Origin of the sequence: Streptococcus sp. oral taxon 056 str. F0418 (assembly GCF_000220065.1) — a bacterium.
Taxonomy (GTDB): Bacteria; Bacillota; Bacilli; order Lactobacillales; family Streptococcaceae; genus Streptococcus.
Window position 1 is genome coordinate 459,611 of sequence record NZ_AFQU01000001.1, and the last position, 57,671, is coordinate 517,281.

49 protein-coding genes (2 of these 49 running past the window's edge) are annotated in these 57,671 nt (G+C 38.7%); 12 read left to right on the forward strand and 37 right to left on the reverse strand.

What is annotated here, in order from left to right; genetic code table 11:
• The 8 genes from HMPREF9182_RS02320 to HMPREF9182_RS02360 all read right to left on the reverse strand — a co-directional run.
• On the reverse strand, positions 1-245 hold the 5' end (the start) of the coding sequence (locus HMPREF9182_RS02320; protein ID WP_037602578.1) for a matrixin family metalloprotease. 460 nt of this gene lie to the left of the window's left edge; 245 of the gene's 705 nt are visible here — the first part of the coding sequence; its start codon is at positions 243-245; the stop codon falls past the left edge of the window.
• 115 nt (positions 246-360) lie between these two features.
• The gene (locus HMPREF9182_RS02325; protein WP_009754790.1) at positions 361-1,152 is read right to left on the reverse strand and encodes an alpha/beta hydrolase; all 792 of its coding nucleotides are present in this window, start codon (positions 1,150-1,152) and stop codon (positions 361-363) included.
• A 204-nt stretch (positions 1,153-1,356) separates the two neighbouring features.
• Positions 1,357-3,018 carry a ribonuclease J gene (locus tag HMPREF9182_RS02330; RefSeq protein ID WP_009755070.1) on the reverse strand — a complete coding sequence of 554 codons (1,662 nt, stop codon included), beginning with the start codon at positions 3,016-3,018 and terminating at the stop codon, positions 1,357-1,359.
• Between the two features lie 225 nt (positions 3,019-3,243).
• On the reverse strand, positions 3,244-3,675 hold the full coding sequence (locus HMPREF9182_RS02335; protein ID WP_009443452.1) for a SprT family protein: 432 nt from the start codon (positions 3,673-3,675) through the stop codon (positions 3,244-3,246).
• Complete coding sequence (locus HMPREF9182_RS02340) at positions 3,662-5,794, reverse strand: Tex family protein (RefSeq protein WP_009754254.1); 2,133 nt, start codon at positions 5,792-5,794, stop codon at positions 3,662-3,664. The genes HMPREF9182_RS02335 and HMPREF9182_RS02340 overlap by 14 nt, the downstream gene beginning before the upstream one ends.
• 233 nt (positions 5,795-6,027) lie before the next feature.
• A complete protein-coding gene (locus HMPREF9182_RS02345) occupies positions 6,028-6,261 on the reverse strand; it encodes a DUF6568 family protein (protein WP_369665117.1) in 234 nt (77 codons plus the stop codon).
• A gap of 668 nt (positions 6,262-6,929) precedes the next feature.
• Positions 6,930-7,769, reverse strand: a complete 840-nt coding sequence (locus tag HMPREF9182_RS02355) for an ABC transporter ATP-binding protein (protein ID WP_009754985.1) — start codon at positions 7,767-7,769, stop codon at positions 6,930-6,932.
• Between the two features lie 4 nt (positions 7,770-7,773).
• A complete protein-coding gene (locus HMPREF9182_RS02360; protein WP_009443952.1) occupies positions 7,774-8,160 on the reverse strand; it encodes a hypothetical protein in 387 nt (128 codons plus the stop codon).
• 553 nt (positions 8,161-8,713) lie between these two features.
• Between HMPREF9182_RS02360 and HMPREF9182_RS10320 the strand changes: the two genes are divergently transcribed.
• The 4 genes from HMPREF9182_RS10320 to zwf all read left to right on the forward strand — a co-directional run bounded on the left by HMPREF9182_RS10320 (position 8,714) and on the right by zwf (position 12,193).
• Entirely contained in the window at positions 8,714-8,851 is a 138-nt protein-coding gene (locus HMPREF9182_RS10320; RefSeq protein WP_009754318.1) for an SPJ_0845 family protein, read from the forward strand.
• Positions 8,848-9,753, forward strand: a complete 906-nt coding sequence (locus tag HMPREF9182_RS02365; protein ID WP_009443272.1) for a permease — start codon at positions 8,848-8,850, stop codon at positions 9,751-9,753. The genes HMPREF9182_RS10320 and HMPREF9182_RS02365 overlap by 4 nt, the downstream gene beginning before the upstream one ends.
• A complete protein-coding gene (locus HMPREF9182_RS02370; RefSeq protein ID WP_009754929.1) occupies positions 9,750-10,565 on the forward strand; it encodes a TIGR03943 family putative permease subunit in 816 nt (271 codons plus the stop codon). The genes HMPREF9182_RS02365 and HMPREF9182_RS02370 overlap by 4 nt, the downstream gene beginning before the upstream one ends.
• A gap of 167 nt (positions 10,566-10,732) precedes the next feature.
• Positions 10,733-12,193 (forward strand): glucose-6-phosphate dehydrogenase, encoded by a 1,461-nt coding sequence (zwf, locus tag HMPREF9182_RS02375; RefSeq protein WP_009754286.1) that lies wholly within the window; start codon positions 10,733-10,735, stop codon positions 12,191-12,193.
• 320 nt (positions 12,194-12,513) lie between these two features.
• On the opposite strand, the gene ftsY is transcribed toward zwf, so the two are convergent.
• The 11 genes from ftsY to HMPREF9182_RS02430 all read right to left on the reverse strand — a co-directional run bounded on the left by ftsY (position 12,514) and on the right by HMPREF9182_RS02430 (position 26,352).
• Positions 12,514-14,058 (reverse strand): signal recognition particle-docking protein FtsY, encoded by a 1,545-nt coding sequence (gene ftsY, locus HMPREF9182_RS02380; protein WP_009754432.1) that lies wholly within the window; start codon positions 14,056-14,058, stop codon positions 12,514-12,516.
• 18 nt (positions 14,059-14,076) lie between these two features.
• Positions 14,077-14,886 (reverse strand): Cof-type HAD-IIB family hydrolase, encoded by an 810-nt coding sequence (locus HMPREF9182_RS02385; RefSeq protein WP_009443125.1) that lies wholly within the window; start codon positions 14,884-14,886, stop codon positions 14,077-14,079.
• On the reverse strand, positions 14,883-15,680 hold the full coding sequence (locus tag HMPREF9182_RS02390; RefSeq protein WP_009754717.1) for a Cof-type HAD-IIB family hydrolase: 798 nt from the start codon (positions 15,678-15,680) through the stop codon (positions 14,883-14,885). The genes HMPREF9182_RS02385 and HMPREF9182_RS02390 overlap by 4 nt, the downstream gene beginning before the upstream one ends.
• Before the next feature lies 1 nt (position 15,681).
• A complete protein-coding gene (smc, locus tag HMPREF9182_RS02395) occupies positions 15,682-19,215 on the reverse strand; it encodes a chromosome segregation protein SMC (protein WP_009443353.1) in 3,534 nt (1,177 codons plus the stop codon).
• Positions 19,206-19,904, reverse strand: a complete 699-nt coding sequence (gene rnc / locus HMPREF9182_RS02400; RefSeq protein WP_009443714.1) for a ribonuclease III — start codon at positions 19,902-19,904, stop codon at positions 19,206-19,208. The genes smc and rnc overlap by 10 nt, the downstream gene beginning before the upstream one ends.
• 290 nt (positions 19,905-20,194) lie before the next feature.
• Entirely contained in the window at positions 20,195-20,551 is a 357-nt protein-coding gene (locus HMPREF9182_RS02405; protein ID WP_009754775.1) for a YbaN family protein, read from the reverse strand.
• 29 nt (positions 20,552-20,580) lie between these two features.
• Positions 20,581-21,384, reverse strand: a complete 804-nt coding sequence (locus HMPREF9182_RS02410; RefSeq protein WP_037602582.1) for an MBL fold metallo-hydrolase — start codon at positions 21,382-21,384, stop codon at positions 20,581-20,583.
• Complete coding sequence (vicK, locus tag HMPREF9182_RS02415) at positions 21,377-22,738, reverse strand: cell wall metabolism sensor histidine kinase VicK (protein ID WP_009755016.1); 1,362 nt, start codon at positions 22,736-22,738, stop codon at positions 21,377-21,379. The genes HMPREF9182_RS02410 and vicK overlap by 8 nt, the downstream gene beginning before the upstream one ends.
• On the reverse strand, positions 22,731-23,432 hold the full coding sequence (gene yycF, locus HMPREF9182_RS02420) for a response regulator YycF (RefSeq protein ID WP_009443743.1): 702 nt from the start codon (positions 23,430-23,432) through the stop codon (positions 22,731-22,733). The genes vicK and yycF overlap by 8 nt, the downstream gene beginning before the upstream one ends.
• Positions 23,433-23,774: 342 nt before the next feature.
• The gene (thrS, locus tag HMPREF9182_RS02425; RefSeq protein ID WP_009443886.1) at positions 23,775-25,718 is read right to left on the reverse strand and encodes a threonine--tRNA ligase; all 1,944 of its coding nucleotides are present in this window, start codon (positions 25,716-25,718) and stop codon (positions 23,775-23,777) included.
• Positions 25,711-26,352 (reverse strand): ATPase AAA, encoded by a 642-nt coding sequence (locus HMPREF9182_RS02430; RefSeq protein WP_009755101.1) that lies wholly within the window; start codon positions 26,350-26,352, stop codon positions 25,711-25,713. Before HMPREF9182_RS02430 ends, thrS begins: the two co-directional genes overlap by 8 nt.
• A gap of 640 nt (positions 26,353-26,992) precedes the next feature.
• Between HMPREF9182_RS02430 and HMPREF9182_RS02435 the strand changes: the two genes are divergently transcribed.
• Complete coding sequence (locus HMPREF9182_RS02435; protein ID WP_009443600.1) at positions 26,993-28,015, forward strand: YdcF family protein; 1,023 nt, start codon at positions 26,993-26,995, stop codon at positions 28,013-28,015.
• A gap of 167 nt (positions 28,016-28,182) precedes the next feature.
• On the opposite strand, the gene HMPREF9182_RS02440 is transcribed toward HMPREF9182_RS02435, so the two are convergent.
• From HMPREF9182_RS02440 to ccpA, 3 genes are all read right to left on the reverse strand, one after another.
• Complete coding sequence (locus HMPREF9182_RS02440; RefSeq protein ID WP_009754906.1) at positions 28,183-29,496, reverse strand: glycosyltransferase family 4 protein; 1,314 nt, start codon at positions 29,494-29,496, stop codon at positions 28,183-28,185.
• Position 29,497: 1 nt separating this feature from the next.
• Complete coding sequence (locus HMPREF9182_RS02445) at positions 29,498-30,496, reverse strand: glycosyltransferase family 4 protein (RefSeq protein WP_009754512.1); 999 nt, start codon at positions 30,494-30,496, stop codon at positions 29,498-29,500.
• Positions 30,497-30,942: 446 nt separating this feature from the next.
• Positions 30,943-31,947: a catabolite control protein A gene (gene ccpA / locus HMPREF9182_RS02450; protein WP_009443470.1), complete on the reverse strand. Its 1,005-nt coding sequence runs from the start codon at positions 31,945-31,947 to the stop codon at positions 30,943-30,945.
• 163 nt (positions 31,948-32,110) lie between these two features.
• On the opposite strand from ccpA, the gene HMPREF9182_RS02455 reads away from it, so the two are divergent.
• Positions 32,111-33,193 (forward strand): aminopeptidase P family protein, encoded by a 1,083-nt coding sequence (locus HMPREF9182_RS02455; RefSeq protein WP_009754386.1) that lies wholly within the window; start codon positions 32,111-32,113, stop codon positions 33,191-33,193.
• A 46-nt stretch (positions 33,194-33,239) separates the two neighbouring features.
• Here HMPREF9182_RS02455 and HMPREF9182_RS02460 read toward each other — a convergent pair whose 3' ends face one another.
• From HMPREF9182_RS02460 to ftsW, 12 genes are all read right to left on the reverse strand, one after another.
• The gene (locus tag HMPREF9182_RS02460) at positions 33,240-34,082 is read right to left on the reverse strand and encodes a DNA/RNA non-specific endonuclease (protein ID WP_037602941.1); all 843 of its coding nucleotides are present in this window, start codon (positions 34,080-34,082) and stop codon (positions 33,240-33,242) included.
• A 51-nt stretch (positions 34,083-34,133) separates the two neighbouring features.
• Entirely contained in the window at positions 34,134-34,322 is a 189-nt protein-coding gene (locus HMPREF9182_RS02465; protein WP_009755102.1) for a DNA-directed RNA polymerase subunit beta, read from the reverse strand.
• Positions 34,312-35,595 (reverse strand): UDP-N-acetylglucosamine 1-carboxyvinyltransferase, encoded by a 1,284-nt coding sequence (murA, locus tag HMPREF9182_RS02470; RefSeq protein ID WP_009443105.1) that lies wholly within the window; start codon positions 35,593-35,595, stop codon positions 34,312-34,314. Before murA ends, HMPREF9182_RS02465 begins: the two co-directional genes overlap by 11 nt.
• Positions 35,596-35,632: 37 nt before the next feature.
• Positions 35,633-35,866 (reverse strand): DUF1146 family protein, encoded by a 234-nt coding sequence (locus tag HMPREF9182_RS02475; RefSeq protein WP_037602586.1) that lies wholly within the window; start codon positions 35,864-35,866, stop codon positions 35,633-35,635.
• A gap of 179 nt (positions 35,867-36,045) precedes the next feature.
• Positions 36,046-39,201, reverse strand: a complete 3,156-nt coding sequence (locus tag HMPREF9182_RS02480) for a GBS Bsp-like repeat-containing protein (protein WP_009443092.1) — start codon at positions 39,199-39,201, stop codon at positions 36,046-36,048.
• A gap of 87 nt (positions 39,202-39,288) precedes the next feature.
• Positions 39,289-40,047: a triose-phosphate isomerase gene (gene tpiA, locus HMPREF9182_RS02485; RefSeq protein ID WP_009443927.1), complete on the reverse strand. Its 759-nt coding sequence runs from the start codon at positions 40,045-40,047 to the stop codon at positions 39,289-39,291.
• Between the two features lie 342 nt (positions 40,048-40,389).
• Entirely contained in the window at positions 40,390-41,586 is a 1,197-nt protein-coding gene (gene tuf / locus HMPREF9182_RS02490) for an elongation factor Tu (RefSeq protein WP_009754926.1), read from the reverse strand.
• 122 nt (positions 41,587-41,708) lie between these two features.
• Complete coding sequence (locus tag HMPREF9182_RS02495) at positions 41,709-42,626, reverse strand: anti sigma factor C-terminal domain-containing protein (RefSeq protein WP_009443590.1); 918 nt, start codon at positions 42,624-42,626, stop codon at positions 41,709-41,711.
• A 31-nt stretch (positions 42,627-42,657) separates the two neighbouring features.
• Entirely contained in the window at positions 42,658-43,173 is a 516-nt protein-coding gene (locus HMPREF9182_RS02500; protein ID WP_009754583.1) for an RNA polymerase sigma factor, read from the reverse strand.
• 104 nt (positions 43,174-43,277) lie between these two features.
• On the reverse strand, positions 43,278-43,691 hold the full coding sequence (locus HMPREF9182_RS02505; protein WP_009443363.1) for a hypothetical protein: 414 nt from the start codon (positions 43,689-43,691) through the stop codon (positions 43,278-43,280).
• 228 nt (positions 43,692-43,919) lie between these two features.
• A complete protein-coding gene (gene ppc, locus HMPREF9182_RS02510; RefSeq protein WP_009754429.1) occupies positions 43,920-46,766 on the reverse strand; it encodes a phosphoenolpyruvate carboxylase in 2,847 nt (948 codons plus the stop codon).
• A 46-nt stretch (positions 46,767-46,812) separates the two neighbouring features.
• The gene (gene ftsW, locus HMPREF9182_RS02515; protein ID WP_009443080.1) at positions 46,813-48,024 is read right to left on the reverse strand and encodes a cell division peptidoglycan polymerase FtsW; all 1,212 of its coding nucleotides are present in this window, start codon (positions 48,022-48,024) and stop codon (positions 46,813-46,815) included.
• Positions 48,025-48,475: 451 nt separating this feature from the next.
• Between ftsW and HMPREF9182_RS02520 the strand changes: the two genes are divergently transcribed.
• The 5 genes from HMPREF9182_RS02520 (at position 48,476) to lysS (ending at position 52,980) form a co-directional block, all read left to right on the forward strand.
• Complete coding sequence (locus HMPREF9182_RS02520; protein ID WP_009443606.1) at positions 48,476-49,285, forward strand: glycoside hydrolase family 25 protein; 810 nt, start codon at positions 48,476-48,478, stop codon at positions 49,283-49,285.
• A gap of 136 nt (positions 49,286-49,421) precedes the next feature.
• Complete coding sequence (locus HMPREF9182_RS02525; protein WP_009443427.1) at positions 49,422-50,264, forward strand: DUF368 domain-containing protein; 843 nt, start codon at positions 49,422-49,424, stop codon at positions 50,262-50,264.
• A complete protein-coding gene (locus tag HMPREF9182_RS02530; RefSeq protein WP_009754232.1) occupies positions 50,264-50,746 on the forward strand; it encodes an aminoacyl-tRNA deacylase in 483 nt (160 codons plus the stop codon). Before HMPREF9182_RS02525 ends, HMPREF9182_RS02530 begins: the two co-directional genes overlap by 1 nt.
• Positions 50,747-50,757: 11 nt before the next feature.
• Positions 50,758-51,399, forward strand: coding sequence for a histidine phosphatase family protein (locus tag HMPREF9182_RS02535; protein WP_009443204.1), 642 nt, complete (start codon positions 50,758-50,760; stop codon positions 51,397-51,399).
• A 90-nt stretch (positions 51,400-51,489) separates the two neighbouring features.
• Positions 51,490-52,980 carry a lysine--tRNA ligase gene (lysS, locus tag HMPREF9182_RS02540; protein ID WP_009754437.1) on the forward strand — a complete coding sequence of 497 codons (1,491 nt, stop codon included), beginning with the start codon at positions 51,490-51,492 and terminating at the stop codon, positions 52,978-52,980.
• A 247-nt stretch (positions 52,981-53,227) separates the two neighbouring features.
• On the opposite strand, the gene HMPREF9182_RS02545 is transcribed toward lysS, so the two are convergent.
• The 3 genes from HMPREF9182_RS02545 to HMPREF9182_RS02555 are packed head-to-tail and all read right to left on the reverse strand — an operon-like array spanning position 53,228 to position 56,345.
• Positions 53,228-54,499, reverse strand: a complete 1,272-nt coding sequence (locus HMPREF9182_RS02545) for an ABC transporter permease (RefSeq protein WP_009443416.1) — start codon at positions 54,497-54,499, stop codon at positions 53,228-53,230.
• Entirely contained in the window at positions 54,500-55,195 is a 696-nt protein-coding gene (locus HMPREF9182_RS02550; RefSeq protein ID WP_009443649.1) for an ABC transporter ATP-binding protein, read from the reverse strand.
• Positions 55,179-56,345 (reverse strand): efflux RND transporter periplasmic adaptor subunit, encoded by a 1,167-nt coding sequence (locus tag HMPREF9182_RS02555; protein WP_009755052.1) that lies wholly within the window; start codon positions 56,343-56,345, stop codon positions 55,179-55,181. Before HMPREF9182_RS02555 ends, HMPREF9182_RS02550 begins: the two co-directional genes overlap by 17 nt.
• Before the next feature lie 205 nt (positions 56,346-56,550).
• Here HMPREF9182_RS02555 and gorA point away from each other — a divergent pair, with 205 nt between their 5' ends.
• Positions 56,551-57,671: the 5' portion of a glutathione-disulfide reductase gene (gene gorA, locus HMPREF9182_RS02560; protein WP_009443834.1), read on the forward strand. It continues 229 nt past the right edge of the window; only the first 1,121 of its 1,350 coding nucleotides appear in the window; the start codon lies at positions 56,551-56,553; the stop codon falls past the right edge of the window.

The following is a 57,671-nucleotide window of genomic DNA, read 5'->3' on the forward strand; positions in this document are numbered from 1 at the left end:
TGTTCATCTGCTAGATGACCTCTTAGATTTTGAACTTTTTGGCTGATACCCGTATGAATGCCGTTCTCATCTAAAAAAGCATCCACATGATTCACTGCCGTTTGGAAGGCTTGCGATAGACCTGGTAATCCATCCTTCGTACTACTAGTCACATATAAGACACCTACTAATACCATAAACGACACAGAAACCGTCCAAATAAGTCTCCAGCAGATCGTCCACATAGATGTAAAAATCTTCCTCATTCTCGCCCCCTCTCTTCAGATAAATTTCGATTATAAACTAGCTTTCTTAAACTTTTCTGAATAATGAAATAAAAAAACTTCCATCCTATACGTAATAGAAGTCCTTTTATCTGATTTATGATAGTCTTTCCTCTGGCTGATAGCCTATCGGCAACCATTCTAAGATGTATTCTAATTGTTTTTCCCAATAATACCATTCATGCTTCCCTGGACTATGTTGGTATTCCAGTGATAGTCCCAGTTCCTGTAGCTTCTGAACGACCACTTGATTAGCCTGATAGAGAAAATCCTGCTCTCCACACCAGGCATAAAATTTTGTTTTCTTATCTGATTCGGCTACCATAGTGGTTAAAAAATGTTGCTCGACTCCAGGAGCTTTCAAATCACCAAAAACACCTTCCCAGTAAGCACGACTTCCTCCCGGAATAGCATCCAAGTCCGTACCATCAATTCCAAGACCGAGAGCACCTGAAAAAGAAGCCGCATAAGAAAATCGATTGGTTTTCAAAGCGATTTTATATGCGCCATAACCGCCCATCGATAAGCCAGCGATGAAATTTTTCTCGCGTTTGCGGCTCATATTTGGAAAAAAGCGATGTAAAACCTCTGGCAACTCACTCGCCAAAGCATCATAGTAATCTAAGCCGTAAGCAGTATTGGTATACCAGGCTAGGTCGGTTGACGGCATCACAACAATGAGATTCGTATGGCGCAATAAGCGTTCAATATTCGTTCGCTTTTGCCAAGAATTTTCATTTCCTCCCATCCCATGCAAAAGATAAAGGACAGGAATATCCTGATCATCTACCTGGTCTGGGTCAATTTCACTTGCATCTGGATAGATTACACTGACACGGCGTTCCATGCCTAAAATTTTAGAGTTATATTCAATGTCAAGAAAAGCCATCTCTATCTCCTATTTCTATTATGCTAGAGGCTGGGACAAAAGTCCTAGCCTCTCAATTGTCTTTGGATTGTCGAGCAAGACGCAGTGGTTGAGTGGGCTCTACTACGCTGATTTCATCAGCTTTTACAGCCCTACTCAACTGTGCGGAGGTGCGACGACGAAATCGAATTCTAACGAATTACCAATTTCTGTCCCACTCTCTTATTATTTCACTTCCATGACTACCGGTAAAATAGCAGGGCGACGTTTGGTCTGCTCAAAGAGATATTTAGACAGAGCATCACGGACATTTCCTTTTAAGTCTGCCCAGTCAAACTCTTCTTTTGCAAGGTAATCTTCAACAGTCTTATTGATTAGCTCCGCACTTTCACGTAGTATATCACGGCTTTTCTTAACATAGATAAAGCCTCGGGTGTGAACTTTTGCTTTAGAAATAATTTTCTTTTCACGACGATTGACACTAATCGCCACGATGAAGATCCCATCTTCTGACAATACTTTTCGGTCTCTAAGGACAATATTGCCGACATCTCCTATAGCATTTCCATCAATCAGTACATCACCAGCTGGGACTACTCCAGCAGGAACAAAATCGCCTTGATCGTATTCCATAACAGAGCCACGTTTAGGGATAAAGATGCGTTCAGGCAAGAGCCCGATTTCCATTGCAGCTTTGGCATGAGCATCTAACTCACGGTATTCCCCTTGAATCGGGAAAAGAAACTTGGGTTTCAAAAGATTTAGCATCAGCTGTAGATCACGCGCATTTCCATGGCCTGATACACGTAAATGCTGGGTAATCAACTTCACAACACCACCCGCTTGATAGATCATATTTTCCACACGAGCGACAACTGCTTCCTTTGCAATCGAAGGAGTTGTAACAATATATACCAAATCTCCTTCTTTGATTTCTATATAGCGGTGGCGACCAATTGACATCTTACGTAAGCCATTGATAGGCTCTCCCATACGCCCAGTCTCTAAGATAATCAGTTCATGATCTTCAAACTTGGTCATTTCCTTTGGCTTGATCAACAAACGTTCGTCGGCTAAGGAAAGCTTCTTCAGGCGGATAGCAGTACGGACAATATTTTCCACATCAAAACCAGTCAAAACAACACGACGACCTGTGTTTGCTGCAGCATCAAATACCTGCTGAATACGTGAAAGATTGCTAGCTACCGCAGCCACAATCACACGACCATCCCAATCAGCTATCGTCTGTATAATTTCATCGCCTACTTCACTCTCACTAGCTACCTGGATATTGCTATCTGCATTGGCAGAATCACTCAGTAAAGCAAGAACTCCATCACGTCCAATCTCAGCCAAACGGCCAAAATCTGTCGCATAAGACTCACTTGCTGACTGGTCAAACTTGAAATCACCAGTATAAACGATATTGCCTTCATCAGTCTTGATGACAACACCCAAACTCTCAGGAATAGAGTGAGTCGTTCTGAAAAAGGAAACGACCACATTACCAAACTCAATTTCAGTATTTTCATCAATCACATGGAAGTCATTGAATTTCTTAACTGTATCGTTGTTTTTCACAAAAAGTTTGGCCAACTCAATAGTAAGCTCTGAACCAAACACAGGCACCTTTGTTTCAGCCAAAAGGTACGGTAGTGCCCCAATAGCATCCGCATGGCCATGAGTCAAAAAGACCCCAGCGATTCGTTCACTATTTTCATAGAGGTAATCCATGTTTGGGATAACAACATCGACACCAAGCTGTTCATTCTCAGGGTATTTTAGCCCTGTATCTAAAACAAAAATTAATTCATCTACTTCAGCGATATAGAGGTTTTTCCCATTCTCTCTGACACCACCTAAAGCGATGATTTTTATTTTACTCATTCATCTGTATCCTTCCATACATTATTTTATTACTAACGGTCCTTGGAGTCCAAGTCGAATTACAGTCTTGCAACATTCGTCGCATATCTTTTTTATTATACAACTTTTTCATGATTTTTTCAAAAGAGCGCTCATTTAAAAATAAAAAGACAGCCTTTGTACTGACCCCAAAAAGTTAGACAGAAAAAATCTAACTTTTGAGGTGTAGTTACTCAGCTCTCTTTCTTATTTTAATAAATGCAATTCTCCTTTACAGCGACCACAGCGGTATCTCTTAAGATCAATTCTGCATTGCCTATAAAAATCTGTACAGCAGTTTCTACATTGATAATGCAGTTTTAATTTTTTAGCAGGAAGGCCTGGTGCGTAGCGCAAGCCATCAACCTGCTTAAGCAATTCTTTAAACTCTCTATCTTTATGGCGATAACCTTTGCCCTGATAATAGAGGTGATAATGAGCTAGCTCATGGCGGACAATTTTTCGGAAGGTCTCCAACCCAAAAGTTTCATAGATTTTTGGGTTGAAATCTAGATGGCCGTCTTTGGGAAAGAAGCGCCCACCAGTCGTCCGAAGACGCTTATTCCAAAAAGCTTGGTGGCGAAATTCCCAACCGAAATCTTCAAGTGAAACCTGCTTGACATAGTTAGTTAGATTCATTTGGTGCTATCAGAGAGAGATTGACCTTCTCTCGCTCCACATCTAGCTTATCCACCCAAACAGTAACCACATCGCCAACAGACAGGACTTGACTTGGATGCTTAACAAAGTTTTTACTGATCTTAGAAATATGGATGAGACCATCTTCGTGGATACCAATATCCACAAAAACTCCGAAATCGACGACATTTCGGACGACGCCTTCCAGCTTTTGGCCGATGCGTAGGTCCTTGATATCCAAGACATCCTGCCGCAGAACTGGTGCGTCAAAGGAATCTCGCAAATCTCGGCCAGGTTTGAGCAGATCCGCAATAATATCCTTGAGAGTTTCTTCTCCCAAGTCTAACTCTTTAGCCAAACTAGAAGTCTGAACTGCTTTTAATTTGGCTTGAGCTGTTTCATCCAAACTACTGATTTCCAGACGCTTAAAGAGCTCTTCCACCGCCTGATAAGACTCTGGGTGAACGCCTGTATTGTCTAGCAGATTATCACTCTCAGGAATACGCAGGAAGCCAGCTGCCTGTTCAAAGGCTTTTGCGCCCAGACGTGGCACTTTCTTGATGGCCTCACGAGACCGAATCAAGCCTTCTGTTTCCCGATACTTGACAATATTTTCTGAAATAGTCTTATTAAGACCAGCTACATGGGCCAGCAAGGCAGGACTGGCGGTGTTGATATTGACTCCGACTTGGTTAACCACGGTATCAACGACAAAATCCAGACTTTCAGACAGCTTTTTCTGGCTAATATCATGCTGGTACTGACCAACCCCGATAGACTTAGGATCAATTTTAACCAGCTCGGCCAAAGGATCTTGCAGGCGGCGGGCAATGGAAATAGCTGAGCGCTTTTCAACCGTCAAATCTGGAAACTCATGACGAGCCAGTTCACTAGCAGAGTAGACAGATGCTCCGCTCTCATTGACGATGACATAGCTGACAGTTGGATGGGATTTCAAAACTTCCGCTACAAAAGCTTCGCTTTCTCGGCTGGCAGTTCCGTTTCCGATGGCAATGATTTCGACACCAAACTGCTCAATCAGCTCTGACAGCTCCTTCTTAGATGCTTCAATCTGAGCTGGCTTTGCTGGTGGCACGGGATAGATGACATGAGTCGTCAGCATCTTACCTGTCGCATCCACAACAGCCAGCTTAGCTCCTGTTCTAAAGGCTGGGTCAAAGCCCAGTACTACGCGACCTTTTAGAGGAGCGATCAGGAGGAGATGGCGGAGATTCTCTGAGAAGAGCTGAATCGCTCCATCCTCAGCCACCTCAGTCAGCTCGGTCTTGATACGGCGCTCCATAGCTGGAATGATTTTCTTTTTAACCGCTTGCTGAATAGCTTCACTAATATAGGCGTTTTTCACCTTGAAACGTACTTCAAAGAAGCGCAGGATTTTCTCAAGATTATGCTCAAAACCAACCTTGAGAATACCTAACTTTTCACCACGGTTAAGAGCCAGGGTCCTGTAGCCTTGCATGGTCGCTACTTTTTCAGAAAACTCATAATAAATCTGGAAGACCTGCTTTTCATCCAAATCACCGTCTTTGAGACTGGATACGATAAAAGAATTGGTCTGCATCTCATGGTAGGTCCAAGCCCGCAGCTTGGTGTCTTCGGAAATCGCCTCGGTCAAAATATCCACTGCTCCAGCTAGAGCCTCCTCTGCTGTTGGAAAGGCTTCACTAGTCAGTTTCTCAGCTTCTTCCTGCAGATTAGCTGCATCCTGTAAGATAAGTCGAGCCAAAGGAAAGAGACCCGCTTCACGCGCAATAGTAGCCTTGGTACGGCGCTTCTCCTTATAAGGCAGATACAATTCTTCCACATCGGCCAGCTTTTCAGCAGCCTCAATCTCAGAGCGCAACGCATCCGTTAGTTTTCCCTGCTCCTCAATTTTAGCTAAGACCGTCGCTTTACGCTCTGCCAAGACAGTCATGCTCTTATCTAAGTCAATGATTGCCTTAATCTCGACCTCATCCAGATTTCCTGTCATTTCCTTACGGTAACGAGCAATAAAAGGAATCGTATTTCCTTCAGCGGTCAAATCTAGGACCTGTGATACTTGGTTTTCTTTAAGACCCAATTTCTGGGCAATTTTTTCAATATTTATATTTTCCATAACGTTTCTATTATACCATAAGCCATAGAACGATATAAATTAAAAATCAATCACACTAATAATTCTATATTTTACTCAAATGTTGAATGTGAAATACATCATTGATATTCATTAGTAATCAACAAATTCATATCATTACTTGAGTTAAATATAGCCATAAGAATAAATATAATTTTCTTTACACCTAATCTTGTTCATCATCAGATATAAAAACTAATGGGTCAAAAATATATTTATTTGTCACTTAGATTGGAAGTAATCCATTTTTCTAACTCATAAGGGGTAAAGCCATTATTTTCTTCAAAATCTAATTTAGCTACTAACTTCTTATTTTCATATATGGCAAAGGTCGGTGTCCCTTTTATTTTAAATTCTTTTTTAAAATGTTCCCACTCATTTTTGTTTTTATGAATTTCTTCCACATTAACATAATATAACTGTTTTCTTAACTTATATTTATCAATTATTTCATCAAATACTTAATATTCCTTTCTAACAAATTGAAAAACAGAAAACAAAACTGCTAGTATTGTATACAAAGAAACGAATATAGTAGTTATGATGGATTCGAAACCAGAAAATGAGTCAGGAGATAAATAATAAAATATCTGAAGTTGGTATATACTAGTATTCGCTAATAATATATTCACAAAATTAGGTAATATCCATAATAATAACAGTGATAAAACCACTACAACTCCCGTTTTTTCAAAATAAATGAGAAGATTCATGTTTATGGCAATATATAAACAAAAAATCATAAAGTAAACCACGATTTTCTGAAATATTGTATGTATATAATAGGATTCTGGTATTATAAACATTAAATTTAAAATGATATACATTCCAATATATTTTAAATATTCATATCCTATTAATCTGTATCGATTTGGTATACACTCAAGATAATATCTGATAATTTTTTTATCATGCCATTCTCCTATTGATAATAATTGATATAGAGTCAGAAATGATATTGTAACCGTCGAGAAAAATTTGTATTGCGAAATGATGGAATCTTCTCTTGTATGTGTTACTAAAAATATTGTAAAGCCAATATAAATCATTAAAGTGGTTAGGAAGAGTTTTTGATGGCTAATCTTTACATACTCTGATTTTATAAACTTTTTCACAGTCACCCCTCCTCTGCCATTAACTCTCTAATGTCCATAGTAACATCAGTGAATTCTATAACTAAGACATTGTCATTAATAAGTGATTTTAGTGTAGTATAAATATCTTTTTTTAATATTTCAATTTTAAAAATAGAATTTTGGTCTTTATCAAAACACCAACGTGCATGATACTTTTCTTGAAGCATCTTTCGTACAACAGAATTTTTAGAAACCACGATTTTATAAACCCTATTGTCATCATGGAGATTAATAATGCTTTGGATATTCCCCTCTCTCAAATACCAGATTGCATCAGAAATCTCTCCTAATTCTTCTAGTATATGACTCGATACAATTAATAGCTTCCCTCTTGATCGAAGCATTATCATAAGTTCTTTCAGTTGTTCCTTCGTTAGAATATCCAAACCGTTAAACGGTTCATCCAGAAGAATGATATCGCTATGATCAAGTAGTATTCGAGCAATGCTTAATTTCTGCTTCATACCTAAAGATAGTTGCTTAAATTTTTTGTTCTTTGCGTCCTTTAATTTTACTTGCTGTAATGCTTCCTCAATATTAACTTTTTGGCTTCCTGCCAATTCACTGAATAATGTAAGATTAGTGAAAACTGTTAAATCATCATAAAACGTTGGGCTTTCTATTGAAAATGCTAATTTCCCATCTAATTCAATCTCTCCTTGATAATCCACAATTAGATTGGATATGCACTTTAATAAAGTTGTCTTACCCGATCCATTATTACCTACTAATCCTATAATTTGGCCTTTGGAAGCTTCAACTGATATATTATTTAAGATAGTCTGCTTACCATACATTTTTCTCAAATTTGAAATCTTCATGATACTACCTCCTAATAAATGATACCGAAAACTCCTTATCGCCTTTAACAGATATTTTCGTTCTCGATTTTATGGAAATTTTAGGAGATTCCTCATAAATAACTGCATTTTGAGTATTCATTGGTTGTTTTTTTGCTTCTATGTACAACTTATCATTTAGAGTATAAATGTTACCATCTATCTGAACTTCACCTTGGCCCGATTTAGCATATAAAGCATAGGTCCCAGCTGTCAACTCTAAATTTTCTCCTTGCTGATATGAACCTGAGGTTAAAGTTGGTAAGTCATCTTTAATAAATCCTATCCGAACGCCTTTCGATTGATATATAGAATAAACTATCAAGGCTACTATCATTACAATTATGGAAATAAAAACATATTTTTTCTTCATCTTATTATCCCTCGCTTAAATTAATAATAGTATCAGATATTTCATCAAATTGGTCGTCATGTGTAACAATGAATATGATGCGTGTTTTTTTAATTCTACAATTATTTCCGAAAATATCATTCAGACAAGATATATGGTAAACTAAAAGATTGAATCTAGACTATAAACGTTCCATCTGAACTTTAATCCAATATAAAATAATCATTAAATCCTTACAAGGCTATAAGACTTATCCTCAGCCAGTACATATCCAAGCAGCCTTTTACTAAGACTGCTTGTTTCTTTGAAGATTTTTCACGATTTTTTATTTAATATTTGTGGTAGAAACCTATAAACAAAAATTCATAACTCTTTGTTTTGTAATCGGTTTCATTATCTGTCTGTATTGTACTTTTATATCTAAAAATTGTCAATCTCTCCTATTCTTTTTTCTAGATTAGATGAATTATTCTTAAGAAGAGAGCCATTTATACATAGAAACCATATCTCTTTTTTATATATTTAGATAAAAGGTAGTATAATAGAATTATTATTTTAGAAATGAGGTAGCTCTATGGCTGTGAAATTTACCAAAACAGATGATCTAGATAAGATGTTCGAGGAGTTTGCAACTTTACCTAAGCTGGAAAAGGTAGAATTTCCTGATGATAAAAAGAAAAAAGAAGCGCAAGAAAAGGCTGAAAAAGCATGAGTTTCTTTTCGAATCTTCCGTCTAGCGTTTTACAAGCTGGCGCTATCTTTCTCTCCATCATCATTGAGGCCCTACCTTTTGTTTTGATTGGAAGCATTATTTCTGGCTTTATTGAGGTTTATGTCACGCCAGAAAAAGTTTATCACTTCTTACCCAAAAATAAATGGGCTCGGATTTTCTTTGGAAGCTTGATTGGTATTGTCTTTCCATCCTGTGAGTGCGGTATTGTTCCCATAATTAACCGCTTCTTAGAAAAGAAAGTGCCCAGTTACACAGCTGTGCCTTTTCTAGTGACAGCACCCGTTATCAATCCTATCGTGCTCTTTGCGACCTACTCAGCCTTTGGAAATTCTTTTCGAACGGCTCTGCTTCGTGCTTTAGGTTCTATGGTAGTGGCTATCGTTTTAGGGATCTTTCTGGGCTTCTTTGCTGACAGCAATATTCAAAAAGAAAACCGCAAGGCTGTTCACGAGCATGACTTTTCACATCTCAGCAAGGGACAGAAAATCTTTCAGGTCTTTGTGCAGGCTATTGATGAATTTTTCGATACCGGTCGCTATCTGGTCTTTGGCTGTCTCTTTGCCAGTCTGGTCCAAGTCTATGTGCCAACCAGAATCCTGACCTCCATCAGCTCGACACCAGCTGTCGCTATTCTTCTCCTCATGCTGCTGTCCTTCCTGCTCTCACTTTGTAGCGAAGCTGATGCTTTCATCGGAAGCTCCTTAATTTCGAGCTTTGGCTTATCACCAGTCCTAGCTTTCTTGGTTATTGGACCTATGCTAGATGTTAAGAATCTGCTGATGATGAAAAACTACTTTAAGACGCGCTTTATCTGGCAATTTATCTGTCTAGTCACCATCGTCGTCTTTCTTTACTCTTGGCTTGTGGGGGTGGTGCTATGATCCGATTTCTAATCTTAGTCGGCTACTTTGAGATCACCATGTACCTGCAGCTGACAGGTAAGCTCAACCAATACATCAATCTCCACTATTCCTATCTAGCCTACCTATCTATGATTTTATCCTTTATCCTAGCAGTGGTTCAACTCATCGTCTGGATGAAAAAGATGGAGGTCCACAGTCATTTAAACACTCGCTGGGCCAAACTAGGCAGCGTGCTGCTCCTTGTCATTCCGCTTTTTGTAGGAATTTTCTTTCCAACTGTTACTTTAGATTCGACCACAGTTTCTGCTAAAGGGTTTCATTTCCCACTGGCTGAGGGAACGTCAACTGCTATTCAGCAGGACGAAGGTACAACAAGTCAGTATTTGAAACCTGATACCAGCACCTACTTCACAAAAGGCGCTTATGAAAAAGAAATGCGGGCAGCTGCCAAGAAATATATCAACAAAAGTTCCATTCAGGTCACAACTGAAAACTACATGGAAATCATGGAAGTCATCTATGATTATCCCGACGAGTTTGTAGGCAAGACGCTGGAGTTCACCGGCTTTGTCTACAATGACCCGAGCGATCAGAAAAGTCAGTTTCTCTTTCGCTTCGGTATCATTCACTGTATCGCCGACTCAGGTGTCTATGGACTTTTGACGACTGGAAATGCCCAGCATTTTGAGAACAATACCTGGATTCATGCTAAGGGAAAAATTACCATGCACTACCATAAGAGCCTGGGTCAAAGCCTTCCAACTCTTGAAGTCGAAAGCTTTGATAAGGTAGAAAAACCGGATAATCCTTACGTTTATCGCGTATTTTAAAAGTGAAAGCGAGACTAGCACAACCGTGTCTTAAACTCGCTTTTTTTATTTATACAGCTATCGATTCCCTTCTATCTATCCCTCTACTTAGAAACCATCTTTCTAAATACAATCTTTATAAAAAATGTGATAAAATAGAGACATCATTTAGAAAAAAAGGTATTAGGATGTCTTCAAAAGTTATTGTTACAATTTTCGGTGCCAGTGGAGACTTAGCTAAACGCAAGCTCTATCCTTCGTTATTTAGATTATACAAGTCAGGAAATCTCTCCAAGCATTTTGCTGTGATCGGTACAGCACGCCGGCCTTGGAGCAAAGAATATTTTGAGTCTGTCGTCGTAGAATCTATCTCAGATTTAGCCGACAGCCCAGAACAAGCGCAAGAATTTGCCAGCCACTTTTACTATCAAAGCCATGATGTATCAGATACAGAGCATTATATTGAGCTACGTAAATTACAAAATAGGCTTAATGAAGAGTACCAAGCAGAGCACAATAAACTCTTCTTCCTCTCTATGGCTCCACAATTTTTCGGTACCATTGCTAAGCATCTCAAATCAGAAAAGATTGTCGATGGCAAAGGTTTTGAACGCTTAATTGTTGAAAAACCTTTTGGGACTGACTTAGAAACCGCTAGCCAACTCAATAGTGACCTATTAGCAGCTTTTGATGAAGAGCAGATTTTCCGGATCGATCATTACCTTGGAAAGGAAATGATTCAAAATATCTTCGCCATTCGTTTTGCCAACCTGCTTTTTGAAAACATTTGGAATCGCAACTACATTGACAATGTTCAAATTACCTTTGCCGAAAAACTGGGCGTAGAAGAACGTGGCGGATACTATGACGAATCGGGTGCTCTTCGTGATATGGTTCAAAACCATACCTTACAGCTACTGTCACTCCTTGCTATGGACAAGCCAGAAAGCTTCACAAAAGACGCTATTCGAGCAGAAAAAATCAAAGTATTTGAACACTTGATCCAACCGAGTCAAGAGGATTTGAAGAAATACTTTATCAGAGGCCAATACAAGTCTGGTAAAGTCAATGGGAAAAAATATATATCCTATCGTAGTGAACCAAATGTTAATCCGGAATCAATGACTGAAACATTTGTCTCAGGTGCTTTCTTTATCGATAGCGATCGCTTCCGTGATGTTCCTTTCTTCTTCCGAACTGGTAAACGCCTAACCGAAAAAGGAACCCATGTCAACATTGTCTTTAAACAAATGGACTCTATTTTTGGTCAATCATTAGCGCCAAATGTTTTGACGATCTATATCCAGCCGACAGAGGGCTTCTCGCTCAGTGTCAATGGAAAGGAAGTTGGGGAACTCTTTAACTTATCACCTATTTCTTTTGACTACCGTACAGATGCGACAGCTTCAGGTGCATCACCTGAACCGTATGAAAAATTAATCTTTGATGTGCTCAACAATGACTCAACTAACTTTAGTCATTGGGATGAAGTGAAAGCTAGCTGGAAATTGATTGATCAAATCGAAGAACTCTGGAGACATAATCAAGTACCACTTCATGAATACGCAGCTGGTACAATGGGACCTACGGCTTCTGATGAATTATTATCTCAATTTGGAGCGAAGTGGCAGTGGAACCCTCATAATTAAATACAAAAAAAGAGAGTATGACAGAAATCGGTAATTCGTTAGAATTCGATTTCGTCGTCTCACCTCCGCACAGTTGAGTAGGGCTGTAAAAGCTGATGGAATCAGCGTAGTAGAGCCCACTCAACCACTGCGTCTTGCTCGACAATCCAAAGACAATTGAGAGGCTAGGACTTTTGTCCCAGCCTCTTTTCAATATACTTTAGACATAGAGGTGACTAGGTCACCTTTATTGCTTTTAAACTCCCAAGATAGATTCATCAACTATGTGGGTAGGAAGGCGAACACTTTTTGCTCAAAGTTCTTCCCACTTTTTAACATGATTAAATCAATCCTTCTAAGAGACCTCTCATAAAGTCTTCAGAATTAAATTCGCCAATATCATCTATTTGCTCACCGAAGCCAATCAACTTGACAGGAATATCCAATTCTTGACGAATCGCTAAAACAACACCACCGCGCGCCGTTCCATCAATTTTTGTCAAAACGATTCCCGTCACAGGGGTTATCTTTGAAAATTCTTTTGCTTGAACGAGGGCATTTTGCCCGGTTGAAGCATCAAGAGCTAGGAAAGTTTCATGAGGAGCATCTGGATTAACTCGCTTGATAATACGGCCTATTTTCTCCAATTCAGCCATGAGATTGTCTTTATTTTGCAGGCGACCAGCCGTATCAATCATCAAGATATCCACATTTTCTGCCTGAGCACGCTCCATCCCATCAAAAACAACACTAGCAGGATCACTCTTTTCTGGACCAGTTACGACTGGTACATCTACACGTCGTCCCCACTCAGCCAGCTGAGCTACTGCACCTGCCCGAAATGTATCTGCCGCAACCAGCATAACTTTCTTACCTTGTTTCTTATATTTATAGGCTAATTTCCCAATAGAAGTTGTTTTTCCTACTCCATTGACACCCACAAAAAGCATAACCGTCAGACCAGTTTGGAAATTTATTTTTTCATGATAACGCCCATCTTTTTCATAGATATCAACTAGCTTCTCGATAATGATCTTACGCAAAACTTCCGGATTTTTAGCATTCTCTATCCTAGCTTCGTAGCGCAACTCCTCTGTCAAATTAGAGGCTACTTGTACACCCACATCACTGGTAATCAAAAGCTCTTCTAAGTCTTCAAAGAAATCTTCATCCACTGAACGAAAATTAGCAAAGAAAGCATTTAGTCTAGCACCAAACCCAGTCCGTGTTTTTTTCAAACTTCGGTCGTACTTCTCTTGAATCGATTCCGTCTGAGTTTTCTCTTGTTTTGGTTCATGAATCTCTAATTCTTCCTGTTTAGCAGGTTGAATTGATTCTGCATTCTTCAAAGGAAATGGAGCCGTAGCCTCATCTTTATCCGCTTCTGTGGTCTTCTTGTTTTGTTCTTCTACATTGCTACATTCAGGATCAAAGCTTGCTACTTTTTGACTGAGATCTACTTGATTTCCTTCAGCAGTCGCTTCGTCTCTACAATAATTAGACTCTTCCAATTGTTCAGAGTGCTCTATATTTTCTGGTCTTTCTTCACTATTTTCGTTAGACGAAATAGGTTTCTCGTCTTCTTTTTGTTGAAATTCAGCACTTTTTGGATCAGATGTGAATACTTGAGATTTGTTCTCAATGACTTCATTCAAAACCTGATCTTCTGCTAAGCGCTCTTCTAGATCCTCGTAAAAGTCCTGTTTATTTTCCAACTCCAAGGATTGGGAACTTTCCTTTTGACTTTGCTCAAAAGACACGGTTGGTTGAGAATGGTCCTCAATTTCCACTTCTTCAAGTGCTTCTTTTACTTCTGGAGCTTGTGTATGAGCAACTTCTTCATTATTTTCCTTTTTTCTGCCAAAAAGGCGATCAAATAAGCCCATGAAAGGTCCTCCTCTTTTCTACAAAATATACGTTTCAATCGCCCAAGCGACTGCATCTTCATCGTTTGTCATAGGAGCTACAACATTTGCTACTTGTTTTATCGCTGCAGTAGCATTCCCCATCGCTACTCCTATACTAGACCACTCAAGCATGGAACGGTCATTTTCTTCATCCCCACAAGCCATGACTTGGTTTGCCTCAATACCAAGATGCTGTGTTAACTTAGCTAATCCACTTGCCTTATGTACATGCTTAGGCGACCACTCAAGGAGCATATCCCGTGATTTAAATACTTCATATTGATCAAACAAATCTGGTGAAATCAATGGTAAGGCAGCATCAATACTCTCAGGAGCAGTTGCAGTCACACATTTATTATAAGTCTTTTGGTCAGATAATTCCTCAATCGATACACTCTGAAACTGCAAGTAAGGATTAAATTTTCTGTAAAGTGATGTCTGTGCGGAGGTTAATTGATAAACAAGGTCGTCACTGATAGCATCTAAGGGTAAATTCAAACGCTTTGTTTCTCTAAAAATACGCATTACATCCTCATGAGAAAAGACGATTTTATCCAAAATTTGCCCGGAATTGCGTTGCACCAACCCGCCATTAAACGTGATTGTATACTCATCTACTAGACCTGCTGTCCCCAACTCATCTAGCAAATACTCCATGGCTTTTAGCGGTCGTCCTGTTGTCAAAACAACCTTAACGCCTTTTGCACGAGCAGCAAAGATAGCTTCTCGATTGCGCAGAGAAATTTTCTTATCAGCATTCAGCAAGGTCCCGTCTAAATCCAGTGCAAGCAACTTTATATCAGTCATACTAATTTCTCCATATAGTTGATAACTGACTGATCCGCATGCGATCCTATTACTTCCTTTGCTAAAGCCAAAATCTCAGGACGAGCATTCTCAGGGGCAATCGGATGACCAACAACCTCCAGCATGTGAAGATCATTGAGATTGTCTCCAAAAGCCATCACCTGATCCATCGTCAAATTTAGCTTTTTCGCCAACTCTACTATTGCGACTCCCTTGTCAACATGATCCAGAACAATATCAATCGATTCATAACCAGTAGTCATTGCTTTAACACCTGGTACATGCTTATTCACCCAAGCTTCTCCTTGAGCAATAATAGCTGGATCAAAATTTGTCGTGAACTTAAAAATATCATCTGTAATATCTTCGAGACTGGCAACCTTTTGAATATTGGCATTATAATGAGCACTGATTGCTAAATAGTCAGGATCAACTGTTTCTAAAACATAACAACCCCGCTTTCCAGTCAATAAGAGTTTACTTGTATCAACAAAAGGTGACTGTTGTAATGTTTCAAAAACGCTTAGATAAAACTCTTTGTCCATTGTTGCTTCATAAAGATCTTGTCCGTGAAATTCAACGACGCTTCCATTTTCAGCAATAAAAATAATCTCATTACGTACTTCAGCAAAGAGATTTTCTAGCGACAAAAGTCCCCGTCCACTAGCTACTGCAAAGTAGATCCCTCTTTCCTTATATTTGATTAGAAGACGTTTCAGACGTTCCATATCAAACTTTCCTTGTGCGTCTAAAAAAGTACCGTCCATATCGGTTGCCACTAATTTAATATCCATTTTACATACTCTCTAAATCTTTTAGTTTTACTGAAACAATCTTAGATACACCTGACTCCTGCATGGTCACACCATAGATAGAGTCTGCTGCTGACATGGTTCCTTTTCGATGGGTCACCACGATAAATTGGCTTTCTTTGTCAAAGCGATTGAGATAATCTCCAAAACGCTTAACGTTAGCTTCATCCAAAGCTGCCTCTACCTCATCCAAAATAACAAATGGGATGGTCTTCACTCGGATGATAGAGAAAAGTAGCGCTAAAGCTGATAAGGCTTTTTCCCCACCACTCATGAGATTGAGTGACTGGATTTTCTTACCTGGAGGCTGGACTGAAATCTCAACACCCGCAGTCAATAAGTCGCCTTCTGTCAAAATCAAATCCGCTGATCCACCACCAAACATCTGTTTGAAGGTCATTTTAAAGCTTTCACGGATAGCCTCAAAGGTTGATTTGAAGCGTTCTTTTACCTCATCATTCATTTCTTCAATAGTCGTTAGAAGAAGATTCTTAGCAGATAGGACATCATCTCGTTGTGTATTTAAGAAGTCTAAGCGATTTTTGACTTCATCAAACTGCTCGACTGCATCTAGATTAACTGGACCTAAAGCACGGATAGCTTTCTCCAATTCTTTAAGGTGAGTCTCTGAAACCACTAAATCTTCTAAAATACGTGCTTGTTGACTGGCCTCATCAAAACTCATCTGGTATTCTTCCGTAAGATTGGTCAAGAGTCGACGTAGAACATCTGTAAGCTTATCTTTTTCTGCCTCAGCCTTAGCTTGCTTACGAATCAGCTCTTCGTTTTGCTTACGAGCTTGCTCTAGATGACTAAGAATATCTTCTGACTGTCCTTCCAGATCTTCTAGTTCAAATTTCAAACGAATGAGTTTTTGGTTAAGCTCTACTTTCTCTTGATTTGCTTTTTCTAGTTGCGTTTCTAAAATAGAAAAATCTACTTTCTGAAGATTTGACTCTCTTTGCTCCATCAAGCTTTCTAGCATTTCTTTTTCTTTTATCAGAACGTTTTTTTCTTCTTTCAACCGTTCCAAATCATTTGTTTCAAAACGCTGGTGAGACGTCAGTTCAGTCTGAGACAATTTCAGTTCTGCCAATTGATTCGATAGCTTGTCAAAGCGCTCTTGAACTGCATCTTTGTTAGATTTCACTCGCTCAATTTCTTCAGTGACTTCTGTTTTTGTCTGCTCAATCTCAGCCAAGCGACTTTGCAATTTCGTTCTTTCGCTGGTGATATCAATTCCAGATAAGCTTGCTAATTCCTGCTCTTGTAGGGCTTTCAAGCTACTAAGCTCTTCGACCCGCTTAGCAATTTGCTCATAAGCAAGACTGGCTTTTTGCTCTGTTAATCGAGCATTTTCGCCCTCCTCTTTGATTTTCTCCAACAGTTGCTTCGCTTGGCTTAGTTTGTTTTGTAAGATTTGCACTGACTCTTCTTGCTCTTTCAACTGCGCTTCTTTTTCTTTTATTTCAGCAAGAAGAACATCTAGTTCAGGTTTGATAAAAATCGTATTGTTATTTTTATTAGCACCACCAGCATAGGAGCCACCAGTCCGCAACTCTGTACCATCAAGTGTCACGATTCTGACTTGGTAACGCACCTTCTGAGCTGCTGAACGTGCATGATCTATCGTATCAAAAATAGCTGTTGTTCCAAGTAAATTTTGGAAAATCATCTCCAAGCTATCATCATAGGTAACAAGCGATGAAGCCAATCCTAGAAAACCTGAGCTGGCTTCGATGGTTGTTCGATGATGATCTGCTAGTTGACGTGGTTTAATCGTTGTCAATGGTAAAAAAGTCGCTCGGCCTGCACGATTTTTCTTCAAAAAGTCAATGGCTCTAGTAGCTGCTGCTTCATCTTCTACGATGATATTCTGGCTACTAGCTCCTAGAGCTATCTCCAGTGCAGTCTGGTAATGCGGATCAAAACTTAGTTTTTCACTAACAGCTCCAACAATTCCGCCCAGACGATCTGACTCCTGCAAAATACTTTTTACACCAGCGTAGAAATTACTGTGATTCTTAAGAATCGCTTCTAAACTAGCAGCACGTGCCTTTTTATTTTTTAAATCGTCCAACAAGTCAAACATTGCTGACTGACGACCTTGATAAGCATTTTGCAACTCTTGTACTTGCTCTTCTTGCTCCTTGTAGCTAGCTAAAAGTTCTTTCAGCCTATTTCGAGCTATATCCAATTCTTTCGAATGGCTAGCTTCTAATTTTTGGTTTTCCAGTAAATCTGCTTGTACTTTTTCAAAGTCAGCCTGTTTACTCTCATTTAGTTTCAGTTCATTAGCTTGTCGACTCTCTAAAGCAGTCAAATCATTCGATAAGTCTGCTTCTTCTTGCATCAGAGCGACATAGCGATCCCGTAAATGCTCGATCAATTGGTCTGGATCATCCGAAAAATCAGCAATTTCAGCTTCTAATCGTGCCATCTCCTCTTGATTTTTAATCAATTTTTCAGAAATCTGAGTGAGACTCGCTGTCTTCGTTTGGCACTCTTGCTCAATCTGTTCCAATTTTTCTACCAAGCCAGCTAAGCGTGTCTCATTTTCCAGACGACTACTTGCCGCCTGACTTGACTCCAGCTTAGAAAGATCAATTTGGCGTTCTAAATCACTGATTAAACGAGTTAATTCTAGCAATTTGGCTTGATCATCTGCCAAGGTCTGATTAAGCTCATGGCGCTTGAATTTTAGGTCTTGATTTTCTTTTTCAAGCTCATCTCTTTTGCTGTAGTAAGTAGATAAGGCTTCCTGAATATCTACTAACTCCTTCTCCGCCTGAGTTAATTTTTCCTTATTGGCCGTCATTTGAGCAACCAAGACATCTAGGTAAAGTTCTCGTCTTTCTTGATCTAATTCCAGAAAACGCTTGGCAGTTTGCGCCTGCTTTTCTAAAGGTTTAATTTGGCCATCTAATTCAAAGATAATATCCTCTAAGCGGTCCAAATTATCTTGTGTTTGCGCGAGTTTTCCTTCCGTTTCCTTACGGCGGGTCTTGTATTTAAGTACCCCAGCAGCCTCTTCAAAAATAGCACGGCGTTCCTCTGGTTTACTATTGAAAATTTCTTCAACCTTCCCTTGAGAAATAATAGAAAAAGAGTCTCTCCCTAATCCTGTATCCATAAAAAGATCATGAACATCACGCAGACGAACCTTTTTGCCATCTATCTTATACTCGCTATCACCACTACGATAAATATGACGTTCTACCCTGATTTCTTTAGCAGCCTGTTTAATAAACTGATCACTATTATCCAGTACGACTGTAACAGAAGCATAATTAAGCGGTTTACGTGTCTCTGTCCCCGCAAAAATAACATCCGGCATCTTGCCCCCGCGTAGACTCTTGACACTAGATTCCCCCAGCGCCCAACGTAAACTTTCTGTAATATTTGACTTTCCAGAACCATTTGGACCAACAACTGCTGTCACTCCCTTGTCAAAAACAACTTTTGTCTTGTCCGCAAAAGACTTAAAGCCTTGAATTTCAATTTCTTTTAAATACATGTTTGACTTTCCTTTTCAAAGGCATTTTTAGCTGCTTCTTGCTCAGCTAACTTTTTAGAACGCCCTTGACCTCTTCCAACTAAACGTCCATCAACAGACACACTAATTTCAAAATTTTTGGCATGGGCAGGACCTGTTTCAGACACAACTTGATAAAGAATCTCCACATCACCATTGGCTTGTAAGAGCTCTTGTAACTTCGTCTTGTAATCTGTCACCTGTTCAAAATCACCAGCTTCTACCTTTGGAATCATCGTCTGGTAAAGGAAGTCTCTTACAGCTTCTATCCCTTTATCTAAAAGCAAAGCTCCCAAGAAAGCTTCAAATAAATCGCCTAAAATCGTTTCACGATCTCGACCACCTGATTTTTCCTCTCCCTTACCTAGCTTGATAAATTTCTCAAATTGGCAATCACGTGTAAAACCAGCCAAACTTTCCTCACGAACAATCGTTGAACGTAGCTTGGTTAAATCCCCTTCTGGCTTCTTAGGATATTTTGCATACAAATACTCCGAGATAATTAATTGCAGAACAGCGTCTCCTAAAAATTCCAAGCGTTCATTGTGTGAAATTTTTAAGAGGCGATGTTCATTAGCGTAGCTGGTATGAGTAAATGCTGTTTCCAATAAGGAAATATCTGTAAAAACCAAGCCAAATCGTTCTAGCAAAAGAGCTTCTAATTTTTTCATAGCTTTTTAACTTGCACCTATACATCAAGTCACAAGTTTCATCCTTTCTAAAATGATTAGTCAATCAGTACAGAAGACCTTCTCTCTATTGAGCAAGATGAGTCTGTCTTTTTTAGACTGTACAGGTACTATTATATCAAAAAATCAGTATTCCTGTCCCATTTTTCCTGCCCTATAAAAGTAAAAAAGAAGCCGAAAGCAATGTCTCAACCTCATTTTTATCCTAAATTTTTGAAAAAGACAAATCTGCCAAACTAATACTAGTTTCAGCATTTCATTTCACAATGACTCTATTTATCTGGTATGACCTTAAATAAATAATAAGTAATAAAGATAGTCAAAGCAAAGAGTCCAAGTTTTACCCAAATAATTGGCGCCAAATAAATCGAAATCCCCATCAAAATATAAATTGATACGATGACCTTTTTCTTTCGCTCCTTAGAGATTGAGCCCGTTTCTCGAAAATCAGCTACATAGATTTGATACATTTTTGTATGATAAAGCCAATCTTCAAAACGCTTAGAACTTCGAGAAAAACAAGCAATCGCTAAAAGCAAAAAGGGAGTCGTAGGCAATACCGGAAGTACAATTCCTAAAACACCCATGCCTAAGGATAAGATTCCAATTATAAAGTAAATGAGGCGCATACAATCTCCTAGTTTATTTTTATCGATAACTAAATGGATGTCAACGGTGTAGCTGTATCAGGAGATGTGTCTAAAACTTGAAAATCATGATTCACTCCTAGATCAGCTTGAGCTAACTGATTAACCATGGTCATATGGGCTAGTTCCTTGATATTATTTTCCTTACTCAAGTGTCCCAGATAGATCTTCTTCGTTCGATTTCCTAAAGTCCGAATCATGGTTTCGGCTCCATCATCATTTGATAAATGTCCACGATCAGACATAATCCGCTGTTTTAAACTCCATGGATAAGCACCACTGCGCAAAATTTCCACATCATAGTTATTTTCAATTAAATAACCATCAGCATTTTCAACGATTCCTGCCATGCGGTCACTAACATAACCTGTGTCAGTCAACAAGACAAAGCTTTTATTATCCTTCATAAATCGATAAAATTGTGGAGCTGCTGCATCATGGCTTACTCCAAAACTTTCTATATCCAAATCTCCAAAGGTCTTGACAGTCCCCATCTCAAAAATATGCTTTTGGCTAACATCAATTTGTCCTAAAGCAGCATCCATAGCTTGCCAAGTTTCCTCATTGGCGTAAATATCTAAATGATATTTACGAGCCAATACTCCAACACCATGGATATGATCTTTGTGCTCGTGTGTAACAAAAATAGCATCCAAGTCTTCTGGTTTTCGATCAATTTCACATAACAGACTGGTAATTTTTTTCCCAGACAAGCCGGCATCTACCAAGATCTTTTTTTGCGCCGTCTCTAAGTAAAAACAATTACCGCTTGATCCCGACGCTAAAATACTATATTTAAACCCTTCCTTAGTCATCATTACTTTCTACTTCTTCATTATCCCAGCCATCATCTAAAACTGCATCCTTATCATAAGGAAGCACAATAGTAAAGGTAGAACCAACTTCATACTCACTTTTAGCCCAGATAAATCCTTTATGTTGTTTGATAATCTCTTTTGCAATCGCAAGACCTAAGCCTGTTCCACCTTGCGCACGGCTACGAGCCTTATCTACTCGATAAAAGCGATCAAAAATCTTAGGCAGGTCTTTCTTAGGAATTCCTAAGCCTTCATCTGAGATGGAAATAATCAGCTGATCCTCTGTCGTCTTCATTCGCACCGTAATTCGACCACCGTCTGGAGAATACTTAATGGCATTATTCATGATATTATCGATGACTTGTGTCATCTTGTCCGTATCAATCTCTACCCAGATCGGGGTAATAGGATAATCACGTACAATGTCAAATTTCTTTGTCTCATCCTGACTCTTAATCTTATCAAAACGGTTTAGAATAAAGGTAATAAAAGCGGTAAAATTGGTCAATTCCACATCTAAGTGACTACTGTCATTATCAATTCGTGATAGACTTAGTAAGTCCGACACCATGCGCATCATTCGATTGGTCTCTGTGAGCGATACCTTAACAAAATCTGGCGCAACAGGCTCTGATAGGGCACCTTCATCAAGTGCTTCTAAATAAGACTTCACACTAGTTAGAGGAGTACGTAGCTCATGGCTAACATTTGATACAAAAAGCCTGCGCTCGCGCTCTTCTTTTTCTTGCTCAGTCGTATCATGCAAAACAGCTACCAACCCTGAAATAAATCCTGACTCACGGCGAACTAAAGCAAAACGAACACGCAAACTCAAATATTCACCATTTTCATCTTGTGAGTCAATCATTAATTCAGGCATCTTGGTTATCAAGTCCCGTAAATCATACTCATCAGCAATGTCCAACAAATCCAAAATACTGGTATTTTGGACTTCTTCCGGCTCAACCCCTAATTGCTTAGAGGCCATATCATTAATCATGATAATCTGACCACGACGATTCGTAGCCAAAACCCCGTCTGTCATATAAGACAAAATACTAGTCAGTCGTTTGGTTTCCTGCTCTAGATTTTCATGGGTTAAGCGTGTCACTTCAGACAGATCGTTGATGCTGTTTATCATATCTGTAATTTCTGGACTTCCCTGCATATCCAGCACTTCAGAGTAATCACCAGCGATTAAATCTTTTATCTTCTGATTGAGCAATCGCAATTGCTGATTATCCCTGCGATTTTCTAATAATAGCAGAGCCACCACCAAAATAAAACCTAAAACAATTAAACTAAAAATAAAATCTTTCGTGAGGACAAATTGTCTAATGTTTTCAATCATTGTTTCTCATATAGTAACCAACGCCTCGACGAGTCAAAATATACTCAGGTCGGCTTGGTGTGTCTTCGATTTTTTCACGTAATCGGCGAACCGTTACATCCACTGTTCGTACATCGCCAAAGTAATCATATCCCCATACTGTCTCAAGTAGATGTTCACGTGTCATTACTTGTCCAACATGGCTCGCTAAGTGATAAAGCAACTCAAACTCACGGTGTGTCAATTCCAATTCTTCACCATGTTTCTTAGCTACAAAAGCATCTGGCAAGATTTGTAAGTCTCCAACCACCAATTCATTCGAACCTTTGTCTTCTTCTTGTGTTTCTAAAGCAAATTCCGAGCGACGCAAAATAGCCTTAACTCGTGCCTGTAGTTCTCGATTAGAGAAAGGTTTCGTCACATAGTCATCTGCACCAATTTCAAGCCCAATAACTTTATCAAACTCACTATCTTTAGCTGAAAGAACAATAATCGGGACATTACTAGTCTTTCGAATCGTCCGTGCAACTTCTAAACCATCCATCTCTGGCAACATCAAATCCAAAATCAAAATATCCGGATTTTCAGCTTCAAACATCTCTAAAGCTTCACGCCCATCAAATGCAGTTACCACTTCATAACCCTCTTTGACCATGTTGAATTTTATAATATCTGAGATTGGCTTCTCATCATCTACAACTAATATTTTCTTCATGTTTTTCACCTTTTTTTCTGTCTCTTTTATTATAACAAACTTTCTCAAAAATATACTCATTTCACACTAAAAAAAGCACTTCTAAACCTTACAATTTAGAGACATTTATGACAGGTATGTAAAGAAAAGACTACTAACTACTAAAACAATATTTTTTATGTAAAAGAAGAAAACGGAAAGAACCTCAAACAAATAAAAAGCTGAACCTCTTTCCCTAATAGTTAATTAAATCATCTTTAGAATTTAAAAGCAAACAAAGATAACCTGATCAATCACTAGATAAATCTGTTTTCATGCTAATTTAAAAGGCTGAACTTTTTTGCCCAGCCTTCTTATTTGATTTTATTTCTCAACTCGTGATTTATTTGCAATGTCAGTTAGGATAGCTTCGACAAATTCATCAACTGAGACAGTTTGTGTTTCTTTTTGGCCGTAGCGACGAACGTTGACCGTTCCGTCTTCCATTTCCTTATCTCCAACGATCAATTGGTACGGAATCTTGCTGGTTTGAGAAGCACGAATCTTAAACTGCATTTTTTCATTGCGCTCATCCACATCTGCACGAACACCACGGTCACGGAGTTTCTTAGCCACTTCCCAAGCGTAGTCCATGTGTTTTTCGTTGGATACTGGGATGAGGGTCACTTGGTGTGGCGCAAGCCATGTTGGGAAGGCACCCTTGTAGTTTTCAATCAAGATAGCTGTAAAGCGCTCCATTGTTGAGATAACCCCACGGTGGATCATGACTGGACGGTGCTCTTCACCATCAGCTCCGATGTATTTGAGGTCGAAGCGTTCTGGCAACAGGAAGTCAAGCTGGATCGTAGAAAGTGTTTCTTCTTTTCCTAGGGCAGTCTTCACTTGGATATCGAGTTTCGGACCATAGAAGGCTGCTTCTCCCTCCGCTTCAAAGTAGTCTACACCCATTTCATCAAGCGCTGCACGAAGCATTGTTTGGGCGTTTTCCCACATCTCATCATTATCAAAATACTTATGAGTATCTTGAGGATCACGAAGAGAGAGACGGAAGCGGTATTCAGTCAAGTTGAAGTCTTCATAAACATCGATAATCAACTGAAGAGCACGCTGGAATTCTTCTTGGATTTGTTCAGGAGTGACAAAGAGGTGACCGTCGTTGAGAGACATTTCACGCACACGTTGAAGACCAGTGAGGGCACCAGATTTTTCGTAACGGTGCATCATACCGATTTCAGCGATACGGATTGGCAATTCACGGTAGGAGTGAACATGGTGTTTGAAGACTTGGATGTGGTGTGGACAGTTCATTGGACGAAGAACAAATTCTTCCCCGTCACCCATGTCCATGGTTGGGAACATGTCTTCTTGGTAATGATCCCAGTGACCAGAAGTCTTGTAAAGCTCCACAGAAGCAAGTGGTGGAGTATAGACGTGTTGGTAGCCAGAAGCTAACTCCTTGTCGACAATATAGCGTTCCAATTCACGACGGATTGTCGCACCATTTGGCAACCAGAATGGTAGACCTTGACCCACCTCTTGTGAAATCATGAAGAGGTCCAGCTCTTTACCGAGTTTGCGGTGATCGCGTTCTTTGGCTTCTTCACGCATTTGAAGGTAGTTCTTCAAGTCTTTCTTGTCAAACCAAGCTGTACCGTAGATCCGTTGCATCATCGCGTTGTCACTATTTCCGCGCCAGTAAGCACCAGCTACATGGAGAAGATGGAAGATTTGAATACGACCTGTTGATGGGACGTGAGGTCCACGGCAGAGGTCTACATATTCACCCTGACGGTAAATAGTCAAGCCCCCTTCGTCTTCAGAATGTTCTTCAATCAATTCCAACTTGTAAGGGTCGTTTTTAAAGATTTCACGAGCCTCGTCTTTGGTTACTTCCTCACGAATAGATGGGAAGTTTTCTTTGACGATCTTCTTCATTTCTTCTTCGATACGAGGCAGATCTTCGTTGGAGATTTGACCAGCTTGATTGTCCGTATCATAGTAGAAGCCATCTTCGATGGCTGGGCCAACTCCCAAGTGAATGTCTGGGAAAAGGCGGCGAGCTGCTTGAGCGAACAAGTGAGCAGCTGAATGGCGCAAGATTGGCAGAGCATCTTCGTGATCAGGCGTCACAATTTCGATGCTTCCATCTTCAGTGATAGCACAGGTTGTATCAATTAATTTGCCGTTGAATTTACCAGCCAGAGCTTTTTTCGCTAGGGAATTGCTGATGCTTTGCGCAATTTCAAAAGTTGTCACGCCAGATTCGAATTCACGAACAGCGCCATCTGGGAAAGTAATCTTAATCATATTTTTCTCCTTTAATATCTATTCTATTTATATTGGATAATTTTAAGATCCGAGCAATCTCTTTCGCAGTCTGCTTTTCTGATTGACTACCATCTGTTACGAGACTAGAATATCCTAATTTCATCGCTTCTTTCCGAACCATTTGGCCAAAAAGAATGTCTCGCTGCATCCAGTTTTCAAAAGCTTGCTCAGGATTGGTAGTTCCCTCTAAGACATAAGGAACCCATTCTCTCTGTCTATAGTGCTTTTTCTGAAAATCAGCTGTTGGAGTCAAGCATAGATAGGAAGGCTCTGGACATTCAAGATCCTTTACCAAGTGAGGCAAAAGTCCTGCTCCCTCCACCAAAAGTGGCCTATCCTGATTTTTTATCAAGTAAGATTTTACATAAGGAAAAATCTCTTCATAAAAGCGCCATTCTTCATCTGCCATCTCTTTTGGATTTCTCATCCAGATTTGTTCCGGATTTCTGTCCTGTCTAAGAAGGCAAATCGGCTGTGAGTCTGCACTTGCTTGACTCATCATCTCGTCTACCAAATCATCCAGTTTGATATGAAATAGCTGATACTGTCTAGCAAGAAGTGAAGCAATTGTTGACTTCCCACTACAAGGTGAGCCGCCAATCATATAAAGCATCAGTCTTCCTCCTTCTTACAAAATAAAAACGACATCCTCAAAAGGACGTCGCAACGTGGTTCCACCTTCATTTATGTTCCTCAAAAAAGAGAGACACCTCAGATCGGCTCTAACGTAGCCACCGTTTTATGTTTTCATAAAAGCGAATAGAGTAGTATCGATTTAGTCTTTCTATGCGTTTCCAGCAACCACGCACTCTCTAGTAGAAAAAAGCTAAGCGACTTGTCTCTAAGCATTATTATAGCACGATTGAAAAATTTTTCAAGAATTTTTATACTTTTTATTTTGTTCTTGTTTGAAAAAGATAAGCCTTTTACCCGAAGCCATATGCAAGTAAAGATTTCATTGGCTAAGAAGTAAACGAGAAAGCATTTACCAAAAGGTATCCTAGTAAACTCTGACCTTGAGGAACCATCAAAGCGAGAAACGAAAATAAAAATCCTGCAAATAGAGATGTTACAAAAAGTGCAAACAGAATGGCGGCATATACAGAAGTTTTTTTATTGCATAGGTATTAGAAAAAGACAATAAAGGTCGCTCACAGAGGGATTGCGTGAAAAATTGACCAAGTAAAAGGACTAGACTCCTCTTTTTCTATCGTCATAATTATGGTACAATGTAGCAACAAAAGGAGGATACAATGTACATTATTACAGGATTTTTTGTCCTACTCTTTCTGATATCATTTTTTAGGGATAATCGCAGTCTCTGGAATCCTGCTTTACTCCTGATTTCCCTTTTATTTCTTTATCTATCGATTGCGATGCTCTTCTACCAAAATGGTCAGCATGAGATGCATATGCTACTCATAGTATTGGCTTTCTTCCTGCTACCTTTCTTGCTTTTCCTGAGTGGAATTTTTCTAATCTACAATGGTATAATTTTACTCAAACGTGAGGGACGTTCCAAAGCAAATTATCTTTCAATGGGTTTGGGATTTTTAATTCTTCTATTTTTTGGAATGATTGCTTTTAGATTGAATCACACAAACGATTTATTTTATACCAATCATCTGCTCAATCTAGTTTTTCTATTCATCCTTTATTCCTATTTTATTTTTGGTTTCGCCTTTGTGGGATTTCTGCTATATTCTATCTTGTATCTCTTCATTCCTAAGAAAAAACATTATGACTTTATCATCATTCACGGCGCAGGATTGTTAGATGGAGAAAGGGTGACACCTTTGCTTAAGCGTAGAATTGACAAGGCGATTGACGCTTACCGCAACTCAAAAAATCCTAATGTCAAATTAATCGCCAGTGGAGGGCAAGGAGCAGACGAACGCATTTCTGAAGCCCAAGCTATTTACCATTACATTTTGGAAAAAACAGATATTCCTAAGGAAGCTATACTGTTGGAGGAAGAATCTAAAACGACATATGAAAATCTTCTTTTTTCAAAGAAAATCGGCGAACGATTAGTGAAACATCCAAACTTTTTATTTGTGACGAATGACTACCACGTTTTTCGGACTAGTACCTATGCTAGACAACTTCGTATGAAAGGAGACGGCTTAGGCTGTCGAACAGCAGGTTACTATATTCCATCAGCTTTTATACGTGAGTATGTGGCTCTTTGTGTCAAAATGAAATGGCTCTTTGTTGTCTTTTATGCCTTCCTTGTATTTCTGATTTTGATGTCTTATAGAGGCATCCTTTGGTAATCATAACCACCCGCTAGTGAACTGACGGGTGGTTTATTTGTCTCGCACTAACAGAGTAAAAAAGCCTGAAAACAATATAATAAAAAAGTAAGAGGGGAGAAAAAAGATACATTCGTTTCTTCTTTTCTTCAGCCTCTTACCTGCTTCTTAACTCTTAAACAGCAAATTTATTCAAGGTATTTTCGGATTTTCTTAATTTGCCTTCTAGAAGCCCTCATGATACGAGTAGAACCATCAACTGGTAGTGTAATAATTTTACTTGGTAAATACATCATTGATCTAGCAAAGCGTTTTGTTCTGCTTTCATCTGGCTTCAAATCTTTTTGAAAATCTTTCGAGATTCCTAAATCAAGGTAAAACTCATAGACACGGCGTCCAAAGTTTTCAGCAGAAATGTCATAAAGCTTATCGGCTAACTGTTTTTCCTCCATATCGGGTGTTGCAATCACTGCTTCTAGGATAGCTCCCGCCAAATCATCCTCATTATAATAAAGCGTGCCAAACATTTTATCTGTAACGACATTATCCAAGTAAGGATTACCGTGTGCAATAATCGGCGTTCCACTTGCAATACTTTCCAAATAAGTCAAACCTTGTGTTTCGCTAGTGGAAGCTGAGATAAAGAAATTTGCAGCCTTGTAATAAAGTGCCGTTTCATTTGGTGCAATCATACCAGTAAAGACAATTGACTCTGCTATTCCCAATTTTTCAGCTTGCACTTTCAAATCATCCAGGTAAGGACCATCTCCTGCAACAACTAGCTTAACAGTCGGCGTTTCCTTTAGTACTTCTGGTAGTGCAGCAATAATAGCTTGAATGTTTTTTTCATAAGATATACGTGACAAACTTAACAGCATTGTTTCATTCTCAGCGATATTCAACTTCTTACGCAAGCTAGCAATATGATCAGACGTTATTTCTGGTCGCTCAAACTTGGCAAGATCAATCCCTGTTGGAATTACTCGTTTTTCAGTTGTTACTTTATAGCGTGTTAATAAATCATAAACAATCTCACTCGGACAAATGACTCCATCTAAATCATTTAAGAACCCTCTTACGATATACTTAACCATGCTTGGACGAATCAGCATACCATTTGCGATATAGCGAACGTAGTCTTCATATTGCGTGTGATAGGTATGAACGACAGGTATTTTCAATTCTTTGGCAACCCAGACACCTAATAATCCCAACGAAAACTCAGTTTGCGTGTGAATGATATCCAGTTGATATTGCTTTGCAATTTCCAACGCTTTAGAAAAACCACGATAAGCCACACGACGATCTTTAAAAGCAAAAAAAGGAATGCTCGGTATTCTGATAATTTGCCAATCTTCATACCGATTCACATCCTTATCAGTTGTTGTAAAAATAAAGACAGTGTGTCCTTGCTTTTCTAGCTCCGTCTTCAAGGTACGGATGCTTGTTGCTACCCCAGATACCTGAGGAAAATACGTATCTGTAAAAAGCCCTACTCGCATATTACATCTCCAATACTTTTCGATAAGCCTCAACCAACTGATGGGCTACATCATCAATAGATCGACTTTGTGCTACTCGATAACCCGCTTCACGCTTATCCACTCGACCATCTAGTACCCTTTGAAGCGAGTCAACAAATTCATCCACATTGTGGCAGAGTTCTGCAGACTGATCATCAATCCAGCCTTCATAAACTGGAATATCTCGCAAAACAGTATGTTGCTTGCTTGCCAAAGCTTCTAAAACAACGATCCCTTCTGTTTCTTCATAAGATGGGAAGAAAAAGGCGTCACTTCCTGACATAGCTCCTTGAAAAACAGCCCCTTTGAAATAACCAGGAAATTCAACATTATCAGGATGGTCTTTTTCCACCAAACGGCGAATAGAGGCTGGGATCAACCATTTGTTAATGGAGCCTAACCAAATAAAACGTACATCTGGCATTCTCCGAGCAACCCCCACAAAGTCTTCAATGCCTTTGCGCTTGAAGTACAAACCTGCGCAGACCACCACTTTCTGACCTTCTTTAATTTGAAAATGTTTTCTAAAAACTGCTTCTTTTTTAGGGTCAGCTTGATATTTAGCTAAATCAATACCATTTGATACAGCTACAATAGGAGTCGTCACACCATAACTTTGAATCAGCTTTTTAGAATATTCCGATGGTGTAATAATAAAATCCGCTTTTTGATACATATGCGCCAGATATTTACCAAACAAAGGCGCAAAAAAATTAGAGCCGATGAAGGAATTCTGGAAATCTTCCTTGGTAGAGTGACCATGCATGATCACCTTTTTCCCATTTCTTTTCGCTGCATGCAAAAGAAATAAGCTTCTTGGTCCATAAGTATTTATATGAACCACATCATAATCACTTAAAATATCAGTGGTATAAGGTATTCCAGCCAAATCCAAAGCATTCATTTGGTGCTGTAAAGCTCTCCCAATTCCAGACTTTTCTAATACAGACTTTCCCTCTAAATACAATAAAACTTTCATACCTACTATTATACCCGAAAGAAAAAAAAATTAAACATTAAAGGGTGAAAGCTAAAATAAAAAAGCTGTGGTATGTCACAAAACATGAACCATTTATGCTTGCACTCTTCTCTTTCTGGACTCAGGATTAACAATATCTTAGAGCATTTATATTGTTTCAGCTGACGAAATAGTCTAATTACCTATAAAATGGTTAAAATAAAAAAACAGCCAAACCTTTAAGGAACTATCTTCCAAGTCAGGAATGTTTTCTACAAAAAAAGAGAGTGGGACAGAAATCGGTAATTCGTTAGAATTCGATTTCGTCGTCCCACCTCCGCACAGTTGAGTAGGGCTGTAAAAGCTGATGGAATCAGCGTAGTAGAGAACACTCAACCACTGCGTCTTGCTCGACAATCCAAAGACAATTGAGAGGCTAGGACTTTTGTCCCAGCCTCTCTCGCTTTTTATTTTTTAGTTGAATGACGTTCATAAATTCCATGAGCCAACACAACTTCTCGCTCTTCTAGTTCTTCCTTATGCATTATCTTAGTTAACATACGCATGCTAATCGCACCTAAGTCATACAAAGGCTGACTAATCGTAGTCAAATTCGGACGGGTAAAACGAGAAACTTGTGAGTCATCACTTGTGATAATCTCAAATTCTTCAGGAACTTTAATACCACGATCTGAAAGTCCATTTAATAGACCAGCCGCTAATTCATCCCCTGTGACAAATGCTGCTGTCGCTTTTGAAGCAATGATACGCTCAGCTAAATGATATCCATCATCATAGCTATATTTGGATTCAAAAACCAGTCCCTCGCTATAAGAGAGCTTCTTGCTCTTCAGAGCTGATTTATAGCCAGACAGACGAATTTTTCCATTAATATCGTCTACTAAAGGTCCGCAAACAAAAGCAATCTTTTTATTTCGTTTAGCTAGAAAATTAACTGCATCTACTGTAGCTTGTTTGTAGTCAATATTCACACTAGGAAGCTGGTGCTCAACGTCCACTGTCCCCGCTAGTACAACTGGTGTACGTGAACGCGAAAACTCTGAACGAATCTTTTCTGTCAAATGATAGCCCATAAAAATAATACCATCAACTTGCTTAGAGAAAAGTGTGTTCACAACAGAAACTTCCTTATCATCGTCTTCATCACTATTAGCTAATACGATATTGTATTTGTACATCTCAGCAATATCATCAATTCCCTTAGCCAAGGTAGAGAAGTAGCTATTTGTAATATTTGGAATCACAACTCCTACAGTTGTTGTCTTTTTGCTTGCGAGACCACGCGCCACTGCATTTGGACGATAGTCAAGGCGATCAATCACTTCTAAAACTTTTTTGCGGGTGTTTTCTTTTACATTTTTGTTTCCATTAACAACACGGCTGACGGTTGCCATTGAAACCCCTGCCTCACGGGCGACATCATAAATCGTTACTGTATCGTCTGTGTTCATATTTATTCCTTTCTGTTCATTGAAAATATCGTTTTCATATTCCTACCAATAACATTCTATCACTTCTTGGAAACACTTTCAAGCATTTTGCTATCTTTGCTTGTAAAGTCTTGATTTTTTTATCATTTTTTGCCAAAATAGAGCATAGAAAGAAGGTTTCACCATGACAAAATTAAATCAAATTATCACATTTCTTGAGAATGAAAAAATAGATGTAGCAACTATTTCAGATCCTGTCACCATTAACTATCTAACTGGTTTTTACAGCGATCCACATGAGCGGCAGATGTTCTTATTTGTTTATCCAGATCATGAGCCTTTACTCTTCGTGCCAGCTCTAGAAGTTGAGCGTGCTTCAGCTACTGTTTCCTTTACAGTCCTCGGCTATATGGATTCTGAAAATCCTTGGCAGAAAATAAAGTCTGCTTTGCCAGAACAGCCTTTTAAGACTGTTGCACTTGAGTTTGATAACTTGATTTTGAGCAAATACCATGGTTTGAAAACCGTCTTTGATACAGCTGCATTTACCAACCTGACTCCTTACATCAACCGCTTGCGCCTGATCAAATCTGTTGACGAAATCCAAAAAATGCTGGTAGCCGGGCAATATGCTGACAAGGCTGTCAATATCGGTTTTGAAAATATTTCACTGGATAATACCGAAACAGATATCATCGCTCAGATTGACTTTGCTATCAAGCGAGAAGGCTATGAGATGAGCTTTGAAACCATGGTACTGACAGGAAATAATGCTGCTAATCCGCACGGTATTCCTGGCGCTAACAAGGTCGAAAATAATGCTCTCCTGCTCTTTGACCTCGGTTGCATGGTTAACGGCTATGCTAGCGATATGACACGGACCGTCGCTGTTGGTCAACCAGATCAATTTAAAAAGGATATTTATCAACTAACTCTAGAAGCCCAGCAAGCTGCTCTTGACTTTATCAAACCAGGGGTTACCGCTCATGAAGTAGATCGCGCTGCTCGTCAAGTCATTGAAAAGGCTGGTTATGGCGAGTATTTCAACCACCGTCTCGGTCATGGTATCGGTATGGATGTTCATGAGTTTCCATCCATCATGGAAGGCAATGACATGATCATTGAAGAAGGCATGTGCTTCTCTGTTGAGCCTGGTATTTACATTCCTGGTAAGGTTGGTGTCCGCATAGAGGATTGTGGCCATGTCACTAAGAATGGTTTTGAACTCTTCACCGAGACTAGTAAAGATTTGCTCTATTTTGAATAAAACGCAAAAAAGCACCGTGAAGGTGCTTTTTATATTTCATTTGAAATTATTCTACTGTCACTTCTCCAGTCTGGTAATTTAAGCGAATACCTGTTTGGACATTTGGAATAAACACATTAAACTCTAAGCTACCATCACTAGATTTAGCCTCTAAGTGAGAACCGGCTGCTATCAAATCATCTGGATGGGCATAAATCAATGTGACACGATAACGAACGCGTTTGTTTTTATCCAGTGCTTTACGAATCATCGTTTCATAAAAATTTTGTCCAGTTGACGACGAACTATTCGCTTGATTTGCCCAGGCAGTTTGAACGGCGATATTATTTGGATTGCTAGTTGAAGCATCAAAGTTTTTTAGGCCTCCAACTAGTGAATATGCCAGCAGATGCCCCCTATCCACCGCATGGTGATAGTCGCCAGTTAGATTATGAATCTGATGCCAACCAGCAGGCGTCCAATTTGTCGTCCTATTACCGGTTTCCTCCCGTTTTTTATACTGTCTAGTTTGCTTAGAAAGTAAAGCATTTCCACGTATGGGTAAGAGCTGATTGCCCACCAATTTTGTTTCATTCTGAGCATAGGGCTGGCTTGCGACATTTACATTTAGATTGGTCCGATTCTCATTTACAATAAATGCTCCTGCTTTATTCCATTCAAGCCTTCCTTTTAATTGTTGCAATACTTCATCTGAAAGCACGCTCTGTGCTAAAGCTTTGCTTGGAGTAGACTTGCGCACCTCCATATTTGTCTGATGAGTTTGGCCTACTGCGTTCCCTGAGCTTGATTTTTGGTGTTGGCTAAAATATTGAGCCCCTACGATAAATACCAGAGCTACTAACAGCCCAACTAAGCCTTTAAATAATGTATCTTGTTGCCTTTTTTTCATAATTTCCTCATAAAAATAGGAGTGAGCAGCTAACAAACTGCCCTACACTCCTTATTTTCCTGTAAACTTACTAATGATACTCTGCCATTTATCTGGAGATAAAATAGACCAAGGATTGTCTCCGCCACCAATTATACCATAGCCAATGACTAGACCAACTGCAAAGACAAGCAATCCTAAGAATAACACCAAGAAAACAATCCCAACTTGTTTTCCGACATATCTTAATTCATCCTTCATCGTCATCTTCCTTCACGCGTTTGATATTTGCACCAAGGCTGGCCAATTTTTCATGGAAGCGATAATAGCCGCGGTCTAAATGATTGAGCTTACTAACCTTTGTTTCACCACTTGCGACCAGTCCTGTCAAAATCAAGGCTGCACTCGCTCTCAGGTCAGTCGACATCACTTCAGCACCTTGGAGATTTTGTCCCCCTAAAATTCTCGCTGTATCACGCATAATCTCTGAATGAAGGCCCATACGGCGCATTTCTTCTAAATGCTGGAAGCGATTTTCAAAAACCGTTTCAATCATAGTTGATTCACCCTGTACAACCGTCATTAATGCAGTAAACTGAGCCTGCATATCTGTAGGAAAACCTGGATGCGGAAGGGTTTTAACACTGACCGCTTTTAAGCGAGAAAGGTCTGACTGAATGCGAATACCTGCATCTTCTTCCGTAACAGATACGCCCATCTCCTGCAACTTAGCGAGCAATGGACGATTATGCTCCCAGATCGCATCTTGAATGAGAACATCTCCTCCTGTCATGGCTGCAGCAACCATAAAAGTCCCTGCTTCAATGCGATCCTGCACCACACTATGTTTGGCACCAATCAACTCCTGAACACCAAGGATCGTCAAGGTTTCCGTACCAGCTCCACGGATTTTGGCACCCATCTTATTGAGCAAGACCGCTAAATCGACAATTTCTGGTTCTCGAGCCGCATTTTCAATGACAGTCGTTCCTTCTGCCAATGTTGCAGCCATCATGATATTCTGAGTAGCTCCAACACTCGGGAAGTCCATATAAATATGCGCCCCATGTAATTTATCAGCTTTGGCTTCAATGTAACCAGCAGTTTGGGTAATCTGCGCTCCCATTGCTTCCAGGCCTTTCAAGTGAAGATCAATAGGTCGACTCCCAATCGTACAGCCGCCAGGCATAGAAACCTTCGCATGTCCATTACGTGCTAAAATAGGTCCAAGTACAACAATCGAAGCGCGCATCTTGCTAACGTATTTATAAGGCGCTTCTTCTGTAATGCCTTGACTAGCATCTACAACAATCTCACGCTTTTCTTGATCAAACTCTACTTTTGTATTCAAGCCACGGACAACATTGTTCATCGTAAATACATCTGATAAAACTGGTACATTTGTTAAAACAGTCTTACCTTTACTCGCTAGAACAGTTGCGGCCAATAATGGTAAAACCGCGTTCTTTGCTCCCTCGATTTGCACTGTTCCAACTAAACGATTATTTCCACCTTGTACTATGATTTTATCCATACATACTCCTATACTCATTTATGATTGGTCATTGTCTTCACTTAATATTGCCATTAAAAAAGTCAAAACTTACTTGATAAATAGCAAGGAAAAAGAGGCTAACCAGATAACCAAGCGCAATACTCAAAAATAAAATGAGCAAGCGAATTTTTAACGCATTGTCAGCATTAATCTTTAATATCCTTTCCCAATTCACTACAGTAGATAAAAGTTGAAAAGAAATAAAGATAAATAGCAAATGACTACTCAGCGTAAATATTATTTGAATCATAGATCTATTATACCAAAAAACGCTTCATAATGGGAGATATGACTCTAATTAAGCTACGCGAGGATCACTTTTTGTGAGAAGCCGAACAAAAAAAGATTGAGACAAAATGCCTCAATCTTACGTCATTTCATATCTTGTGAGAGTCAGTTCGCCTCAATCATAGATTAGAGGAAATTGTATTAAGAGCCATATTTTGGACTAGCAAAACCACGAATATTACCATGGCCAATTCGGTACATATTGCGTTTTACTTGATTATTACTATTTCCTTCAATGGTATGAATAATGCCGTTTTCTACTTTTTCAACAATTCCAATATGGTCAGCCCAGCCATCATTTTGCTGAGAATCTTGATCCCAGTTAAATGTGATAATATCTCCAGCTTTTGGTGTAGAATTCCCATCTTCATTCCAAATTCCTAATTTTTTAAAGATTTGAATATGACGTTCTACCCCACATTCTCGTCCAACTAAATGGCTCAATCCTTGTCTTTGGAAAATCACTGTAGTAAAAATATCACACCAATCATCTGTATTTTTTACCGCATAACCAACTGGAAGGGGCTTCACGCTGTTGTAGTCCTCCACCAGACGACGATGGGCTTCACTACCACCCTTGACACCAACTAGCTCTGCTGCAGCTCTTAAAACACTTGCACGCTGATTAGAAACGGTAGCAGAACTTGGTGACAAGTAAACTGTTCCTTTGTTATAACCCTCAGTAGATCCATCTGTATACTCTAAGTATACATGTGTGGTGTAATTTCCGCTAACAGACTTATGGTTAACAGCATTAACCGTCACCTCGGTATGTGTTCCAGTAGGAGCTGTCACATACCAGAATAAGTTTTCTTGATTTGCTTGTGACCATGCCGCCACGCGAATTTGCTTCAAGATTTTACCTTTTGTCGCTTGATCAACAGCGACCGTATATACCCCCGCCTTTTCATTGATGTTCTTTATAGAAACCGTTGGCTTCGTTTCATCCTTTTTGATTTCTACTTGAGTCGTTGTGCTTGAAACACCAACTCTTGTCCCATCTTGCTGGATATAATACAGGTGCACATGATACATGCCCAGAGAGTTTTTATGATCTTGAGAACGCACTTTAGCACGATACGTCCCGTCTGATTGCTTGGTTGCAGCATACCAAACCAAATCATCTTGACCATTCACATCTGACCAAGTTGGAACCTGCACTTCTCGCACACCTTTTGGAGCATGCACATCTGAAACAACAACATCAAAAGAACCGTCTGTTTTGTTGATGTTTTCAATAGAGAGTTTACCGATTGGTCTTATATTTGTATAATCAATGGTTACTTGTGTCGTAGTAGCTGCTATACCCCCAATTTTGCTACCATTACTTTGAACATAATAAACATGTGAATGATACAATCCTGTTGAATATTTGTGCTCGCTTGCTCGAATCGTCGCCTTATAAGTCCCATCGCTTTGTTTTATGGCCTTGTGCCAAATTAAATCATCTTGACCATTTGTCGCTGACCAGCTTGGAACCAGCACTTCCTTCAAGCCATTTGGTGCTACAATATCCGAAACAATAACATCGAAAGAACCTTCTTTTTTATTGATGTTTTCAATAGAAATTTTACCTGCTGGTCTTATATTTGTATAATCAATGGTTACTTGTGTCGTAGTAGCTGCTATACCCCCAATTTTGCTACCATTACTTTGAACATAATAAACATGTGAATGATACAATCCTGTTGAATATTTGTGCTCGCTTGCTCGAATCGTCGCCTTATAAGTCCCATCGCTTTGTTTTATAGCCTTGTGCCAAATTAAATCATCTTGACCATTTGTCGCTGACCAGCTTGGAACCAGCACTTCCTTCAAGCCATTTGGTGCTACAATATCCGAAACGATGACGTCAAAAGTCCCAGTTAAATTGTTTTTGTTTTGAATTGTGATTTTGCCGCTGGCTTTTACAGGAGGTTTTCCGATAGCTACTTGTGTTGTCGTTCCACCTACCCCAACTTGCTCGCCATTATTTTGAATATAATACACATGAGAATGATATTCACCTGTAGAGTTTTTATGCTCACTCGATTTGATATGTGCCACATAGCTACCATCATTTTGCTTGGTTGCTGTATGCCAAATCAAATCATCTTGACCATTCACTGTTGACCAGGTTGGAACTAAAACCTCTCTAACACCATATGGAGCAGATACATTAGAGATAACAAGATCATATGATCCCTTCATCGTATCATTGTTTCTAACAGTAATTGTTCCTCTCAATGGTTGACCTGTCGCATGATTAATTGGTTTTGCATGGCTAGTAAACCGTCCAGTATAATCAACACTATGATCAAAAACATGTCTTCCTGATAACAACTCAGCTTGTGAGGTAAATTGCCATGCGCCTGCATTACTGTTATATTTTAGAGATTTTGCGCCATCAGTACTTAATGTTGGAGTAGGATATTGAGCTACCCAGAAATTTTCCAGACCAAATCGTGAAGTCTGAACAGGACCTTTCCCGCGTAGATTATTTACATCCAGCCAGCTCGCACTAGTATAATACATCAAATTAGAAAAACCAAGACGCTTCATTTCGTCTGTCCAACTTTGCGTATTATTGTTAATATTGTCTTTCATTTTGTTGTCTTCCATATCATTTACCATGACAGTATTACTTGGAAGATTCAACCTTTTCGCATGTTCGACAAAAAAGCGTGCTTCTGCACGAGCGGTCTCATCTGAAGTGTAGTGAGAAAAAGCATAGGCAGAAACTTGTAAACCTACACGTTGCGCATTACGAATTTGAGATTCAGCATATGGGTTAACATAATGAGTACCTTCAGTTAACTTGACAACAACTCCACCCACTCCTTTTTTTATTAGCTCACGATAATCTGCTTCGCTAAGAGTTCCATTATGGCTACTTACATCTACAAAGGTCTGCGTTTTAACAGTTGCTTGTGAAGCACTTCTTTTTGTTCTGCTAGCATCTCCTGCAGTATAAAATGTAGATTGTCCCTTAGTCAATGATGGACTTGTTGGTTTAGATGAGTCTTCTACATCCTTTTCAGACACCACTTTTTCTTCGGGCATCCCTTCTAAAGTCGAAGGCTGTGCTCCTTGAGCCAAGGAAAGCTCCGTAGGTACATTTGGAGTTTCTGTCTCCATAACTGTCTTATCTGGTGTAGTTGAAATTTGCGATCCCTGTTCTTGAGAAGAATCTTGAATCATCTCTTTTGTTTGTTCAGCAACTTCTTCTCTTGGTTTAGGATTAGTAAATAGCGAAGAAGTCTCATCTGCTTGGACATACTGGGCAGTTGCTGCAAGCAAAATCGCTGTACTCGCCAAATAGACTAAATTCTTTTTTTCAATGTTTTTCTCCGATTTTTAAAAAGCTTGCTACCTTACAGCAACAAGCTAATTTATTCAAAATAATTATTTTACAAAGTCAAGAAGTGCAAGGAAGCTTTCAGCTTCAAGTGACGCACCTCCAACAAGTGCACCATCAACGTCTGGACAAGCCATATACTCTGCAACGTTTTCAGGTTTTACAGAACCGCCGTATTGGACGCGAACTTTATCAGCCACTTCTTGACCAAAGTCTGCAGCTACAACGTCACGAACTACTTTACACATCTTTTGTGCATCATCTTGGGAAGCAGATTTACCAGTACCGATAGCCCAGATTGGCTCGTATGCAATAACAGTTGAAGCAACTTGTTCAGCTGTCAATCCAGCAAGCGCTGCTGATACCTGAGCACCTACAAATTCAGCAGCTTTACCCGCTTCATAAGTCTCAAGTGATTCACCACAGCAGATAATTGGAAGCATACCATTTGCAAAGATTGCTTTTGCTTTTTTGTTGATGTCTTCGTCAGTTTCATGGAAGTAATCACGACGTTCTGAGTGACCAATAACAACATAGTTAACACCCATTTCTGACAATACTTTTGGAGAAGTTTCACCAGTGAAGGCACCTGCATTCTCAAAATAGCAGTTTTGAGCTGCAACTTTAAGGTTTGATCCTTTAGCAGCAACAAGAACAGTTGTCAAATCAACTGCAGGAGCTGCAATACCTGCCTCAACAAGGTCTGAAGATGGCAATTTACCTGCTAAAGCTTCCACAAAAGCTTGAGCCTCTTGTGGATTTTTATTCATTTTCCAGTTACCAGCGATAAATGGTTTACGTGACATTTCACATACCTCTTCTATTATTTATTTTCATGTTCCATTGTATCACAGTTCATTGAATAAATAAAGAAAGTTCACTAGATTTCATCAAATTGAAATATTAAATAAAAATTTGTTCGTAAACAATAACGATTTCTTCATTTGAGAAAATTCGTCTGTTCATATTACTTTTTTAGTCCATTTCAAACTCTTATCCTTTACAGGTTTTTCAATTCTATTCTCATCACCAAGAAGATAAGATAATAGTAACTTACAGCTTTATTCACCTCAAAACGAAGCATAAAAAAACCCGCAAAAGCGGGTTTCGTGTCTGACTTAAATTGTTAATCTGGGAACTTAATTGAATTAAGCTTCGATTTCTGTAACCATACCTGAACCAACAGTACGTCCACCTTCACGGATAGAGAAAGTAGTACCTTGTTCAACGGCGATTGGGTGGATCAATTCAACTTCGATAGTTACGTTATCACCAGGCATTACCATTTCAGTACCTGCTGGAAGTTCGATTGAACCTGTAACGTCAGTTGTACGGAAGTAGAATTGAGGACGGTAGTTGTTGAAGAATGGAGTGTGACGTCCACCTTCTTCTTTTGTAAGGATATAAACTTCACCTTTGAATTTAGTGTGTGGGTTGATTGAACCTGGTTTAGCAATAACTTGTCCACGTTCGATTTCATCACGTTGGATACCACGGAGAAGCACACCTACGTTGTCCCCTGCAAGACCTTCGTCAAGCTGTTTACGGAACATTTCAACACCAGTAACAACTGCTTTTTGGATTTCTTCTTTGATACCAACGATTTCGATTTCGTCGTTGACTTTAACGATACCACGGTCGATACGTCCTGAAGCAACTGTACCACGTCCAGTGATTGAGAATACGTCTTCGACTGGAAGAAGCAATGGTTTGTCAGTGTCGCGTTCTGGTTCTGGAATGTACTCATCAACAGTGTTCATCAAGTCCATGATGATATCTTCGTATTTAGAGTCACCTTCAAGAGCTTTAAGAGCTGAACCTTGGATAACTGGAAGATCGTCACCTGGGAAGTCGTATTCTGACAAGAGGTCACGGATTTCCATTTCAACCAATTCAAGCAATTCTTCGTCGTCAACCAAGTCAACTTTGTTCATAAACACGATCAAGTGTTTAACACCAACTTGGCGAGAAAGAAGGATGTGCTCACGAGTTTGTGGCATAGGACCATCAGTTGAAGCTACTACAAGGATAGCTCCGTCCATTTGAGCGGCACCAGTGATCATGTTTTTAACGTAGTCCGCGTGTCCTGGAGCGTCGATGTGAGCATAGTGGCGTTTTTCAGTTTCGTACTCAACGTGTGCAGTGTTGATTGTGATACCGCGTTCGCGTTCTTCTGGAGCAGCATCGATAGACGCATAGTCTTTAGGTTGGTTAACTGATGAAGGCAAGCGACGTGCCAATACAGTTGTGATAGCTGCTGTCAAAGTAGTTTTACCGTGGTCAACGTGTCCGATAGTACCAATGTTAACGTGTGGTTTACTACGATCGTATTTTTCTTTTGCCATTTGAGTAAAAGCCTCCAATAAAATATATTTTATAGATAGACAGTAGGCAATACAGTCTAACTTTCCTTACTATTTTATCAAATTCTAGTGAAAATGCAAGCCTTTTACACATTTTTTGTGAATTATTCCCTATCTAACTGATAGTAAGGTTGATTTGGAATAGAAGCTCCAATGCTAGAGGCATAAATCCATTCTTTTCCTTCTAATTGGGCAAAATCCTCTGCCTTACCAGTTAGGATAATGCCTAAAAATTTGCAGTCCTCAACCCGTTTAAAACTCTTATCTAAATAAGCTAGTTCTTTCTTAGTATTATAAATTTCTCCTTTTGAGGTTAATATACTAGAGATACCCTGTTTATCATTGAGAGAAGCTGTCAGTTTCAATCGAAAATTATTAAAACTATGACGAATATCATTCTTTTGCATTTTGATTCCAAAGATATTGCTAATATCTAATTTAGATGTATCATATTCTGAATAACTTCCCAGCCAAAACCAATTTTGCTTAAGATTTGCTGGTAACATAGACTGCAACTCATCATATGAATATGGTTTATCAAAAGAAAGTGCTACTTCCACCAACTGACCCGTCATTTTCTTGACTAAGGGTAATTCCTGAGCTCGTGTCGCTAAACCATCTGCCTTATCTTTATTTTTAGTATTAAAAAACAAAGGGACTTTCATATGCTGTTTCAGATTATAGCCAATCGTTCTATCACCTGTCATGCTTACAACATCAGCCATATGGTCAATTTTTGAAAAAGTGGGACCTGCTGAAGCTGTTATTGAATCATAAGATGCAGGAACACCATGAATATCTTTAAACCGACTTAATTGATATAAATTAGAAAAATCATTTGTTGCTTGAATCGTGTTGTTAAAATAAAGATTTGGATAAGCAATTTGTGACCTATTATCATAGTAGTTCATAATTTCTGTTAGATGACTATTCGTCATCTTGTCTAAAACCAATCTCGTCCCTGTATAAATCCCAACAGCAGACAACACAACAGCTATTGACCAGATAATGACTCGCCTCATTAACCTTTTTCTACTCTTTCGGGCTAGTATTTCAAATGTCTCCATTTTTTAATCCTTTCTTTTCTAAAACAGAACGCAATGTTGTCCGACTGCGCATCAGCTGAATTTTTACTTTGCTAATACTAAAAGCCGTTATCTGAGCAATTTCTTTTATCGTAAAACCTTGAAAATAATATAGTTCCAATAAAAGAGCATCCTTTTCTGATAATTCTTGAATGGCTGAATATAATAGTTCGTAATCCTCGTTAGCAAATAGATGATTCATTTTTTCTGGAAAAAAATCTTGCTGTAAAATTTCCCAATAACGCTTGCCCCGCCTATAACGATCGATGTAACGCCGAATCGAAGCTTGATACATCCAGGACTTCATCTTTTCAGCCGGAATGATGAAATCAGACTCCAACATTTTGACAAAAACATCCTGCACTACATCTTCTGCTTCTGCTTTTGAGGCTCCCGACTTCTGCAAGTAGGAGACAATTTCACGCGCGAATCCGATTAAAATCTTTTCATAATCATCTAGTTTAATAAGATCATCTCCTTTCATTGGGGATAAAAGCAAGTTTTCCAGCTAACAGCAAAATGATGTAAAAAAACAAACTAAGCAGTGATAGATAAATAACTATTTTACAGTGACTTGTTTACTAATTCCTAATGCCGCTTGGCTCTTTCCTCTTGTAATGCCATTTTTAATTCACCATATGTCGTAGATTTTTCACTGTTTAGCTCTAAATCATCCGTTTCTTCTATTAGCGATGATAGGAAGCCATAATCAACCGTACCTTCTAAATCACCAGACTCTTCTATTGCTACAATTCGATTCTTATCGCCAAAGCCCTCAAAAAATTGATCAATTTCTTCTTGTGGCTTATCCTTGTATTGCTGCAGGAATTTTTCAACAGTATAATTCAGCTTTTTCGGTCTTTCTTTAACCTCTTCTTTCTGAGTTGCCACAACCACTTGCTCTTTAGCAGAAATCATTCTTTGTTTTTCGGTAAAATAACTTAGCGTTCCTAGAGTAGCTAAACTAAGCATACCCACTATTATTTTCGCTTTCAGTTTCATCTAGTAAAGCTCCTTTATATTTTCTTATGGATTTAGAGAACGCTCATTAAATGGTCTAAAAGGGACTAGATAAATATCATGTTTCAGGCCGGTCTTTAAGTCTAGTCCATTTAGTTCTAATGAGTTGAGACATCGCTAGCATCTTTCTCCACTAGTATAACGAATTCAACAGGTTATTGGTTACAAAAAAATCGGAAAAATTTTCCGATTTTCTTTCTTTATTCATTTTTAGCCTGAATTTCTCAAACCAGTTGCAATTCCATTGATCGTAATATGGATTAGTTTTTCCTGATCTGGAGTCAATTCACCACGCTTTTGACGCTTAATAAGTTCAAGTTGAATATAGTTCAGAACATTAAAATATGGCATACGGTAATTCAAACTATCTTTCAAATAACTATTTTCTGCCAACAGCTCATCATAGCCTTCAATCGCTAAGATAATATTTTTGGTTAACTGCCACTCATCTAGTATGGTATTGAAGACATCTTGAATCTCTTCATTTTCGCACAATTGTGCATATTCAAAAGCAATATTCATATTCGATTTGGACAAAACCATATCAACATTGGATAAAAGAGACTTGAAAAATGGCCATTTTTTATACATTTTATGTAGAATCTTCAAATTATTTTCCGGATCTTGATCGATAAACTCCTTGAAACTGGAGCCAACACCGTACCATCCAGGAAACATCACTCGACTTTGAGACCATGAAAAGACCCAAGGAATCGCTCGTAACCCACTAATCTCAGTAATCGTTTTACGAGCTGCTGGACGCGATCCTATGTTAAAGCTGGAAATAGCTTTTATAGGGCTGGATTCAAAGAAATAGTCATAAAAACGTTCATCTCCAAAAACCAAATCACGATATATTTCATAACTACGATTCACAACCTGATCCATGATATTTTCATATCGATTTGAAGTATTTGTATCACTTTCTTTGCGAGAAATCATGCGATCAATAGCTGCCGAAACCAACATCTCCAAGTTATAATAAGCGGCATCTTTATTCCCGTATTTGTTACCGATGACCTCACCCTGTTCTGTCAGACGAATACGATCATTGATACTACCCAAAGGTTGAGATGTAATAGCGTCATAAGTCGGTCCTCCACCTCGACCAACTGTTCCGCCTCTTCCATGGAAGAAAGTGATTTTTACACCGTTCTGATCCCCGATAGACGTTAATTGTTTTTGTACTTTATAAAGAGTCCAACATGATGATAAATAGCCACCATCTTTATTACTATCAGAATAACCCAGCATAATCTCTTGATAGTTATTTTTAGAAGCAATCCACTTTCGAGCCAATGGATGAGAAAGATATTTCTTCATTGTATCACATGAATTATCTAAGTCTTCAATGGTTTCAAATAGAGGGACAATTTGTACACGAGCACTCTCTTGATCAACCAAACCTACTTCTTTCAGCATAATGGCCAATTCCAACAAATCCGATACACTAGTAGAATGCGAAATGATGTTTTGCTTAATCACATCTTCTCCTAAGATATCTTTTAATTCACGAGCTGTCTGGAAGATAGCCAATTCTTTCTCGAGTAAGTCAGATTTTTGAACATGCGTTGCAGATAAGATACGAGGATCCTCTGATAATTGATGTAATAAAACTCTGCATTTCTCATCTTCTGATAACTCACTATAGTTTGATACAATATTTGCTGATGCTAGTAATTCTGCCACACATGCTTCGTGTACGCTAGAATCCTGGCGCATATCAATACTTGCCAAATAAAAACCAAATACATCTATCGCTTGAAGCAGCTCCGTCAGATCTCCAGTAACAAGTGCTTCTCCATTATTTTCTAACAACGACTCTTTGATGACAAGCAAATCATCTTTAAACTCCTTCGCAGTTTGATAAAACGGAGCTTGCTCTTTTTGTAATTCGACCAAGGTATCATTGATACGAGACTCAATGTAATGTGGAATGACCTCTTTTCCATTGTTACTTACTTTGACAGATGCTCGTTGTCCCAAATGATTCTTCAGTGCATCAATATGGTTTGATGTTTTTCCAGAAAAGTCTCCCTCTTTGAGATGGAGCAAAGTTTGAACTAACTTGGATTGAATATAATGAAATGCTCGACGATACGGCTCATTTTCACGGTATTCTGACGTATCATTGGATAATGCAGCAAGTTCTGCCAAGGCTTGGCTTGTTTCTGAAAGATTCGTCGAAAGGGAGAAATTACGGTATAAAGTGTAGACTTTATCTATGTAGTAATTCAAGATAACTTCACTTTGAACCATAGCAGATGTCCTTAGGGTCTCCGCAGTTACATAAGGATTGCCATCTCGGTCTCCTCCAATCCACATTCCCATTGTAATCGGGGTTGGATTTTTCAAATGCAGACCACGCTCTTCTGTTAGGCGTTTATACTCTACCATAAAGTTTGTTACAGCCTGAAGGAAAGAGCTTTGGTAATATTCCATCACGTTTGTTATCTCATTTGTTACCTTCAGCTTCTTCTCTCGAATCATATCCGTCTGCATCATGATTTCAATATAGCGGCGTAGATTTTTATACCACTTATCTTCATTGACTAAGCCAGCTTTGACATCACGGTGCTGGCGTAGCAAATTATGAATATGGTTGGTCAAATCTAACATACTCTTACGTTGAACCTGAGTGGGATGTGCTGTTAAAACAGGGACAACATTAAGATTTTCTAGTATCTCTTCTGCATTTTCATGTGTGGAAATCAAATCAATCGTTGTAGACAATTTCCCAAGATAATCTTGGTTGATATTATTTTGGTGATTAATTTCATATGCCAAGTCCACATCTTCTGAAATATTAATCAGGAGCGGTAAGATAGAAAAATAGCGAGAAATATAGACCATTTCATCTGTCGTCAATCCTTTTACAATGGTTTTCAACCCTTGATAGTCAGACTGAATCGCTAAATCTGTCATCGTAAAAATTTTCTCAAAGGTCTCTTGACTGAGCAAATTGCGTGTAATATCAGAGAGTAAATCTGTAAGAATCGTCACTTCTTCTCTGATAACCTCTTTATTGCTATAGCTCTCTAATTTGTTAAATGACATATCTGTACCTTTCTATTTCAGAACAAAATCTACTTTCAATCGTTATTTACATAGATTCTTCTATGACTCGGTTAATATTATGACGCTTTTCATTGGCATCAATATTTAGAACAATGGCAATTCCAACCGATAAAACAAGTAGGCTGTTTCCACCTTGAGACAAGAAAGGAAAAGTTACTCCAGTCGATGGAATCAATCCTGAAATCCCTCCAATATTGATAAACGTCTGCATGAGCAACATACCTCCAACTCCTAAAGCCATCATGGAGTTAAAAGGATCACGCGCTCTAATTCCTACCAAAATGATTCGCAATATCAGGAAGAAAAGTAAGGCCAATATTAAACTAGCGCCTATGAATCCTAACTCTTCAATCACAATAGAAAATACAAAGTCTGTCTGTGCTTCAGGTAAGTAGCCACGTTTTTCAATAGAATTTCCCAAGCCGAGACCAAACCAACCACCATTAACCATTGCATAGTAAGAATTAGCTAGTTGGTGTCCAGCGCCTGAAAGGTCATTGAAAGGATTAAAGAAAGCACTAAAACGTTTTGCTACATATCCAAATAATGGCACATGTGAAACCTTATCTACACCAATCAGCCAGATACTACTTAAGATCAATGTAGAGGCGCCTACAAGTAATCCTAAAAGTGCTGAAAACCAACGATGGCCTATACCACTAACAGAAACCATGATTAAAACAGTCAAGGCTAATATAGTAGCATTTCCTAAATCAGGCATAATCACTACGATACCTATCAAAATAGCTGTCACGGTCCGCCAATCATTTAATGTTTTTGGTAGCCAATGATTAAAAGTCAGCGCTTGATAATCGTATAATTCAATATCTTCTTGTCTATTTGAAAAACGTTGTGCTAAAAACCAAATAAGTAATATTTTTAAATATTCTGCAGGCTGAATACTGACCCCTCCGATAAACAGCCAGCCGTGAGCCCCATTGACTGCACGTGTTACAAATCGAGATAAAAGTAATAATATCACTTCTATTACTATAATGAAAAATAAGAGTCTTTGGTTTTTAAATACCTCAATCTTCATTTTATAAATAAAAGCAATAGCTATTAAACTTAAAATCCAAAATCCTCCCTGAGTCAGAACGGATCGAAAAGAATTTAATCCCGCCTGAACCAAGCTAAAACTTGTTGTTGAGTAGACTACAATCAAACCAAGTACTGATAAAATTAAGTACGGAATGAGGATGGAATAGTTTAATAGGTGCCGTTTATCAATTTTCATACTTCACCTAAATTTCTAAAATTTCATTGTACATTATATCATTTTTTAAAGCGAAAAAAAAGCTATACCTATCTTCCACATATGATACGTTTTGAGCATAAACAAACCAAAATTTGGAGATAGGCGGTGAGCAATGAAGGTAAAAAACAAAATTGAACTCCTTTATTTATACATATCTGGGTTCCCCACAGCACTACTCCTTTCCTTACTTTCGGTAATATAAGCATCCACTGTCTCATACACACTTGAAAAACTATTTTCTTCATTGTACATTCATTAAAAGGAATGTCACTAAATTTCTATATATGAGTTCATTGTTTGTATTTTTTCAAACTTATTACAAAAGATAGTCAGATGTCTAGATAAAGTTTATTGAGCTCTTTTCTTTTAAAATAGAATCTTTTAAAGATTTTTTTGCTTTTTTATTTATTTTAGGTTAAAATAAAAAAGTATGAGAAAGAAGATAAAACCAGTCGTTGTTTTCACTTTCTTCATCTGTTTTATTTCACTAATATTGATTAGTAGACAGATTACGAATGCAAATGGACAACGAGAAAAAGCTAAAGTGGCCCAGTCATCTTCTTCAAGCTCCTCGGAAAAATTAGACTTAACAAAGCCGATTATTGACTTATCAGGCTGGCAACTTCCAAGTGAGATTGATTATGATCGATTAGCCAAAAACATCTCTGGTGTCATCGTGCGCATTCAGAGTGGTTCCTATACAAAAAAAGAAAATGCTGCTACCTATTCGAATGGACTAGATAAGGCATATAAGACTCACATTAAGGAATTTCAAAAACGTAATATTCCTGTTGCTGTCTATGCCTATGTCGCCGCTTCTTCAACAAAAGAAATGGAAAAAGAAGCCGAAAGTTTTTACAACGCCGCTTCTAAGTATAATCCTACTTATTATTGGTTAGATGTTGAAGAGAAAACCATGTCCGATATGAACGAAGGCGTTGAGGCTTTCCGCTCTAAATTATCATCATTAGGGGTAACAAACATTGGCATCTACGTAGGTACATACTTCATGGAAGAACATAGTATCGATACTAAGAAGTTTACTGCTGTTTGGATTCCTACTTATGGTACGGACAATGGCTACTATAACGCAGCTCCAAAAACAGAGATAGACTATGATTTACATCAATATACTTCTCAAGGATCTTTAACCGGTTTTTCGCATCCACTAGATTTGAATCAAATTTCTACTTTGAAAGACCGTGAAAAGACGCATGCAAAATTATTTGGACAACCATAATCTGAAATCAAGCTTTTGCTTGATTTTTTTATATCTATCTAATTAGAGCAAATGATTTTTGATCATCAGTTAGAAATTCTCACTAACTGTAAAATATGTTATAATTATCTACATTGAAGTTGTTAAGGAGATTAGAATGTTTTCTTGGATAACAAGACTTTTTAAAGGAATAATTATCGCACTAGGATTTATTTTACCTGGTGTTTCTGGCGGAGTTCTAGCTGCTATTTTAGGTATTTATGAGAGAATGATTCGCTTTCTTGCTCATATCAGAGAAAACTTCAAGGATAATGTCTTCTATTTTCTCCCAGTTGGCGTTGGAATGATCTTAGGTATCGCTCTCTTCTCACTTCCTGTTGAGTACCTATTAGAACATTATAAAATCATTGTTCTTTGGGGGTTTGCAGGTGCTATTATCGGAACAATTCCTAGCTTAATTAAAGAGTCCGAGCGCGAATCTGAACGTGATAGAGTTGATATTATTTTCTTCTGGGTTACTTTTATACTCTCTGGCCTTCTACTTTATTTCCTAAATAGCATCATTGGGACACTACCTGCTAACTTCATAACCTTTATACTAGCAGGGGCTTTAATTGCTTTGGGCATTCTTGTACCAGGACTTAGCCCTTCCAATTTATTATTGATTTTAGGTTTATACAGCCCGATGTTGACAGGTTTTAAATCTCTGGATATTGTTGGGACATTTCTTCCGATTGCAATCGGGGGAGCTCTTACTCTCATTGCTTTCTCAAAGGCAATGGATTATGCACTTAAAAATTTTCATTCCCGTGTTTATCATTTCATCATTGGAATCGTTCTATCAAGTACTGTACTGATTGTGATTCCAAATGCAGGAAATAGTGAAAGTATCAGTTACACTGGAACTTCAATGATAACATTTGTTCTAGCTGCATTTTTCTTCGGTCTAGGTATTTGGCTTGGACTTTGGATGAGTCAATTAGAAGAGAAATATAAATAATGGCAAAAAAATCAAAACCCAAAAAGACCTTAGTAGAACAAATTCTTACCAAGGCTAAAATCAATCATGTCGGATTACACATTAATGCTCTAGATGAAAATGACTCTCATTCACTTGAACGATCACAAATCTACAAGACACTTGCCCTAACAGGCGATAAAACTGGTCCAATCATCGGAATCCTTCCTATTACAGAGCATCTTTCAGAGAAAAAATTAGCAAAAATTTCTGGCAATAAAAAAGTCAGTATGATCCCGCTAAAGGATCTAGAAAAAACAACAGGCTATATTCATGGTGCTAACAATCCTGTCGGCATTCGCCAAAAGCATCATTTCCCAATTTTCATTGATCAATCTGCCTTAGAGAGAGAAAATATTATTGTATCCGCTGGTGAAATCGGACGTAGTGTTCAAATAAATGCAAAAGATCTAGCCACCTTTGTTGATGCTAGCTTTGCAGATCTACAAGAAAATGGATCCTAGAAAGAGGGAGTATGAAATTATACTTTATTCGACATGGAAAAACGCAATGGAACTTAGAAGGGCGCTTTCAAGGAGCAGGTGGTGATTCGCCTTTGCTACCTACTGCTGTGGAAGAGTTGCACCTGCTTGGTAAGCATCTCGCTCATACTCGATTTGATAGAATGTATTCAAGCGATTTACCGAGAGCTGTTAAAACGGCAGAAATTATCAACTCAGAAAACAATGAGCCGCAAAATATTATTCAAACAGAAGAATTACGAGAGTGGAAACTAGGTAAATTAGAAGGAGCAAAATGGGCGACTATTGCAGCTATTTATCCGCACCAAATGGAAGCCTTTCGACATAATTTAGCTAAGTTTGATCATAGTATTTTCGATGCCGAGTCTGTCTACCAAACCACTCAAAGAACTATTCATTTTATTAAATCTCTAAAAAAATTAAAAGCTAATAATATCTTATTCGTAGGGCATGGTGCAAATCTCACAGCCTCCATCAGGACTCTCTTAGGCTACGACGTAGGAAGTTTACGAAAAAACGGTGGACTAAGCAACGGCAGTGTCACTATTTTAGAAACAAATGATTTTGAACATTTTTCATTACTTGATTGGAATAATACAGATCATCTTGAAAAACTAGAAACTGTGAAATCATAGATTCATAGTTTTTGTTTTCTAAAAATTAAATATAGATGAATTTCCATAGATTTTGTGTTAAAATAGACTGGAGAACTTTTGGAGGAAAACATGACTACTGAACATATTGAAGAATTAAATGACCAGCAGATTATTCGTCGTGAAAAAATGGCCGCATTAGCAGAACAAGGCATCGATCCTTTTGGAAAGCGATTTGAACGTACTGCTGACTCTGCCCAACTAAAAGAAAAATATGCAGATAAAACAAAAGAAGAATTGCATGACTTAGCAGAAACTGCTACCATCGCAGGACGCCTCATGACAAAGCGTGGCAAAGGTAAAGCAGGCTTCGCTCATATCCAGGACCGTGAAGGTCAAATCCAAATCTATGTCCGTAAAGATGCTGTCGGAGAAGAAAATTACGAAATTTTCAAAAAAGCTGACCTAGGCGATTTTCTCGGCATTGAAGGTGAAGTAATGCGAACTGACATGGGTGAATTGTCTATCAAAGCCACTCATATCACACATTTATCTAAAGCATTGCGTCCTCTTCCTGAAAAATTTCATGGCCTAACGGATGTGGAAACCATCTACCGTAAACGCTACTTGGATTTGATTTCAAATCGCGAAAGCTTTGAGCGTTTTGTCACTCGTTCAAAAATTATTTCTGAAATCCGTCGTTACCTTGATGGTCAAGGATTCCTAGAAGTTGAAACACCTGTCCTTCACAACGAAGCTGGTGGTGCTGCTGCTCGTCCATTCATTACTCACCACAATGCTCAAAACATTGATATGGTGCTTCGGATTGCTCTAGAACTTCATCTCAAACGTCTGATTGTTGGTGGTATGGAACGCGTCTATGAGATTGGCCGTATCTTCCGTAACGAAGGAATGGATGCAACTCATAATCCAGAATTTACTATGATTGAAGTTTACCAAGCTTATGCTGACTTCCAAGATATCATGGACTTGACGGAAGGTATTATCCAACACGCTGCTAAATCAGTTAAAGGTGATGGCCCAGTTAACTATCAAGGTACTGAAATCAAAATCAATGAACCGTTTAAACGTGTTCACATGGTGGATGCTATTAAGGAAATTACTGGTGTTGACTTCTGGCAAGATATGACTTTCGAAGAAGCCGTAGCCCTTGCCAATGAAAAACATGTACCTGTTGAAAGGCATTATACTGAAGTTGGTCAAATCATCAACGCCTTCTTTGAAGAATTTGTGGAAGAAACCTTGATTCAGCCAACCTTTGTTTACGGTCACCCTGTAGCAGTGTCACCTCTGGCTAAGAAAAATCCTGAAGACCCACGCTTTACTGACCGTTTTGAGCTCTTTATCATGACCAAGGAATACGGTAATGCTTTTACTGAGTTGAACGATCCAATCGACCAGTTATCACGTTTCGAGGCTCAGGCAAAAGCTAAAGAACTTGGTGACGATGAAGCGACTGGCATCGACTATGATTATATTGAAGCGCTTGAATACGGTATGCCACCAACAGGTGGTTTGGGAATCGGTATCGACCGTCTGGTTATGTTACTAACAGATGTAACTACCATCCGAGATGTCCTGCTTTTCCCAACAATGAAATAAAATCTATAAAAATACCACTGGTTTGCCAGCGGTATTTTTTGTCTCATAATAAAGAGTTTGGGACAAAAGTCCTAGCCTCTCAATTGTCTTTGGATTGTCGAGCAAGACGCAGTGGTTGAGTGAGCTCTACTACGCTGATTTCATCAGCTTTTACAGCCCTACTCAACTGTGCGGAGGTGGGACGACGAAATCGAATTCTAACGAATTACCGATTTCTGTCCCACTCTCTTTATTATTGTTTCATTTATCATTCATATCTTAGAGCTTCGATTGGATCTAATTTAGAAGCTTTATTAGCTGGTAAAATACCAAAGACTACACCAACCATTGCCGAGAAGACAAGACTTCCAATCGCAGCTGTAGTGGATACAATTGGTGGCCCACCAAAGACATTCTCTGGCACAACTGCAGCAATCAGGGAATTGATCCCGTATGCCAACCCTAAACCTAGGAGTCCTCCAATCAGAGTCAGAACCATTGATTCAATCAAGAACTGAGTCAAGATGTTTCCTCTAGTTGCTCCTAATGCCTTTCTAAGACCAATTTCACGTGTGCGTTCAGTGACAGATACCAGCATGATATTCATGACACCAATTCCACCAACAAAAAGAGAGATACCTGCAATCGCGCCAATTACTCCTGTCATTGTACCAGTGATTTGCTTATACTGTTCCAGTATACTATCCATGTTCAAGATCTGGTATTCACCTTTACGAGCACCTGATAATTGAGTTAATTTCTTTGCTGCTTCTATACCAACTTCGTTGATGCGGCTAACTTCTGGAACATAGACATATACAGTTGAAATTTCTTCTGAATGAAATTCAGAAGCTACCTGGGTATTAGCCATTAAAGCACTACCGGACCCCATACTCATACTTTGACCTGCATTTGGATCCTTATAAACACCGATAACACGATAATTACTTTCACCTACGGACACAACCTTATTTAAGGCTTCAGTGCTACCGCCAAAAAGCTTACCTGCCAGAGCTTCATCAATCATCATGACATTTGAGAAACGCTGATAGTCAATCGGTAATAGCGTACGACCAGCTAAGATTTCATATTTTCTAATTTCAAAGAAAGTCTGACTTACACCGGTGATAAAGACGCCATCTGCCTTTTTATTTGAATAAGAGAAGGTAGCGGATGGTCCACCATTTGTTGTATAGTAGCCTTTTACACCATCAATTTTCAGTAGTTCTTTTGCCCATGCTTCTTGAAGGATCGGTGGTGCTTCGTAGTCTTCATTATCTACAGCTTGATCCTCTCCATTTCCCGCTTGCACGTCTAGAATATTCATCCCTGCAACATAGTTACTTTTTGTATTGGAGTAATTCAGTTGAACATACTGTTGATCTTTTGTAAAGCTCTTTGTAACACCTTGTTGCATTCCATTTCCCAAGGCCATAATCACAACCACAGAAGCCACGCCAATAATAATCCCAATCATCGTCAAGAAGGAGCGCATCTTATGCCCCATGATAGAGCTAATAGCAAATCTCCAATTTTGCATCTATGCATCTCCTTTCTGTTTAGAGTCAGATGAAATTACACCATCACGAATAACAATCTGTCGTTTCGCATAGGCTGCAATTTCTGGTTCGTGAGTTACCATAATGATCGTCTTCCCTTCATTATTTAACTCTGTCAACAAATCCATAATTTGCTCACCCGTTTTGGTATCCAATGCTCCTGTAGGTTCATCTGCCAAAATGATAGATGGACGGTTAACTAAAGCACGTGCAATAGCCACACGTTGTTTTTGCCCCCCTGATAACTCGGAAGGTAAATGGTGCATCCGTGTTTCCAATTCGACCTTCTCTAAGTATTGCTCAGCTAACTTTTTTCGTTTTGCTTGTGCGACACCAGCGTAAATCAAAGGTAATTCAACATTCTGAAGAGCATTCAACTTTGATAAGAGAAAGAATTGTTGAAATACAAATCCGATCTGCTTATTTCGAATTTTAGCAGCTTTTTTCTCTCCTAATTGAGCGACTTCTGTTCCATCCAAATGATAGGTTCCACTAGAGGGACGATCAAGCATTCCAATGATATTCATCAAAGTAGACTTCCCCGAACCAGAAGGTCCCATGATAGCCAAAAATTCCCCTTCTTGCACTTCAAGGTTAATATCTTTTAAAACTTGAAGCTCTTGATCTCCATTTCGATAACTCTTGTTGATGTTCTGTAAATCAATTAATTTCTTCATAGTTTTTTACCTCCTGCCCATCTTTCAAATCAGCAGTTGGATTTACAATCACTTTGTCATCTTTTGTCAAACCTGATGAAACTTCTTGATTTTCAGCATCTGCATTTCCCAAAGTGACTTCTACTTTCTTAGCTTTACCTTTTTCATCTATTTTCCAAACGTAATTTTTGCCATCTTCTGTGACAACACTACTTACTGGAATAAGAATGGCTTTGCTATTGTTTTTCACCTCAATATTGATAGAGAATCCTTGTTTCAATTCTCCAATTTCGCTTGTAAAGTCAATAGTAAATGGGTATTTTGCACCTGTACCTCCAGTACCGCCACCAGATGTCGGACTGGCACTTGCTTGCTGAGCATCTTTAGGATAGTTTGAGATATAACTAATTTTTCCAGCCCAAGTTTTATCTGGATATACTTTTGAAGTAATTGTAACTTCTTGACCAACAGATAAATGAGCTAAATTGTATTCAGACAACTCACCTTTTACTTGAAGGTTCCCATTATTAACAATATGTACCAATGTTTGAGTAGAGCCCGTCGTAGATTTTGAAACATCACGATTTACTTCTACAACAGTTCCCTCAACTGTACTCAATACAGTTGTTGCATCAAGTAATAGCTTGGAACTATTTACTTTATCAGCTGCATCTGCACGATTGTCATATAAATCTTTTAATTGAGAATCAAGTGACTGTGTTTGAGCTGGTGTAGTTGTTTCTGAACCTTCTTCGCCTTCAGCAGTTGGGGTAGTAACAGTTCCATTTGTTCGTAATTCATAAATTTGACGATCAATTTTATTAAGAGCACGAACAGCAGAATCATAATTTGCTTGGGCTTCTGTGTTTCGGTATTGTACCAATGCTTGACCAACCGCTACTTGATCACCGACGTTTACCAGAACATTTTCTAAATCTCCTTTAGTAGAGTCAAAATAGATATATTGCTCATTATTTGCGGACACTTGTCCTGATAAAAGAACTGAGGAAGCCACAGAGCCTTCTTTCGCCTTTTGAACAAGCGGTTTAGAATCAATCGCTTCCTGTTTGGCGTTTTGATTATTTAAAAATAACAATAGGACTGCACCTAGCACAATGGCAACAGGAATTATAATCAAAGTAGCCAACTGCCATTTTTTTAATTTCTTCATTTTAATCTCCTTTTTATTAAAAGTGTTTGATTTTTTTCATTATAACATAATTATAACCTGAAACTAATTTTTTAGATATCTCAATTCCTGAAATGCCTTATTTTGTTCCTGAAATGTTATTTTTTTGTCTCGTAGCAGATTTTTGCATTCATTTATTAAAAACGATACAATTACTTCATACTGAAAAGAAGGAGCATAAAAGATAATGAAAGAATTTGATATGATTGCTATTGGTGGAGGTAGCGGAGGGATTGCTACTATGAATCGAGCCGGTGAATACGGAGCCAAAGTTGCAGTTATCGAAGAAAAAAAATTGGGTGGTACTTGTGTCAATGTTGGTTGTGTTCCCAAAAAAATCATGTGGTATGGAGCGCAAATCGCTGAAGCGGTTCATCAATACGGTCCATACTACGGCTTCACTTCTGATAATCAAAAGTTTGACTTTGCTACTTTGCGTAAAAACCGTGAAGCCTACATTGACCGAGCTCGCTCTTCCTATAATGGGAGTTTTAAACGCAACGGTGTTGAATTGATTGAAGGCAGAGCTCGTTTTATTGATAAGAATACCGTTGAAGTCGGAGGCGAGCTAATTCATGCCAAGCATATCCTTATCGCTACAGGAGCACACGCCTCTATTCCGAATCTTCCTGGTGCCGAATATGGTGAAACTTCTGATGATGTCTTTAAATGCGAAGAATTACCAGACTCTGTAGCTATTATAGGAGCAGGCTATATTGCAGTTGAACTTGCTGGCGTTCTCCATTCTTTGGGAGTGAAGACGGACCTTTTTGTCCGCCGAGATCGGCCACTGCGCAATTTTGATGATTATATCATAGATGGTTTAATGGAAGAAATGGGAAAAACTGGACTGAATCTTCATATTCATAAAATTCCGCAAAAAATAGAGAAGCTTGCAAACGATCAGCTAAAAATCTCTTTTGAAGATGATAGTAGCCATATCGCTCAGCATATTATCTGGGCAATTGGTCGCAAACCAAATGTTCAAAATCTTAATCTAGAGGCAGTTGGGGTAACTCTCAATGAACGAGGCTTCATCGCTGTTGATGAATTTCAAAACACTCTAGTTCCAGGTATTTATGCCTTAGGAGATGTGACAGGAGAAAAGGAACTCACGCCCGTAGCCATCAAGGCCGGTCGCACTTTGGCTGAGCGCCTCTTTAATGGAAAAAAAGACGCTAAGATGGACTATTCAAACATTCCAACTGTTGTCTTCTCCCATCCTGCTATTGGGACAGTAGGGCTGACAGAGGAGCAGGCAGTCAAAACTTACGGAGCAGATAATATTTATATCTATACTTCAAGCTT

Bases quoted from the DNA above. Each gene is read 5' to 3' on its own strand.
- ftsY (WP_009754432.1), bottom strand. From the start codon at position 14,058: ATGGGCTTATTTGATCGCCTTTTTGGCAGAAAAAAGGAAAATAATGAA.
- tpiA (WP_009443927.1), bottom strand. From the start codon at position 40,047: ATGTCACGTAAACCATTTATCGCTGGTAACTGGAAAATGAATAAAAAT.
- HMPREF9182_RS02475 (WP_037602586.1), bottom strand. From the start codon at position 35,866: ATGATTCAAATAATATTTACGCTGAGTAGTCATTTGCTATTTATCTTT.
- HMPREF9182_RS02520 (WP_009443606.1), top strand. From the start codon at position 48,476: ATGAGAAAGAAGATAAAACCAGTCGTTGTTTTCACTTTCTTCATCTGT.
- ftsW (WP_009443080.1), bottom strand. From the start codon at position 48,024: ATGAAAATTGATAAACGGCACCTATTAAACTATTCCATCCTCATTCCG.
- HMPREF9182_RS02430 (WP_009755101.1), bottom strand. From the start codon at position 26,352: ATGCTTTATATGATTGGCGGCTCACCTTGTAGTGGGAAGTCAACAATT.
- yycF (WP_009443743.1), bottom strand. From the start codon at position 23,432: ATGAAGAAAATATTAGTTGTAGATGATGAGAAGCCAATCTCAGATATT.
- zwf (WP_009754286.1), top strand. From the start codon at position 10,733: ATGTCTTCAAAAGTTATTGTTACAATTTTCGGTGCCAGTGGAGACTTA.
- HMPREF9182_RS02465 (WP_009755102.1), bottom strand. From the start codon at position 34,322: ATGAAGGATGAATTAAGATATGTCGGAAAACAAGTTGGGATTGTTTTC.
- HMPREF9182_RS02435 (WP_009443600.1), top strand. From the start codon at position 26,993: ATGTACATTATTACAGGATTTTTTGTCCTACTCTTTCTGATATCATTT.
- HMPREF9182_RS02370 (WP_009754929.1), top strand. From the start codon at position 9,750: ATGATCCGATTTCTAATCTTAGTCGGCTACTTTGAGATCACCATGTAC.
- lysS (WP_009754437.1), top strand. From the start codon at position 51,490: ATGACTACTGAACATATTGAAGAATTAAATGACCAGCAGATTATTCGT.
- HMPREF9182_RS02495 (WP_009443590.1), bottom strand. From the start codon at position 42,626: ATGAGGCGAGTCATTATCTGGTCAATAGCTGTTGTGTTGTCTGCTGTT.
- HMPREF9182_RS02455 (WP_009754386.1), top strand. From the start codon at position 32,111: ATGACAAAATTAAATCAAATTATCACATTTCTTGAGAATGAAAAAATA.
- HMPREF9182_RS02335 (WP_009443452.1), bottom strand. From the start codon at position 3,675: ATGAATCTAACTAACTATGTCAAGCAGGTTTCACTTGAAGATTTCGGT.
- HMPREF9182_RS02505 (WP_009443363.1), bottom strand. From the start codon at position 43,691: ATGAAACTGAAAGCGAAAATAATAGTGGGTATGCTTAGTTTAGCTACT.
- HMPREF9182_RS10320 (WP_009754318.1), top strand. From the start codon at position 8,714: ATGGCTGTGAAATTTACCAAAACAGATGATCTAGATAAGATGTTCGAG.
- HMPREF9182_RS02340 (WP_009754254.1), bottom strand. From the start codon at position 5,794: ATGGAAAATATAAATATTGAAAAAATTGCCCAGAAATTGGGTCTTAAA.
- HMPREF9182_RS02550 (WP_009443649.1), bottom strand. From the start codon at position 55,195: ATGAAGAAATTAATTGATTTACAGAACATCAACAAGAGTTATCGAAAT.
- HMPREF9182_RS02460 (WP_037602941.1), bottom strand. From the start codon at position 34,082: ATGAAAAAAAGGCAACAAGATACATTATTTAAAGGCTTAGTTGGGCTG.
- HMPREF9182_RS02545 (WP_009443416.1), bottom strand. From the start codon at position 54,499: ATGCAAAATTGGAGATTTGCTATTAGCTCTATCATGGGGCATAAGATG.
- HMPREF9182_RS02360 (WP_009443952.1), bottom strand. From the start codon at position 8,160: ATGAAGAAAAAATATGTTTTTATTTCCATAATTGTAATGATAGTAGCC.
- HMPREF9182_RS02355 (WP_009754985.1), bottom strand. From the start codon at position 7,769: ATGAAGATTTCAAATTTGAGAAAAATGTATGGTAAGCAGACTATCTTA.
- HMPREF9182_RS02445 (WP_009754512.1), bottom strand. From the start codon at position 30,496: ATGAAAGTTTTATTGTATTTAGAGGGAAAGTCTGTATTAGAAAAGTCT.
- HMPREF9182_RS02325 (WP_009754790.1), bottom strand. From the start codon at position 1,152: ATGGCTTTTCTTGACATTGAATATAACTCTAAAATTTTAGGCATGGAA.
- HMPREF9182_RS02500 (WP_009754583.1), bottom strand. From the start codon at position 43,173: ATGAAAGGAGATGATCTTATTAAACTAGATGATTATGAAAAGATTTTA.
- smc (WP_009443353.1), bottom strand. From the start codon at position 19,215: ATGTATTTAAAAGAAATTGAAATTCAAGGCTTTAAGTCTTTTGCGGAC.
- HMPREF9182_RS02330 (WP_009755070.1), bottom strand. From the start codon at position 3,018: ATGAGTAAAATAAAAATCATCGCTTTAGGTGGTGTCAGAGAGAATGGG.
- tuf (WP_009754926.1), bottom strand. From the start codon at position 41,586: ATGGCAAAAGAAAAATACGATCGTAGTAAACCACACGTTAACATTGGT.
- HMPREF9182_RS02440 (WP_009754906.1), bottom strand. From the start codon at position 29,496: ATGCGAGTAGGGCTTTTTACAGATACGTATTTTCCTCAGGTATCTGGG.
- HMPREF9182_RS02365 (WP_009443272.1), top strand. From the start codon at position 8,848: ATGAGTTTCTTTTCGAATCTTCCGTCTAGCGTTTTACAAGCTGGCGCT.
- thrS (WP_009443886.1), bottom strand. From the start codon at position 25,718: ATGATTAAGATTACTTTCCCAGATGGCGCTGTTCGTGAATTCGAATCT.
- HMPREF9182_RS02390 (WP_009754717.1), bottom strand. From the start codon at position 15,680: ATGGATATTAAATTAGTGGCAACCGATATGGACGGTACTTTTTTAGAC.
- ppc (WP_009754429.1), bottom strand. From the start codon at position 46,766: ATGTCATTTAACAAATTAGAGAGCTATAGCAATAAAGAGGTTATCAGA.
- HMPREF9182_RS02555 (WP_009755052.1), bottom strand. From the start codon at position 56,345: ATGAAGAAATTAAAAAAATGGCAGTTGGCTACTTTGATTATAATTCCT.
- rnc (WP_009443714.1), bottom strand. From the start codon at position 19,904: ATGAAAAAATTAGAAGCTCTTTTGCTAGAACGATTTGGCTTGGTTTTT.
- HMPREF9182_RS02385 (WP_009443125.1), bottom strand. From the start codon at position 14,886: ATGACTGATATAAAGTTGCTTGCACTGGATTTAGACGGGACCTTGCTG.
- HMPREF9182_RS02405 (WP_009754775.1), bottom strand. From the start codon at position 20,551: ATGCGCCTCATTTACTTTATAATTGGAATCTTATCCTTAGGCATGGGT.
- HMPREF9182_RS02410 (WP_037602582.1), bottom strand. From the start codon at position 21,384: ATGACTAAGGAAGGGTTTAAATATAGTATTTTAGCGTCGGGATCAAGC.
- ccpA (WP_009443470.1), bottom strand. From the start codon at position 31,947: ATGAACACAGACGATACAGTAACGATTTATGATGTCGCCCGTGAGGCA.
- HMPREF9182_RS02530 (WP_009754232.1), top strand. From the start codon at position 50,264: ATGGCAAAAAAATCAAAACCCAAAAAGACCTTAGTAGAACAAATTCTT.
- HMPREF9182_RS02525 (WP_009443427.1), top strand. From the start codon at position 49,422: ATGTTTTCTTGGATAACAAGACTTTTTAAAGGAATAATTATCGCACTA.
- HMPREF9182_RS02535 (WP_009443204.1), top strand. From the start codon at position 50,758: ATGAAATTATACTTTATTCGACATGGAAAAACGCAATGGAACTTAGAA.
- murA (WP_009443105.1), bottom strand. From the start codon at position 35,595: ATGGATAAAATCATAGTACAAGGTGGAAATAATCGTTTAGTTGGAACA.
- vicK (WP_009755016.1), bottom strand. From the start codon at position 22,738: ATGATTGAAAACATTAGACAATTTGTCCTCACGAAAGATTTTATTTTT.